This window comes from Pseudomonas sp. NFX15 (assembly GCF_049132105.1).
Classification (GTDB): domain Bacteria; phylum Pseudomonadota; class Gammaproteobacteria; order Pseudomonadales; family Pseudomonadaceae; genus Aquipseudomonas.
Genome location: NZ_JAFMPV010000006.1, coordinates 56138 through 112320, shown reverse-complemented (window position 1 = coordinate 112320; position 56183 = coordinate 56138). Strand labels below are relative to the sequence as shown.

53 protein-coding genes and 3 pseudogenes (2 of these 56 running past the window's edge) are annotated in these 56183 nt (G+C 61.4%); 25 read left to right on the top strand and 31 right to left on the bottom strand.

Translation table 11 applies throughout. From position 1 onward, the window contains the following. Positions 1–131, bottom strand: the start of a protein-coding gene (locus J1D76_RS08970) for a M14 family zinc carboxypeptidase (protein ID WP_421137954.1). The gene continues 886 nt to the left of window position 1, outside the view; the window shows 131 of its 1017 coding nt (coding positions 1–131); the start codon lies at positions 129–131; its stop codon lies beyond the left edge, outside the window. A gap of 161 nt (positions 132–292) precedes the next feature. Here J1D76_RS08970 and J1D76_RS08965 point away from each other — a divergent pair. Continuing rightward, positions 293–778: pseudogene (locus J1D76_RS08965) on the top strand (TetR/AcrR family transcriptional regulator); the annotation flags it as partial. Here the strand turns inward: J1D76_RS08965 and J1D76_RS08960 are convergent. The 6 genes from J1D76_RS08960 to J1D76_RS08935 form a co-directional block, all read right to left on the bottom strand. Further along, the gene (locus tag J1D76_RS08960) at positions 734–1738 is read right to left on the bottom strand and encodes a DMT family transporter (RefSeq protein ID WP_421137953.1); all 1005 of its coding nucleotides are present in this window, start codon (positions 1736–1738) and stop codon (positions 734–736) included. The pseudogene J1D76_RS08965 and the gene J1D76_RS08960 overlap by 45 nt on opposite strands. After that, a complete protein-coding gene (locus tag J1D76_RS08955; protein ID WP_421137952.1) occupies positions 1738–2436 on the bottom strand; it encodes an ABC transporter permease in 699 nt (232 codons plus the stop codon). The genes J1D76_RS08960 and J1D76_RS08955 overlap by 1 nt, the downstream gene beginning before the upstream one ends. Positions 2437–2441: 5 nt before the next feature. Beyond that, positions 2442–3155, bottom strand: a complete 714-nt coding sequence (locus J1D76_RS08950) for an ABC transporter permease (RefSeq protein WP_421137951.1) — start codon at positions 3153–3155, stop codon at positions 2442–2444. 226 nt (positions 3156–3381) lie between these two features. Further along, positions 3382–4164 (bottom strand): transporter substrate-binding domain-containing protein, encoded by a 783-nt coding sequence (locus J1D76_RS08945; protein WP_421137950.1) that lies wholly within the window; start codon positions 4162–4164, stop codon positions 3382–3384. Positions 4165–4191: 27 nt separating this feature from the next. After that, positions 4192–6195, bottom strand: a complete 2004-nt coding sequence (locus tag J1D76_RS08940; protein ID WP_421137949.1) for an aminotransferase class I/II-fold pyridoxal phosphate-dependent enzyme — start codon at positions 6193–6195, stop codon at positions 4192–4194. Between the two features lie 156 nt (positions 6196–6351). Beyond that, complete coding sequence (locus J1D76_RS08935) at positions 6352–7752, bottom strand: MFS transporter (protein WP_421137948.1); 1401 nt, start codon at positions 7750–7752, stop codon at positions 6352–6354. Between the two features lie 264 nt (positions 7753–8016). Between J1D76_RS08935 and J1D76_RS08930 the strand changes: the two genes are divergently transcribed. Then, complete coding sequence (locus J1D76_RS08930; RefSeq protein WP_421137947.1) at positions 8017–8904, top strand: LysR family transcriptional regulator; 888 nt, start codon at positions 8017–8019, stop codon at positions 8902–8904. A 15-nt stretch (positions 8905–8919) separates the two neighbouring features. Here the strand turns inward: J1D76_RS08930 and J1D76_RS08925 are convergent, their stop codons facing one another. The 5 genes from J1D76_RS08925 to J1D76_RS08905 all read right to left on the bottom strand — a co-directional run bounded on the left by J1D76_RS08925 (position 8920) and on the right by J1D76_RS08905 (position 15650). Continuing rightward, complete coding sequence (locus J1D76_RS08925) at positions 8920–9330, bottom strand: cupin domain-containing protein (protein WP_421138096.1); 411 nt, start codon at positions 9328–9330, stop codon at positions 8920–8922. Positions 9331–9337: 7 nt separating this feature from the next. Further along, positions 9338–10756 carry an efflux transporter outer membrane subunit gene (locus J1D76_RS08920; protein ID WP_421137946.1) on the bottom strand — a complete coding sequence of 473 codons (1419 nt, stop codon included), beginning with the start codon at positions 10754–10756 and terminating at the stop codon, positions 9338–9340. Beyond that, entirely contained in the window at positions 10756–13947 is a 3192-nt protein-coding gene (locus J1D76_RS08915; RefSeq protein ID WP_421137945.1) for an efflux RND transporter permease subunit, read from the bottom strand. The genes J1D76_RS08920 and J1D76_RS08915 overlap by 1 nt, the downstream gene beginning before the upstream one ends. Positions 13948–13959: 12 nt before the next feature. Continuing rightward, positions 13960–15201 (bottom strand): multidrug efflux RND transporter periplasmic adaptor subunit MexE, encoded by a 1242-nt coding sequence (gene mexE, locus J1D76_RS08910; protein ID WP_421137944.1) that lies wholly within the window; start codon positions 15199–15201, stop codon positions 13960–13962. Positions 15202–15359: 158 nt separating this feature from the next. After that, the gene (locus J1D76_RS08905; RefSeq protein ID WP_421137943.1) at positions 15360–15650 is read right to left on the bottom strand and encodes a LysR family transcriptional regulator; all 291 of its coding nucleotides are present in this window, start codon (positions 15648–15650) and stop codon (positions 15360–15362) included. A 146-nt stretch (positions 15651–15796) separates the two neighbouring features. Between J1D76_RS08905 and J1D76_RS08900 the strand changes: the two genes are divergently transcribed. Then, positions 15797–16387 carry a TetR/AcrR family transcriptional regulator gene (locus J1D76_RS08900; RefSeq protein ID WP_421137942.1) on the top strand — a complete coding sequence of 197 codons (591 nt, stop codon included), beginning with the start codon at positions 15797–15799 and terminating at the stop codon, positions 16385–16387. Between the two features lie 72 nt (positions 16388–16459). Here the strand turns inward: J1D76_RS08900 and katG are convergent, their stop codons facing one another. Then, complete coding sequence (gene katG / locus J1D76_RS08895) at positions 16460–18727, bottom strand: catalase/peroxidase HPI (RefSeq protein ID WP_421137941.1); 2268 nt, start codon at positions 18725–18727, stop codon at positions 16460–16462. Between the two features lie 372 nt (positions 18728–19099). Between katG and J1D76_RS08890 the strand changes: the two genes are divergently transcribed. The 8 genes from J1D76_RS08890 (at position 19100) to J1D76_RS08855 (ending at position 26043) form a co-directional block, all read left to right on the top strand. Beyond that, positions 19100–19690, top strand: a complete 591-nt coding sequence (locus J1D76_RS08890; RefSeq protein WP_007978708.1) for an amino acid synthesis family protein — start codon at positions 19100–19102, stop codon at positions 19688–19690. Positions 19691–19733: 43 nt separating this feature from the next. Beyond that, on the top strand, positions 19734–20567 hold the full coding sequence (locus J1D76_RS08885; protein ID WP_421137940.1) for an alpha/beta fold hydrolase: 834 nt from the start codon (positions 19734–19736) through the stop codon (positions 20565–20567). Then, positions 20564–22045, top strand: a complete 1482-nt coding sequence (locus J1D76_RS08880) for an aldehyde dehydrogenase (RefSeq protein WP_421137939.1) — start codon at positions 20564–20566, stop codon at positions 22043–22045. The genes J1D76_RS08885 and J1D76_RS08880 overlap by 4 nt, the downstream gene beginning before the upstream one ends. 12 nt (positions 22046–22057) lie before the next feature. Beyond that, positions 22058–22543, top strand: coding sequence for a flavin reductase family protein (locus tag J1D76_RS08875; RefSeq protein WP_421137938.1), 486 nt, complete (start codon positions 22058–22060; stop codon positions 22541–22543). Between the two features lie 139 nt (positions 22544–22682). Beyond that, positions 22683–24134 carry an NAD-dependent succinate-semialdehyde dehydrogenase gene (locus tag J1D76_RS08870; RefSeq protein WP_421137937.1) on the top strand — a complete coding sequence of 484 codons (1452 nt, stop codon included), beginning with the start codon at positions 22683–22685 and terminating at the stop codon, positions 24132–24134. 113 nt (positions 24135–24247) lie between these two features. Next, positions 24248–24637, top strand: coding sequence for a carboxymuconolactone decarboxylase family protein (locus J1D76_RS08865; RefSeq protein ID WP_421137936.1), 390 nt, complete (start codon positions 24248–24250; stop codon positions 24635–24637). A gap of 88 nt (positions 24638–24725) precedes the next feature. Continuing rightward, the gene (locus J1D76_RS08860; protein WP_421137935.1) at positions 24726–25478 is read left to right on the top strand and encodes a GntR family transcriptional regulator; all 753 of its coding nucleotides are present in this window, start codon (positions 24726–24728) and stop codon (positions 25476–25478) included. A 1-nt stretch (position 25479) separates the two neighbouring features. Beyond that, complete coding sequence (locus tag J1D76_RS08855) at positions 25480–26043, top strand: NUDIX hydrolase (RefSeq protein ID WP_421137934.1); 564 nt, start codon at positions 25480–25482, stop codon at positions 26041–26043. Positions 26044–26277: 234 nt separating this feature from the next. Here the strand turns inward: J1D76_RS08855 and J1D76_RS08850 are convergent, their stop codons facing one another. After that, positions 26278–26574 (bottom strand): DUF1330 domain-containing protein, encoded by a 297-nt coding sequence (locus tag J1D76_RS08850; protein WP_421137933.1) that lies wholly within the window; start codon positions 26572–26574, stop codon positions 26278–26280. Between the two features lie 69 nt (positions 26575–26643). Here J1D76_RS08850 and ribBA point away from each other — a divergent pair, with 69 nt between their 5' ends. The 6 genes from ribBA (at position 26644) to J1D76_RS08820 (ending at position 33971) form a co-directional block, all read left to right on the top strand. Beyond that, entirely contained in the window at positions 26644–27753 is a 1110-nt protein-coding gene (ribBA, locus tag J1D76_RS08845; protein WP_421137932.1) for a bifunctional 3,4-dihydroxy-2-butanone-4-phosphate synthase/GTP cyclohydrolase II, read from the top strand. 284 nt (positions 27754–28037) lie between these two features. Next, positions 28038–29063 carry an ABC transporter substrate-binding protein gene (locus J1D76_RS08840; protein WP_421137931.1) on the top strand — a complete coding sequence of 342 codons (1026 nt, stop codon included), beginning with the start codon at positions 28038–28040 and terminating at the stop codon, positions 29061–29063. Next, on the top strand, positions 29060–30004 hold the full coding sequence (locus tag J1D76_RS08835; protein WP_421138095.1) for an ABC transporter permease: 945 nt from the start codon (positions 29060–29062) through the stop codon (positions 30002–30004). The genes J1D76_RS08840 and J1D76_RS08835 overlap by 4 nt, the downstream gene beginning before the upstream one ends. Before the next feature lie 6 nt (positions 30005–30010). Beyond that, positions 30011–30820 carry an ABC transporter permease gene (locus J1D76_RS08830; protein WP_421137930.1) on the top strand — a complete coding sequence of 270 codons (810 nt, stop codon included), beginning with the start codon at positions 30011–30013 and terminating at the stop codon, positions 30818–30820. Between the two features lie 16 nt (positions 30821–30836). Continuing rightward, positions 30837–31991, top strand: a complete 1155-nt coding sequence (locus tag J1D76_RS08825) for an ABC transporter ATP-binding protein (RefSeq protein WP_421137929.1) — start codon at positions 30837–30839, stop codon at positions 31989–31991. Between the two features lie 264 nt (positions 31992–32255). Then, the gene (locus J1D76_RS08820) at positions 32256–33971 is read left to right on the top strand and encodes an amidase (protein ID WP_421137928.1); all 1716 of its coding nucleotides are present in this window, start codon (positions 32256–32258) and stop codon (positions 33969–33971) included. A gap of 149 nt (positions 33972–34120) precedes the next feature. Here the strand turns inward: J1D76_RS08820 and J1D76_RS08815 are convergent, their stop codons facing one another. Beyond that, complete coding sequence (locus J1D76_RS08815; protein WP_421137927.1) at positions 34121–35119, bottom strand: bile acid:sodium symporter family protein; 999 nt, start codon at positions 35117–35119, stop codon at positions 34121–34123. An 84-nt stretch (positions 35120–35203) separates the two neighbouring features. Here J1D76_RS08815 and J1D76_RS08810 point away from each other — a divergent pair, with 84 nt between their 5' ends. Then, positions 35204–35992: an AraC family transcriptional regulator gene (locus J1D76_RS08810; RefSeq protein WP_421137926.1), complete on the top strand. Its 789-nt coding sequence runs from the start codon at positions 35204–35206 to the stop codon at positions 35990–35992. A 152-nt stretch (positions 35993–36144) separates the two neighbouring features. Here J1D76_RS08810 and J1D76_RS08805 read toward each other — a convergent pair whose 3' ends face one another. Further along, the gene (locus tag J1D76_RS08805; RefSeq protein WP_421137925.1) at positions 36145–37245 is read right to left on the bottom strand and encodes a polyamine ABC transporter substrate-binding protein; all 1101 of its coding nucleotides are present in this window, start codon (positions 37243–37245) and stop codon (positions 36145–36147) included. Between the two features lie 321 nt (positions 37246–37566). Between J1D76_RS08805 and J1D76_RS08800 the strand changes: the two genes are divergently transcribed. Together J1D76_RS08800 and J1D76_RS08795 are read left to right on the top strand one after the other, a co-directional pair. Continuing rightward, positions 37567–39132 (top strand): hypothetical protein, encoded by a 1566-nt coding sequence (locus J1D76_RS08800; RefSeq protein WP_421137924.1) that lies wholly within the window; start codon positions 37567–37569, stop codon positions 39130–39132. A 242-nt stretch (positions 39133–39374) separates the two neighbouring features. Continuing rightward, positions 39375–39995: a glutathione S-transferase family protein gene (locus J1D76_RS08795; RefSeq protein ID WP_421137923.1), complete on the top strand. Its 621-nt coding sequence runs from the start codon at positions 39375–39377 to the stop codon at positions 39993–39995. Positions 39996–40064: 69 nt separating this feature from the next. Here J1D76_RS08795 and J1D76_RS08790 read toward each other — a convergent pair whose 3' ends face one another. Then, on the bottom strand, positions 40065–41471 hold the full coding sequence (locus tag J1D76_RS08790; RefSeq protein WP_421137922.1) for a purine-cytosine permease family protein: 1407 nt from the start codon (positions 41469–41471) through the stop codon (positions 40065–40067). Positions 41472–41795: 324 nt separating this feature from the next. Between J1D76_RS08790 and J1D76_RS08785 the strand changes: the two genes are divergently transcribed. The 3 genes and pseudogenes from J1D76_RS08785 to J1D76_RS08775 all read left to right on the top strand — a co-directional run. Further along, positions 41796–42281 carry a flavin reductase family protein gene (locus J1D76_RS08785; protein ID WP_421137921.1) on the top strand — a complete coding sequence of 162 codons (486 nt, stop codon included), beginning with the start codon at positions 41796–41798 and terminating at the stop codon, positions 42279–42281. A 205-nt stretch (positions 42282–42486) separates the two neighbouring features. Then, positions 42487–43530 carry an LLM class flavin-dependent oxidoreductase gene (locus tag J1D76_RS08780; protein ID WP_421137920.1) on the top strand — a complete coding sequence of 348 codons (1044 nt, stop codon included), beginning with the start codon at positions 42487–42489 and terminating at the stop codon, positions 43528–43530. A 183-nt stretch (positions 43531–43713) separates the two neighbouring features. Next, a pseudogene (locus J1D76_RS08775) lies at positions 43714–43884 on the top strand (cytosine permease); the annotation flags it as partial. A 385-nt stretch (positions 43885–44269) separates the two neighbouring features. On the opposite strand, the gene J1D76_RS08770 reads toward J1D76_RS08775, so the two are convergent. From J1D76_RS08770 to J1D76_RS08750, 5 genes are all read right to left on the bottom strand, one after another. After that, a complete protein-coding gene (locus J1D76_RS08770; protein WP_421137919.1) occupies positions 44270–45616 on the bottom strand; it encodes a glutamine synthetase family protein in 1347 nt (448 codons plus the stop codon). Between the two features lie 20 nt (positions 45617–45636). Next, entirely contained in the window at positions 45637–46191 is a 555-nt protein-coding gene (locus J1D76_RS08765; RefSeq protein ID WP_421137918.1) for a helix-turn-helix domain-containing protein, read from the bottom strand. Positions 46192–46216: 25 nt separating this feature from the next. Next, on the bottom strand, positions 46217–47506 hold the full coding sequence (locus J1D76_RS08760) for an NAD(P)/FAD-dependent oxidoreductase (protein ID WP_421137917.1): 1290 nt from the start codon (positions 47504–47506) through the stop codon (positions 46217–46219). 174 nt (positions 47507–47680) lie between these two features. Then, a complete protein-coding gene (locus tag J1D76_RS08755) occupies positions 47681–48016 on the bottom strand; it encodes a hypothetical protein (protein WP_421137916.1) in 336 nt (111 codons plus the stop codon). Between the two features lie 100 nt (positions 48017–48116). Then, positions 48117–48302 (bottom strand): hypothetical protein, encoded by a 186-nt coding sequence (locus tag J1D76_RS08750; protein WP_421137915.1) that lies wholly within the window; start codon positions 48300–48302, stop codon positions 48117–48119. Positions 48303–48470: 168 nt separating this feature from the next. On the opposite strand from J1D76_RS08750, the gene J1D76_RS08745 reads away from it, so the two are divergent. After that, positions 48471–48710, top strand: a complete 240-nt coding sequence (locus J1D76_RS08745; RefSeq protein WP_421137914.1) for a hypothetical protein — start codon at positions 48471–48473, stop codon at positions 48708–48710. A gap of 84 nt (positions 48711–48794) precedes the next feature. Next, positions 48795–48878 (top strand): annotated as a pseudogene (locus tag J1D76_RS08740) (cell envelope protein SmpA); the annotation flags it as partial. 88 nt (positions 48879–48966) lie between these two features. On the opposite strand, the gene J1D76_RS08735 reads toward J1D76_RS08740, so the two are convergent. The 9 genes from J1D76_RS08735 to J1D76_RS08695 all read right to left on the bottom strand — a co-directional run. Beyond that, positions 48967–49167, bottom strand: coding sequence for an SPOR domain-containing protein (locus J1D76_RS08735; RefSeq protein WP_421137913.1), 201 nt, complete (start codon positions 49165–49167; stop codon positions 48967–48969). Between the two features lie 246 nt (positions 49168–49413). Then, positions 49414–50187, bottom strand: a complete 774-nt coding sequence (locus tag J1D76_RS08730) for a 1,6-dihydroxycyclohexa-2,4-diene-1-carboxylate dehydrogenase (RefSeq protein WP_421137912.1) — start codon at positions 50185–50187, stop codon at positions 49414–49416. A 137-nt stretch (positions 50188–50324) separates the two neighbouring features. Next, the gene (benC, locus tag J1D76_RS08725) at positions 50325–51338 is read right to left on the bottom strand and encodes a benzoate 1,2-dioxygenase electron transfer component BenC (RefSeq protein ID WP_421137911.1); all 1014 of its coding nucleotides are present in this window, start codon (positions 51336–51338) and stop codon (positions 50325–50327) included. Between the two features lie 10 nt (positions 51339–51348). Then, positions 51349–51837: a benzoate 1,2-dioxygenase small subunit gene (gene benB, locus J1D76_RS08720; RefSeq protein WP_421137910.1), complete on the bottom strand. Its 489-nt coding sequence runs from the start codon at positions 51835–51837 to the stop codon at positions 51349–51351. After that, positions 51834–53198, bottom strand: a complete 1365-nt coding sequence (gene benA, locus J1D76_RS08715) for a benzoate 1,2-dioxygenase large subunit (protein ID WP_421137909.1) — start codon at positions 53196–53198, stop codon at positions 51834–51836. Before benA ends, benB begins: the two co-directional genes overlap by 4 nt. 225 nt (positions 53199–53423) lie before the next feature. After that, complete coding sequence (locus J1D76_RS08710; RefSeq protein ID WP_421137908.1) at positions 53424–54383, bottom strand: AraC family transcriptional regulator; 960 nt, start codon at positions 54381–54383, stop codon at positions 53424–53426. A 151-nt stretch (positions 54384–54534) separates the two neighbouring features. Further along, positions 54535–55464 carry a catechol 1,2-dioxygenase gene (catA, locus tag J1D76_RS08705; protein WP_421137907.1) on the bottom strand — a complete coding sequence of 310 codons (930 nt, stop codon included), beginning with the start codon at positions 55462–55464 and terminating at the stop codon, positions 54535–54537. Positions 55465–55519: 55 nt separating this feature from the next. Further along, complete coding sequence (catC, locus tag J1D76_RS08700) at positions 55520–55810, bottom strand: muconolactone Delta-isomerase (RefSeq protein ID WP_421137906.1); 291 nt, start codon at positions 55808–55810, stop codon at positions 55520–55522. Between the two features lie 10 nt (positions 55811–55820). Then, a protein-coding gene (locus tag J1D76_RS08695; RefSeq protein ID WP_421137905.1) for a muconate cycloisomerase family protein crosses the window boundary here: on the bottom strand, positions 55821–56183 show its 3' end. It continues 786 nt past the right edge of the window; only the last 363 of its 1149 coding nucleotides appear in the window; its start codon lies beyond the right edge, outside the window; it ends in the stop codon at positions 55821–55823.

Genomic DNA, 56183 nt, shown 5'->3' with positions numbered 1-56183 from the left:
ATTTCATCGGCATGCACCCCGGCCTGCAAGTGCACGTTCGGCCCGCTAGCATCGCCCGAATAACGCCAGGCCCCGACCCGTACGGCTTCGCCGTTGTTATTGCAAACACTGAACGAAACGTCCTGCACCATGGGTTTGTCCTCCCGTCATGTCTGTTGAAAAAGGCTGTTTTGCGATGGTGATTGAACAGACGTTCAACTAAGCTCGACGACGTGTAACTGCATCCAAGGACAGTGTCGTGACCACCCTCCCTACGAAGAATCGCCGCGCCGAAGCCGATGACCGTCGCGAAATGCTGGTGGCGGCGACCCTGCGTTGTCTGAGCCGCGACGGTCACGCCGGCATCTCTGTGCGGCGCATCGCCACCGAGGCCGGTGTGTCGGTCGGCCTGCTCAATCACCACTTCGGCAGCATCGATGCCCTGATCGCCGACACTTACCAGAAACTCGCCATCGAACTGACCACCGCCCTGCACCACGAAATCGAACAGGCCGGCACGCCCGCGCAGAAGATGGACGCGTTTCTCGTCGGCTCGTTTTCGCCACGGGTCATGGACCCGAACCTGCTCGGTGTGTGGGTGGTGTTCTGGAGCCTGATCCGCCACTCCGACCACGTCAGTCAGTCCCACGAAAAAAGCTACCGCGCCTACATCGATTTGCTTCGTCAATTACTCGACGATCTGGCCACCAGTGAGGGCTTCGTGATTCACGACCCGCGCCTGGCGGCCATCGGGCTATCGGCGATGCTCGATGGACTCTGGCTCGAGTGGTGTTTGAACCCCGAGACCTTCAGCGCCGCCAACGGACTGCACATCTGCCGATGTTGGATAAAGGGGCTGCGACACGGAGCATTCAGCACCGACGACGTCCTGTGAGGCGTGCCGGCCAAAGATCATCGCCAGGGTGCCGCTGACCGCGATCAGCCCGGCGCCGATCATCAGCGAGGTGTCCATCAATGTGTCCCAGACCAGGCTCGACAAGGCGAACGCCCAGATCAGCCCGGTGTATTCGAACGGTGCGAGCAAGGTCGCGGTGGCGCGGCGGAAACTGGCGAACAACAGGAACTGACCGATGCCGCCCACCAGCCCTGCGCCGAGCATGCCCAGCCAGGCTGGCGTTGGCGCGGGGGTATACATCCACGGCAGCGCCACCGCCATGCAAATCACGAACACCACGTTGGTGATCAGCATCTGCTCCAGCACCGAAGTCTGGTCGTCCACCTGGCGCAACTGGATGTAGGTGAACGCCCAGCACACGGCCGCCAGCAGCGTGAGCACAATCGGCAACGGTTCGGTCATGTTGTCGGGACGACAGGCAATGATCACGCCGACAAAACCGATGATCAGGCTGAACCACTGCCAACGGCTGGCGCGTTCCTTGAGGATCACCGCCGCGAGCACCGTGACCATGATCGGCGCGGAAAAATACAGGGTGGTCATCTCGGCCAAGGTCAGGTCGCGGGCCGCCGTGTAGTACAGCACCCAGGCGACAATCGACAGCAAGCCGCGCACCACCAGCAGGCGTCGACTCGGTGAATGCCAGGCCTGCCGGACGAGGCGCATGCGCCCCGCCAGCACCACCGCCACGACCACCACGGCGGCGCGCCAGAACAGGATGGTGACCACCGAGTAATCGGCCACCAGCCATTTGATCACCGCGTCCTGCAACGCCAGAAACGCGTAGCCCAAGGTGCACAGGCCAATGCCCTGCAGCGAGCGGTCAACCGTCAGCGAACTCATCAGGCCGACCTGCGCACGGGCGTTCCCCGGCGTTCGGCAAAGGCAAACAGGGCTTCGATAAGAAACGTCAGGCAGACATACACACCCGCCACCAGCAACAGCGGTTCATACACTTGCAACGTCTGTGCGCGTACCACATTGGCGGCGCCGAGCAGGTCGATCACGGCGATGGTCGAGGCCAGCGCCGTGGATTTGAGCAGCATCACGGTTTCCCCGGCCAGGGTTGGCAACAGCAGGCGCATCGCCCGCGGCAAACGTACCCGCAGCAAGGACTGGCGCGCCGTCATGCCAAACGCCGAGGCCGCTTCCATCTCGCCTTTGGGCACCGCCAGCAGGCCACCGCGAATCACTTCGCCGACATAGGCGCCGACCGATACCACCAAAGCGAACACGATGTACCAGTAGCCGTCGCGCAGGTACGGCCAGAGGAAGCTGCCGCGAATAAGCGGGAACTGGGCAAACAGGCTGCCCAGGCCGTAGTAGAAGATGTAGATCTGGATCAGCAACGGCGTACCGCGGGTTACGCTGGTATAGAGCAGGCTGACCTTGGCGATCACCTTGTTCTTCGAGATCCGCGCCAACGCCACCAGCACCGCCAGCACAAAACCGAGCACGCTGGAGATCAGCAGGATCGCAATAGTGGTTTGCAACCCTCGGCCCAACAGCGCCGCGTATTCAACTATCCACGCAGGAATCATTTCATTCACTCCGCCAAAGGCATCCAGCGACGGATGCGTCGCTCAAGCCGGCCCGACAGGTAGTTCGACGCCAACGTCACCGCGTAATACAGCGCGGCGGCCGTGAGGTAGAACAACAGATAGTGACGCGTCGAACCCGCGCCTTGCTTGGCGGTGTACAGCAGCTCGTTGGTGCCGACCACGCTGATCAACGCGCTGTCCTTGATCAGGTTGATCCACAGGTTGGCCATCCCGGCCATGGCGTAGGGCGCCATGATCGGCAACGTGACGCGCCGGAACAAGCCAAAGCCATTGAGGCCGAACGCCTTGGCGGCTTCGATCTGGCCGAACGGAATCGCCAGGATGGCCGCGCGGAAAATCTCCGAGGCGTAGGCGCCCTGCACCAGGCCCAGCACGACGATGGCCGCTAGCGGACCGCTGACATCCATCACGCCGTAACCGAGTTTTGCCATCAACGAGTTGAGCAGCATGGAGCCGACGTAGTACAGCAACAGGATCAGCAGCAATTCCGGCACTGCCCGGAACAACGTGGTGTAGCCGCGCATCAGCGCCGCAATCGGCTTCGGCGCGCTGAGCTTGAGGCACGCCACCACCAGCCCGATAGCCAGCCCGAGCACAAAGGCCCCGGCGGAAATCTGCAGGGTCATCCAGAGCCCCTTCAACAGCGCGCTGCCCCACCCCTGCTCGGTGAAATTGATCAGATCGAACATTGCCGACATTTCAACCCCCAGTAACGACCATCGAAATACTGCCAAACCCTTGTAGGAGCCGGCTTGCCAGCGAAGCTTTTGGCGGCCTCAAGGCCCCCTTCGCCAGCATGCCGGCTCCACAGAACGCACCGCCCCTGTAGGAGCTGGCTTGCCAGCGAAGCTTCTGGCGGCCTCAAGGGCCCCTTCGCCGGCAAGCCGGCTCCTACAGGGTTGAGTGTCGCGATTTGACGAGGTGTCAGAACGCCGGCTTCACGCTGGTACCGAAGTAGCTCTGGGAGAGGTCGTCGTAGTCTTTGCTGGCGAGCAGTTCCTGGATCGCCTTGTCGAGCTTGGCCTTGAGTTCGGTGTCGTCCTTGCGCATACCGGCGCCGACACCTTTGCCGAAGATCGGGTCGTACGGCACGGTGCCGAGGTAGGCTAGGTCCTTGGCGTCCGGGGTCTTGACGAACGAAGCCATGGCAGTGCCGTCGGCCATCATCAGGTCGATGCGCCCGGCAATCAGGTCGGCGTTGGCCGAGTCCTGGGTGTCGTAGTACTTAACGTCGGCAATTTTTTCGTAGTAGGTCTTCAGGTAGCTGGCGCTGACGGTGGAGTTCTGCACGCCGATGATCTTGCCCTTGAGGTCGTCCGGGTACTTCTTGACCGAGGCTTCTTTAGGGCCGACAACCGCAATCGCCGAGTCGTAGTAGGCCTTGCTGAAGGCGATCTGTTTTTCGCGTTCTTCGGTCACCGACATCGAGGAGAAAATCACGTCGATCTTCTTCGCCAGCAGCGACGGAATGATGCCGTCCCACGCCACTTCCTTGATCTCACAATCGGCTTTCATTTCGCTGCACAGCTTGTGGATCAAGTCGACTTCAAAGCCCTTCCATTCACCGTTGGCCTGCTTCTCGGTGTACGGCGGATAGGGTTCGGCCGCCACCGCAAAGCGGATCGGCTGCGCCTGTGCTGCACTCATCCCGGCCAGCATCACGCACGCCGCGCCCGTCAACCAGTTTGCCAAACGTCGATTTCCCATGGTGTTTCCCCGTCTTTTTATGATTTTTCAGCGAGTCTGATGAGCGTTGACGAATTGTCGGCAACGCTCGCTGCGTGGGTGTACAAACACTTCGTCCGGCGAACCGGTTTCCTCGATCAGCCCTTGATGCAAAAAGGCGACTTTGGAAGAGACATCGCGTGCGAAAGCCATTTCATGAGTCACCAGGATCATGGTCCGGCCTTCTTCGGCGAGGGAGCGGATCACCCGCAGCACTTCGCCGACCAGTTCCGGGTCGAGTGCCGAGGTGGGTTCATCGAACAGCATGACCTTGGGCCGCATGGCCAGGGCCCGGGCAATCGCTACCCGTTGTTGCTGCCCCCCGGAAAGAAACGCCGGGTACTCGTTGCGCTTGGCCGCCAGGCCCACGCGTTCGAGCAACGCTTCGGCCCGTTCAGTGGCCTGCGCACGGCTTTCACGCAAGACCTGGGTGGGCGCTTCGATGAGGTTTTCCAGCACCGTGCGATGGGGCCAGAGGTTGAAGTTCTGGAACACCATGCCCAGGCTCGAGCGGATACGCACCAGCTGTTTGGCGTCGGACACCAGCGGAGCGCCCGGGCGATTCTGGTTAAGGTGAATACTTTCGCCGTCCACCAGGATGCGCCCCTGGTCCGGCACTTCGAGCATGTTGATGCAGCGCAACAAGGTACTTTTGCCCGAGCCGCTGGCGCCGATCAGGGAGATCACCTCACCTTCGCGGGCGGTCAGGGAAACGCCCTTGAGCACTTCGATATTGCCGAAGCGTTTGTGCAGGCGATCGACCTCGATCATGGTCTTGACCGCCGCCGGTTCAAGGGTGGCGGTGCTGGTCACACGGCCGATCACCGGCCTGGGCGCTTCGCCGTTGAGCACCCGGACAAAATCACGAATACGCTTGCAGGCGTGGCCGAGTCGCTCTTCGCTGAGGGTGAAGGAGATCCGCACAAAGCCCTGCGCCGACTCGCCGAAGGCCGCGGCATCGAGTACCGAGACACCGGCTTCGCGCAGCAGGCGCCAGGCGAATTCCAGCGAGGTCAGGCCAGTGCCGCGCACGTCCACCAGCACGAACATGCCGGCATCGGGGTTGAGCACGCTGATGCCCGGGCAATCGGCCAGGCCGGCCACCACCAGGTCACGACGGCAGCGATAGATCTCGCGCATGCCGTGGGTGACTTCATCAAAGGATTGCACAGCCTTGAGCGCGGCTTCCATGACAAACCCGGGCAAGCCGTAGAGCATGCTCAGCACCAGGGTTTCGACGTGATTGACCAAGGCCTGGTCGGCGACGATCCAGCCGATACGCCAGCCAGTCATGGCATGGGATTTGGACAGGCTACCGATCACCACGCAGCGTTCGGCCATGCCCGGCAACGCGGCCAGGCTCAGGTGTTCGCGCTCATAGGCGAGGCTCTCGTAGACCTCGTCCACCACCACCCACAGGTCATGGGCGATGGCGAGGTCGGCAATGGCTTGCAGCTCTTCGCGGTTGAGCACCACCCCCGTTGGGTTGTTCGGGTTGGAGAAAAAAATCGCCCGGGTGCGCGGGGTGATGGCCTTGGCCAACACGGCGGCATCGAGGCGAAAACCTGAATCCGCCGCACAAGGCACCCGCACCAGCGTGGCGCCCGAGGCCTTGAGCGTGGCTTCGTAGGTGACGTACATCGGATCGAACGCAATCACTTCGTCGCCGGTACTGAGCAGGCACATCGAGGCGGCGAACAGCGCGTTCTGCGCCCCGGCCGCGACAATCACGTTGGCGGCTTGCAACTCACGGTCGAACGATTGGCTGTAGCGGCTGGCGATGGCTTCGCGCAAGGCCTGGCGGCCGGCGATTTCGGTGTAGTGGGTATCGCCTTCGCGCAGGGCGTGGATGGCGGCGTCGGTGATGAAGTCCGGGGTGGGGAAGTCCGGATCGCCGACGCTGAGGATGATCACGTCCTCGCCGTTGCGCTGGGCGGCGCTGGCCGCGTAGTGAATGTCCCAGGCGGCCACGCCTTGGCCGCTGATCCGTTCTACAAAGGGTGAAAACCGCATGCCAGTGCCTCGTTCGAATTGAAGAAACGCAAGCCCGCAACCAGCCGGGGGAAGGTGACCCCAACATAGTCGAGACTGAACAGTCGTTCAACAGAAAAAACACAAGGCTTCGTGTTCAGCGCAAACAGGTCGTTTTCACGACAGTCGCGCCGTTTTTCAGCACGACGCGATCAAGCGGAGTGAAACGATTTTGCTGACCGTTCCCATGATTAACGCGACGAGAATCAGCCCAGCGGCCGCCGCCAACGTCAGCTGCATCCCCTGCGCGATCGCTTGCGGTTGTGCTTGAAGGATATTGCTGCTGGCCGTGCCGAAGGCGAACACCGTGCCCATCACCGAAGCACCGGTGATCAGACCCAGGTTGCGCGACAGGCCGAGCAAGCCGGAAACCACGCCCCGTTGTTCCGGCGCAATGTCCAACATCACCGCGGTATTGTTCGCCGCCTGGAACAGCGCATAACCGCCCGTGATCACCACCAATGGCGCGAGGTAACCGAACACACCGACACTCATCGGCACGACGGGAAGCAGGGAGGCGCCGCCCAACATCACCACCAGCCCGACAATCGTCGAACGCTGCGCGCCCCATCGGTCCACCAGCCGCCCGGACGGCACCCCGGCCAATGCCGCCACCAGCGGACCGACCGACATCACCAGCCCGACACTCGCCGTGCTCAACCTCAGCGCACCCGACAGATAGAACGGGCCGACCACCAGCGTGGTCATGACGACCGTGGTCACCAGAGTGCTCATGGTCAGCCCGATGCTTAACTGCGCGTTGCGCAACATCGATAACTTGAGCAGCGGTGACGCGGCTGTCTGCTCGACGAACACAAAGAGCATCAAGCCGACCAGTGCGACCAGCAACAGCGCGGCATTGAGCGCGCCGAAGTCGCCGCGTCCCAGGGTCATTGCCAGCGCGTAGGCCAACAGCGTCAGGACCAGTACCAGCGTGCCGAGCGCGTCGAAGCCTGCTGGTTTGGCGGTCACTTCGCGACGATCCACCGGCAAAAAGCGCCATACCAGAACCATCGCCAAAACACCTAGTGGCACATTGAGCAAAAATATTGCCGGCCAGCCGACATGGGCAATCAACAGACCGCCAAGGGTTGGCCCCAATGACGTGCCCATTGCCGACATCGTGCCGAGCACGCCCATCGCGCTGCCCGTTTTTTCCTTGGACATGGCTCCGCTCACCAACGCCAGGGTCAGGGCCATCATCATCGCGGCTCCAATGCCTTGCAGGGCTCTGGCAGCGATCAATGTCCAAAGGTTCGGTGCCAGCGCGCAAAGGATTGAAGCGGCGGAAAAAATGGCAATACCGATCAACAGCAAGCGCCGTCGCCCGACGATATCGCCCAGCCGTCCGACGCTGACGATCAGCGTGGTGATGCTCATCAGATAGGCGAGCACCACCCACTGCACCGCCTGGAACGACGCTGAAAATGCCTCGGCCAAGGCCGGCAACCCGACGTTGGCAATGCTCGTGCCCAGGGATGACAGCAGTATGGATAACGACAGGCTGGCCAAGGCGCCCCGCCTCGATATGGAATTCATGTTCTCGCGACTCCGCAAATAGGTTGTCTCGAGACTAAGCCCGGCCATAACATGGCGGAAGACGCAGCGTTTGCACTTAATACATGCACTAAACGCCACATCATCCAAGAACCAGTGTGCGAGCCTGTGGCGAGGGGGCTTGCCCCCGTTGGGTTGCGAAGCAGCCCCAAAATCTCTGATGCACCAAAGATCTTGTGAGTGCTACGCACTCAAACGGGGGCAAGCCCCCTCGCCACAGCGCTCGCTCCTACAGGGATTGAGTCGATGCCCGATCTTAATTTGTTGATGACGCTCAATGTGCTGCTCGAAGAAGGCAGCGTCGCCCGCGCCGCGCAGCGTTTGCGCCTGAGCCCGTCGGCCATGAGCCGGGCGTTGGCGCGATTGCGCGAAACCACCGGCGATCCGCTGCTGGTGCGCGCCGGTCGCGGGCTGGTGCCCACGCCTCGGGCGCTGGAATTGCGCGAACGAGTCGCCTTGCTCGTGCAGGATGCCGAAGCGGTCCTGCGCCCCGCCGAGGCTCTGGACCTCGATCAGCTGGTGCGCACATTCACCCTTCGCACCCGTGACGGCTTTGTGGAAAATTTCGGGCCGTCATTGATTGCTCGCCTCAATGCGCAGGCGCCGGGCGTCCGGTTGAATTTCGTGCAGAAAGTGAACAAGGACAGCACCCTGCTGCGCGAAGGCTCCGTGGACCTGGAAACCGGTGTGATTGGCGAAGCCACCCGCCCGGAAGTGCGGACCCGCCGGCTGTTTCGCGACCGTTTCATTGGCGTTATACGCAAGGGGCATCCGCTGACGCGAGGCGAGATGACGCCCGCGCGGTATGCCGAGGCGCGGCACATCCTGGTCTCGCGCCGGGGCCACGAAAAAGGCGTCATGGACGACGCCTTGAATGAACTGGGATTGCAGCGCGAGATCGTCACGATTGTCGCCGGTTTCTCGTCGGCAATTGCCTTGGCGCGTGCTTCGGACCTGGTCGCCAGCGTGCCGGAGCGGCACGTCGGCAACCTGTGCCAGGGCATGCACCGCTTTGCCCTGCCGTTCCCGACGCCGCCGATCACCGTGTCGATGCTGTGGCACCCGCGCATGGACGCCGACCCGGCGCATCGCTGGTTGCGCGAATGTGTGTGGGAGGTTTGCAGCCAGGCATAAACCGACCGCCCTCGCCTACTCCTTGAGGATCAGCAGCGCCTCGCCTTTTTTCACGATGTAGGTCGCCAGCTCCGACGCCTTGCCCGGCCCCACGTTCTTCGCCACATGGGCGACGCCTTCGGGGATGTACAACGAATCGCCGGCCTTGAGCGTCACCGGCGCCTGCCCTTCCAATTGGTATTCAAAGGTCCCGCTGATCACGTGCGCCAGTTCTATACCGGGGTGAGCATGTTTGGGCGAAGCCACGCCTGGATCGAAATCCACCAGCACTTGCAGGACTTCGCGATCGGCGGCGCCCAGGTCTTCGTCGACCAGGTCGGTTCGATGCAGGCCCTGCTGCCAGCTTTTCATCGCCGGAGCCGGCGGTGCGTCCTGGGCTTGAGAGACTGTGGCAAGGGAGCTTGCTTCCTCGCCACAGTTATCAATGGCTCGCTCAGTTGTTTTTCACCAACCGGGTATCGCCGCTGTCCCAACCACCGCCCAAGGATTTGTAGATCGCGACAATGGCGCGGTACTGATCGGTCTCACCCAGTGCCTGGGCATCCTCGGCGTTCAGGCGCTCGCGTTGGGCGTCCAGCAACACCAGATAATCGACCACCCCTTCCTTGTACTGGGTGGCTGCCAGATCGGCCGCCGCGCGACTCGACTCGCTTTGCTTGATCAGCGACAGCAAGCGTTGCTGGCGTTTGCCATAGTCGCTGAAGGCGTTTTCCGACTCTTCCAGCGCGAGCAGCACTTGCTGCTCATAGGTCGCCAATGCACCCTCGGCTTCGGCGTTGGCGCCACGGATACGTGCCCGCACGCTGCCCAGGTCGAACGCGGCCCAGGTGATACTCGGCCCCAGGCTCCAGGCGCGGGCGGCACTGGAACCGATCTGCGAACCACGCCCTGCCGTGAAGCCCAGGAACCCACTCAGGCTCACCCGTGGAAACAGGTCGGCGGTGGCCACGCCGACATCAGCCGTTGAAGCTGCCAACCGGCGTTCTGCGGCCAGCACGTCGGGGCGCCTGCGCAGCAGTTCGCCGGGGTCGCCGATCGGCAGTGCCTTGGCGATGGCCGGCAAGTCCTTCGGCCCCAGATCGATGCTCAGCCTGTCCGAGCGCTCGCCCAGCAGCGTGGCGATACGGTTTTTGTGATGCACTTGCTCTGCTTGCAGTTGCGGCACGCTGGCCTCGACCGCCGCCAGTCGCGCGTCGGCCCGCACCACATCGAGTTCGTTGCCCACGCCCGCGTCCCGCAGGCTAACCGTCACAGCGCGTGATTCGGTTTGGTTCTTAAGGTTGGCCAAGGCGATTTTTTCCCGCAGCTGCGCGCCACGCAGTTGACCGTAGGCATCCACCAACTCGGCGATCATGCTCACGCGCAGTTGATACAGGTCCGCCGCCGCGGCGCCTTCCCGGGCGTCGCTGGATTCCAGCTCACGCTGGATGCGCCCGAACAGGTCGATCTCCCAGGCCATGTCCAGGCCCAGATCGTAGCGCTCGGTATTGACCCGATTCTCGGTCAGGCCAGGCACTTGAGACTTGCCCTGCTGGCTGCTGACACGGCTGGTGACCACCGGCAGATTGTCGTTGCTGACGTCATCGCGAATGGCTCGGGCGGCTTTCCAGCGGGCAAACACCACGCGTAGATCGCGGTTGCCATTGAGCGCCTTGCCGACCAGTTGATTCAGCGTGGGGTCGTCGAACTGCTGCCACCACACCGTTTCGAAACGCGTTTGATCGTAGTTCACGCCTTGGGCCGAAACGACATGGGCCGGCGCCGTGTCGGGTGTTTTGTAATCCGGCCCGACGGTGCAGGCGGCCAGTGCCGCGACCAGGAGGCTGGGCAAAAACAGCTTGAAAGCGTTCATCAATGTGCCTCCGATTCAACTACGTTCAGCGAGTGGGCTCTGGCGGCTTTGCGCGCGGTTTTACGTTCGATGTAGTGGCGGATCAGGACGTAGAACACCGGTGTCAGCAGCAACCCGAAGAACGTCACGCCGAGCATTCCGGAGAACACGGCGATGCCCATGGCGCGGCGCATTTCCGAACCCGCGCCCGTGGAAGTCACCAGCGGCACCACACCCATGATGAAAGCGAAGGAAGTCATCAGGATCGGGCGCAGACGCTGCCGGCAGGCTTCGAGCACGGCATCGAGCGGCGACAGGCCCTGTTCCTGTTTGTCCTTGGCAAACTCGACGATCAGGATCGCGTTCTTGCACGCCAGGCCGACCAAGACGATCAAGCCGATCTGGGTGAAGATGTTGTTGTCGCCCTTGGAAATGACCACCCCGGCGATCGCCGACAGCAAGGTCATCGGGACGATCAGGATCACCGCCAGTGGCAGGCTCCAGCTTTCATACAGGGCCGCCAGCACCAGGAACGCCAACAGGACGCAGAGCGGGAACACCAGCAATGCGGTGTTGCCGGAGAGGATCTGTTGGTAGGTCAGGTCGGTCCACTCATAGGTCATGCCGTTGGGCAGCTCTTGTTTCAACAGTTTTTCGATCGCCGCCTGCGCCTGGCCGGAGCTGTAGCCTGGGGCCGCGCTGCCGTTGATTTCGGCGGTGACGAAGCCGTTGTAGTGCGAGACTCGGTCCGGCCCGGAAGTCGGGCTGACCTTGACGAAGGTGGCCAGTGGAATCATCTCCCCACGGTCGTTGCGCACCTTCAATTGGCCGATCTGCTCCGGCTCCTGACGAAACTGCTGCTCAGCCTGGACATTGACCTGGTACGTACGGCCAAAACGGTTGAAGTCGTTGGCGTACAGCGAACCCAGGTACACCTGCAGCGTGTCGAAAATATCGTTGATCGCCACGCCGTGGGTCTTGGCTTTTTCGCGGTCAATGGCGGCCTCGACCTGCGGCACGTTGACCGTGTAGCTGGTGAACAGGTTGGCCAGTTCCGGAACACTGCGGCTCTTGCCGATGATGTTCATGGTCTCTTTGTACAGCGCGTCGTAGCCGAGGTTGCCGCGGTCTTCGATCTGCAGGCGGAAGCCACCAATGGTGCCCAGGCCTTGAACCGGCGGCGGTGGGAACACTGCGATGTAGGCGTCCTGAATACCGCCGAACTTGGCGTTCAACGAAGCGGAAATCGCCCCGGCGGACAGGTTCGGGCTTTTGCGTTCATCGAAAGAACTCAAGCCGATGAAGGCGATCCCCGCGTTCGGACTGTTGGTGAAACCGTTGATCGAAAGACCGGGAAATGCCACGGCACTGTCAAATCCAGGCTCGTTCATGGCAATGGTGCTCATGCGCCGGATCACTGATTCGGTGCGGTCCAGGCTCGCAGCGTCCGGCAGTTGCGCGAAGGTCACCAGGTACTTTTTGTCCTGGGTCGGCACGAAACCGGTTGGCGTGGTGCTGAAGCCCATGTACGTCAGGGCGATCAGGCCCGCGTAAACCAGCAATGCCACCCTGCTGCCACGAATGACCTTGGACACGGTCCCCACATACCCATTGCCGGCCTTTTCAAAGAGCCGATTAAAGGGCTTGAACAGCCAGCCACCGAACAGGCGATCGAGCATTTTCGAGAAACGGTCCTTCGGTGCGCTGTGAGACTTGAGCAATACCGCGGCCAGTGCCGGCGACAAGGTCAGCGAGTTGAACGCCGAGATCACCGTGGAAATCGCGATGGTCAGGGCAAACTGTTTGTAGAACTGCCCGGTCAACCCGGAGATGAACGCCGCCGGGACGAACACCGCACACAGCACCAGCGCCGTCGCAATGATCGGGCCGGTCACCTCCCCCATGGCTTTTTTGGTCGCTTCGACCGGATCAAGCCCCGTCTCGATGTTCCGTTCAACGTTCTCCACCACCACGATCGCATCGTCGACCACGATGCCGATCGCCAGCACCAGGCCGAACAGCGACAAGGCGTTGAGCGAGAAGCCGAACAAGTGCATCACGGCAAAGGTACCGATCAGCGAGACCGGCACCGCCACCAGCGGAATAATCGAGGCGCGCCAGGTTTGCAGGAACAGGATCACCACCAGCACCACGAGGACCAACGCTTCGAACAACGTGTGGACTACTGCTTCAATTGAGCTGCGCACGAAGATGGTCGGGTCATAGACAATCTCGTAGTCCATGCCTTCCGGGAAATTCTGCTTCAACCTGGCCATCGTCGCGCGCACCTGGTCCGACACGTCGATGGCATTGGAACCCGGGCGCTGGAAGATCGGCATCGCCACCGCTTCCTCATTATTGAGCAAGGCGCGCAAGGCGTACTGGTTGGAGCCGAGTTCAATCCGGGCGATGTCCTTGAGACGGGTGATTTCGCCATCCGCACCACTGCGCACGATTACGTTCTCGAACTCTTCTTCGGTGACCAGGCGCCCCTGCGAGTTGATAGACATCTGAAAGCTGGTGGCGTTGGGCGCTGGCGGTGAACCCAGTTGACCGGCCGCGACCTGGCGGTTTTGTTCACGGACCGCGTTGACCACATCGGTAGCGGTCAGGTTGCGTGACGCGGTCTTGTTCGGGTCGAGCCAGATACGCAGGGAGTAATCGCCGATACCGAACATCTTCACGTCACCGATTCCGTTCAATCGGGTCAGTTCGTCCTTGACGTTGAGGATTGCGTAGTTGGACAGGTACAGCATGTCGTAGCGCTTTTGCGGCGAGGTCAAGTGCACCACCATCGTCAGCTCGGGCGAGGCCTTGTCCACGGTGATGCCGATGCGCGTCACTTCCTCCGGAAGTTTCGGCTCGGTGCGGGTCACACGGTTTTGTACCTGTACCTGGGCGTTATCCAGGTCGGTGCCGAGGGCGAAGGTCACGGTCAGCGTGAGCCGGCCATCGGCCGTGGATTGCGAGGACATGTACAGCATGTTCTCGACGCCGGTGATGGCCTGTTCCAACGGTGCGGCCACGGTTTCACCGATGACTTTGGGGTTGGCACCCGGGTAGTTGGCGTGGACCACCACGGTCGGCGGCACCACCTCCGGGTATTCACTGATCGGCAACTGGAGCAGCGCGATGGCGCCGGCAATCAGGATCAACAGCGACAGCACCGCGGCGAAGATCGGCCGCGTGATAAAGAACTGGGAGAATTTCATGTCAGTGTTCCTTTATCCGCGAGGTGAAACGGTGGCATCTGTTTTCACCAGGGCCGGGGACGGAGCGACGGGCTGGTTACCCGCCTCGATGGCCTGACGCTGGCGATCCAGGGTGGCAATGGTTTGTGCATCAGCCATCGGTGCGTCTTGCGGGGCCACCACCGCACCGGGACGCACCCGCTGCAGACCGTTGATGACGATCCGGTCTTCTTTCTGCAAACCGCTGCGCACGATGCGCAAGCCTTCGAGCTTTGGCCCTAGATCGACGCTGCGATACACGGCCTTGTTGTCCTGGTCGATCACCAGCACGAACTTCTTGCCGAGGTCGGTGCCCACGGCCTCGTCCTTGATCAGCAGGCCGGCATATGGCGCGCTGCCCACCAGTTTCAACCGGGCATACAACCCCGGGGTGTATTGGCCGTCGGCGTTATCGAACACGGCGCGGCCACGAATAGTGCCAGTCTTGGGATTGACCTGGTTGTCGACGAAGTTCATCTGCCCCAGGTGGCTATTGCCATCCTCGTTCGACAAGCCCATGTACACCGGTGTCGACTGGCTGCGCTGGCCCTGGCGGGAGAGTTGGCTGTATTTGAGGAACAGGCGCTCGTCGGCGTCGAAATAGGCGTAGACCTTGTCGGTGGAGACCACGCTGGTCAGCGCCGACGTGTCGGCGGTGACGATGTTGCCAGCGGTAATTTCGGCGCGGCTGACCCGGCCGGTGATCGGCGCGGTGACGCGGGTGAAACTCAGGTTCAGGCGTGCGAGATCGAGTTGCGCCTGCACGGCCTCGACGGCGGCGCGGGCTTCCTGGGCTGTGGTGTTGCGGGTGTCAGCCAGCTCCGCGGAAATCGCATTGCTGCCCAACAGTCGCTGGCCGCGCTGCGCTTCATTGGCGGTGCGAACGAGCGTGGCGCGAGCTTGCTGCACCTGCGCTTCGAGGCGATGCACTTCGTGTTCGAACGGACGTGGATCGATCTGGAACAGCAAATCCCCTTTCTTCACCGACTCGCCGTCGGTAAAGGCAACCCGGTCGATCTGCCCGGAAACCCGTGGGCGCACCACAACGGTTTCCGGTGCTTCCAGCCGGGCGGTGACTTCATCCCATTCGGTGATGGGTTGCTCAAGCACTTTGGCGACCGTGACGTGGGGCGCACCCGGCGCCTGTGCGGTGTCGGGGGCGTGACCGCAGGCGGTGATGACGGCGAGCGATAACGCAGCGAGGGGATAACGCAAAGGTTTGAGTGACTGTTCCATGGGTAGTGTCCGCCAGACGGTTTAGTGGGTTGGGAAATTCTCGGCCTTGGGGAGTGGCAACGACGAATCGAACGGAGTGAACTTGGCCATCATCTTTAATGATGATCATCATGTTTAATGGCAAAAAAACGACAAACCACAGCAAGCTTATGAATCGATTAGGTTTTTTCTCTTAAATCGTCAGAACTGACGACCGTACAAATGGCGTCCAACACCGGCCCCAGGGTTTGTGCGACCTGCAAGGCCCGGGTGGTCGGTTCCATTTTGTGGCCAATGCGATTAAACAGAGGGTCGTTGAACAGTGCGCGCAAACGACCCAATGCACCGCTGACCGCCGGTTGGCCCAGGCAAAGCCTTTGTGCCGCCCGAGTGACGTTGCGCTCCTGAATGAGCGCCTCGAAAACCACCAGCAGGTTGAGGTCGATACTGCGCAGATCGTTACGTTTCATGGGTCAGCACCCTGTGAGGTGTTTGACTGGAAGCACTGGCTCAGTGCCGGCAAAACCATTGCCGCGAATTTATATTACAAGCATCATAATTACCAGCGCCCGAGCACACATTTGCCAGGGCGTTCATCGGATGACAGGACCCACTCATGAAAGTGACGAAAGACCAGGCAGCCGCCAACAAGGAAGCGATCCTCAGCGCGGCTTCGAAAATGTACCGGGAAAAAGGCATCGATGGCATCGGCATTGGCGAACTGTCCCGCTCGGTGGGCTTGACCCATGGCGGCTTTTACGGACAGTTCCCCGGCGGCAAGGAGCAACTGGCGTCAGAGGCGGTCAGCCGCACGTTCGAAACCAATATCAAAGACTGGCGAGCGGCTAAGTCGATCCCCGAATTGCTCAAGGGGTATTTGACCCAAAGCCACTTGAACAACTGGACCGAAGGCTGCCCGATCCCCGCGCTGGGCGCCGATGTCGCGCGCAATGGCGGCGCCGTCAGCCATTCGTTTACCCAAGGCGTGCAGACCCTGATCGAAACCTTGCTGCCGTTGGTCGATGGCCAGACCGATGAAGAAAAACACCAGCAAGCCCTGCGCGTCCTGGCATCGATAAGCGGGGCCATTCTGATCGCCAGGGCTCTGGACAACCCTCGATTATCAGAGCAGTTCCTGCAATCGGTGATCGATACCGGGTCGGTCAGTGCTGAAAAAAAAGCAGAGGATGCGGACATCGATTGCTAACCGCGAGCAACGCGCATAAGAAGTGACCGCGACCTGATTCCACTCAGGTCGCGGAACGTTCAGGCTGTGTGATTACGCCAGATCGAAGCGATCCAGGTTCATGACCTTGGTCCACGCCGCCACAAAGTCCGTCACGAACTTCTGTTGCGCATCGGCGCTGGCATAGACTTCGGCCAGCGCACGCAACTGCGCGTTGGAACCAAACACCAGGTCAACCCGCGTCCCCGTCCACTTCACGGCACCGGACTTGCGGTCACGCCCTTCGAACTCCTGTTGTGCGTCGGACACCGGCTTCCACTCCACCCCCATGTCCAGCAGGTTGGTGAAGAAATCATTGGTCAACGCTTCCGGCCGTTGGGTGAACACACCGTGTTTGCTCTGGTCGGCATTGGTGTTCAACACCCGCAGCCCACCCAGCAATACCGTCATTTGCGGTGCGCTGAGCGTCAGCAGTTGGGCCTTGTCGATCAGCAGTTTTTCGGCGGGCACACGGTACTGTTGCTTCAGGTAGTTACGGAAACCGTCGGCAATCGGTTCAAGGAAACCGAAAGAGTCGACATCGGTCTGCTCTTGACTGGCGTCCATGCGTCCCGGCGTGAACGGCACTGACACGCTGTGGCCAGCGTTTTTCGCCGCCTGTTCGACCCCCACACCACCGGCGAGCACGATCAGGTCGGCGAGGGAGATTTTCTTGCCACCGGTTTGCGCGCTATTGAACGCCTTCTGGATGCCTTCGAGTTTGCCCAGCACATTGGCCAGTTGTTCAGGCTGGTTGGCTTGCCAGGATTTCTGTGGCGCCAGGCGCAGGCGCCCGCCGTTCGCGCCGCCGCGTTTATCGGAACCGCGGAAGGTAGAAGCCGCCGCCCAAGCGGTCGAGACCAATTGCGAAACCGACAGGCCGCAGGCCAGAATTTTGCTTTTCAGCCCCGCCACTTCGCTGTCGCTGACCAGCGGGTGATCGACATCAGGGATCGGGTCCTGCCACAGCAGTTCTTCGGCCGGCATTTCCGGCCCGAGGTAACGCGAGAGCGGGCCCATGTCACGGTGAATGAGTTTGTACCAGGCGCGAGCGAAAGCATCGGCCAGTTGATCGGGGTTGGCCAGGAAGCGCCGGGAAATCGGCTCGTAGATCGGATCGAAGCGCAGGGCCAGGTCCGAGGTCAGCATGGTCGGATTACGGCGCTTGGCAGGATCAAACGCATCGGGAATGGTCCCGGCACCCGCTCCGTTTTTCGGCGTCCACTGGTGGGCGCCGGCTGGGCTCTTGGTCAGTTCCCAGTCAAAACCGAAGAGGTTTTCCAGATAGTTGTTGCTCCACTGGGTCGGCGTGGTGGTCCAGGTGACTTCCAGGCCGCTGGTGATAGTGTCAGCCCCTTTGCCGGTGCCGAACGAGCTCTTCCAGCCCAGGCCTTGCAGCTCCAGGCCGGCAGCTTCCGGTTCTGGCCCGACGTTGTCGGCCGGCCCCGCGCCGTGGGTCTTGCCGAAGGCGTGGCCACCGGCGATCAGCGCCACGGTTTCCTCATCGTTCATCGCCATGCGACCGAAGGTTTCGCGGATGTCCTTGGCCGAAGCGACCGGGTCGGGCTGCCCCTCCGGGCCTTCCGGGTTGACGTAGATAAGGCCCATCTGCACGGCGGCGAGGGGGTTTTCCAGATGGCGGCCGTCTTCGGTACGGCTGTCCTCGTTTCGCCCGGGTTCGGCCACCAGCGGAACGTCGCCAGGTGGCTGCACGGGCTTGCTGTCATCTTTGCCGTAGCGGGTGTCGCCGCCCAGCCATTTGTTTTCAGAGCCCCAGTACACGTCTTCGTCCGGCTCCCAGACATCCGGGCGACCACCGGAAAAACCGAAAGTCTTGAAGCCCATGGATTCCAGGGCGACGTTGCCGGTGAGGACGATCAGGTCGGCCCAGGAAATCTTGTTGCCGTACTTTTGCTTGATCGGCCAGAGCAGTCGGCGGGCCTTGTCGAGACTGACGTTGTCCGGCCAGCTGTTGAGTGGAGCAAAACGCTGTTGGCCGGAACCGGCGCCGCCCCGGCCATCACCGGTGCGATAAGTGCCGGCGCTGTGCCACGCCATGCGAATGAAGAAGGGCCCATAGTGGCCGAAGTCCGCTGGCCACCACTCCTGGGAATCGGTCATCAGCGCAGTCAGATCATTTTTCAGCGCCTGGAAGTCCAGGCTCTTGAAGGCTTGGGCGTAGTTGAAGTCGCCCCCTAGCGGGTCAGACTTGGGCGAGTGTTGGCTCAGGATCTTCAGGTTCAGTTGGTTCGGCCACCAGTCGCGGTTCGTCGTGCCACCGCCAGCGGCGTGATTGAACGGGCATTTCGATTCAGTTGACATGGCATCTCCTCTGGATTTTGTTTTGGCTAACCACCCTTGAGCGTGGATCCGTATCACCGATTGATGAAATAGCTTTTCGATATGGGATCCATAGCCTTGAGGCTATGACTGCCTCGCGTACATTCGCTCCAGACCTTCCATTAAAGTACCGGTCCGGGAAACTGTCGCTTAAACGGCGCAGATTGCTGATAAACCGCTCACCTGCCGCCATCGCGGGCCAGCCTGCTCCCACAGGGCCGTGTGGCTGCAAGAATCCAGTTCAATCTTCTCATTACGACCACCCGACCAGAAACTCCGTTCAGGGACTTGCGTCATCGGTATTATGGTATACCATCAGACGCACAGACACCCAAAACCTCTACGGAGCAGCTCATGAGTTTCGAAATCCGCAAGATCGTCAGCTATGTCGAAGAAACCTTTATTGAAGGCGGCAAAGCCACCGATAAGCCCGTGACCATGGTCGGTCTGGCCGTCGTCATGAAGAACCCTTGGCTGGGCAACGGTTTCGTCGAAGACCTCAAGCCACAGATCCGTGCCAACTGCTCCGACCTCGGCGCGCTGATGGTCGAGCGCCTGGTGGGCATTATCGGCGGTGCCGAGAAAATCGAGGCTTATGGCAAGGCTGCGGTGGTCGGCGCCGACGGCGAAATCGAACACGCCTCGGCGGTGATCCACACCCTGCGCTTCGGCAACCACTACCGCGAAGCGGTCAAGGCCAAGAGCTACCTGAGCTTCACCAACAAGCGCGGCGGCCCGGGTACTTCAATCCAGATCCCGATGATGCACAAGGACGACGAAGGCCTGCGTTCGCACTACATCACCCTGGAAATGCAAATCGAAGACGCCCCGCGTGCCGATGAAATCGTCGTCGTCCTGGGTTGCGCCGACGGTGGCCGCCTGCACCCGCGCATCGGCAACCGCTACATCGACCTGGAAGAACTGGCCGCTGAAAAAGCCCAGTAACCGGCCAGAGAACCACAATAAAAAGGCATTGCAGGAGCGCTCCATGATTCGGCTCACCGCTGAACTCACCCCGGCTGGCACCAGTTACCTGGCGACCGGCCACGGCCAGCCCGTGGTCTTGATCCACGGCGTGGGCCTGAACAAAGAAATGTGGGGCGGCCAGATCGTTGGCCTGGCCACGAATTACCGCGTGATCGCCTACGACATGCTCGGCCATGGCGCTAGCCCTCGACCGGACAGCGGCACCCCGCTGCTCGGCTATGCCGACCAGTTGCTGGAGCTGCTCGACCACCTGCAACTGCCCAAGGCCACGGTGATCGGTTTTTCCATGGGTGGGCTGGTGGCGCGGGCGTTTGCCCTGCATTACCCGCAACGCCTGGAAGGCCTGGTGGTGCTCAACAGCGTGTTCAACCGCAGCGCCGAACAGCGCGCCGGGGTCATCGCCCGCACCAGCCAGGCCGCCGAACACGGACCGGACGCCAATGCCGAAGCAGCGCTGTCGCGCTGGTTCAGCCGTGAATATCAAGCAGCCAACCCCGCGCAGATCGCCGCCATCCGCCAGACCCTGGCCGGCAATGATCCGCAGGGCTACCTGACCACTTATGAACTGTTCGCCACCCAGGACATGTACCGCGCCGACGACTTGGCCAGCATCCGCGTGCCGACGCTGATCGCCACCGGCGAACTGGACCCCGGCTCGACCCCGCAAATGGCCCGGCAACTGGCCGAACGCATTCCCGGCGCAACAGTCGCCGTGCTCGCCGAGCAACGGCATATGATGCCCGTAGAATCACCCCGCCTGGTCAACCAGCTGTTGCTGGAGTTTCTGCAGGCGGCGCACGCCCAACAAAACCAGATCAAGGGGATCGTTGCATGACACTCGCACGCTTCCAGATGTGCATCGGCGGTGAATGGGTCGATGCCCTGTCCGGCAAGACCTTCGAAAGCCTCAACCCGGCACTGGCCGAGCCTTGGGCAGAACTGCCCGACGCCGACGAAGCCGACGTCGAGCGCGCCGTACAAGCCGCGCAAACCGCGTTCGACAGCCCGGCCTGGCGCGGTTTGACCGCCACCGCTCGCGGCAAACTGCTGCGACGACTGGGCGACCTGATCGCCGAAAACAAAGAACAACTGGCGCAGCTGGAAAGCCGCGACAACGGCAAGCTGATTCGCGAAACCCGCGGCCAGGTCGGCTACTTGCCGGAGTTCTTCCACTACACCGCCGGCCTGGCCGACAAGCTCGAAGGCGGCACCCTGCCGCTGGACAAGCCGGACCTGTTTGCCTACACCGTGCACGAAGCCATGGGCGTGGTCGCCGCGATCATTCCGTGGAACAGCCCGTTGTACCTGACCGCGATCAAACTTGCACCGGCCCTCGCCGCCGGCAATACCATCGTGATCAAGCCATCGGAACACGCCTCGGCCACCATCCTCGAACTGGCACGCCTGGCGCTCGACGCCGGAATTCCACCGGGCGTGGTCAACGTCGTCACCGGTTACGGCCCAAGCACCGGTGCCGCCCTCACCCGCCATCCGTTGATCCGCAAGATCGCCTTCACCGGCGGCGCCGCCACGGCCCGCCATGTGGTGCGCAGCAGCGCAGAGAACTTCGCCAAGCTGTCGCTGGAGCTGGGCGGTAAATCGCCGAACATCATTTTCGCCGACGCCGACCTCGACAGCGCGATCAACGGCGCCATCGCCGGGATCTATGCCGCCTCCGGGCAGAGCTGCGTGTCCGGTTCGCGCTTGCTGGTGCAGGACGAAATCTACGACGAATTCGTCGGCCGCCTGGTGGAACGCGCCCAGCGCATCCGCATCGGCAACCCGCAGGAAGACAGCAGCGAAATGGGCCCGATGGCCACCGCGCAGCAGTTGGCTGTTGTCGAAGGCCTGGTGGCCGATGCCATCGCTGAAGGTGCAAAACTGCGCCTGGGCGGCAAGCGTCCGCAGAACCTGGGCGATGGCTGGTTCTACGAACCGACGCTGTTCGAGTGCGACCGCAACTCGATGAAGATCATGCAGGAGGAAGTCTTTGGCCCGGTCGCTTCGGTCATCCGTTTCAAGGACGAAGCCCAAGCGCTGGCGATTGCAAACGACTCGCAGTTCGGCCTCGCCGCCGGCATCTGGACCCGCGACCTGGGCCGCGCCCATCGCCTGGCCCGGGACGTGCGCTCGGGGATCATCTGGGTCAACACCTACCGCGCCGTGTCGGCCATGGCGCCAATTGGCGGCTTCAAGAATAGCGGCTATGGGCGCGAGAGCGGCATCGATTCGGTGCTGGCCTACACCGAGCTGAAAACGGTGTGGATCAACCTGTCCCAGGCCCCCATGCCTGATCCCTTCGTGATGCGCTAGGAGTCCTGGAAAATGATCGAACCCGGCATTTACAAAGACGTGATGAGCTCGTTCCCGTCCGGGGTCACGGTGGTCACCACCCTGGACCCGGAAGGCGGCATCGTCGGTATCACCGCCAGCGCCTTCAGTGCGCTGTCGATTGATCCGGCACTGGTGCTGTTCTGCCCCAACTACGGCTCCGACACCTACCCGGTACTGCGCGACAGCAAGCAGTTCGCGATTCACCTGTTGTCCGCCGACCAGACCGCCGAAGCCTATGCCTTCGCCGGCAAAGGCAAGGACAAGGCCAAGGGCATCGAGTGGCACCTGAGCGATTTGGGCAACCCGATCCTGGCCAAGGCCACGGCGATCATCGAGTGCGAACTGTGGCGCGAATACGACGGCGGCGATCACGCGATCATCGTCGGCGCGGTGAAGAACCTGATCCTGCCAGCGCAGCCGGTGACACCGATGATCTACCACAAAGGCAAGCTGGGCCCACTGCCCTCCTTGACCTGACACAGCCCCTGTAGGAGCGAGCCTGCTCGCGATGGTCGTGAACGATAACGCGTGCTCCCTGGAAACAGGCGGCGCTCTGAAGACCATCGCGAGCAGGCTCGCTCCTACAGAGAATCACCTCATATTGTTAGGAGCCGGCATGAGCCCAGCAGCCTCGTTACTGTTCCGCCAGCAGGCCTACATCAATGGCCAGTGGCTGGATGCGCCGGATGGCGCCTGTCAGGACATCTTCAACCCGGCCACCGGCGAACTGATCGGCCGCGTCCCGAACCTTGGCGCCGAATACGCACGCCTGGCCATCGAGGCCGCCAACAAGGCCTGGCCGGCCTGGCGCGCACTGACCGCCAAGGAACGCAGCAACACGCTCAAGCGCTGGCATGCCTTGATGCAGGAAAACGCCGACGCCCTGGCCGAAATACTCACCCTCGAACAAGGCAAACCGCTGGCTGAAGCCAAGGGCGAAATCCTTTACGCGGCGAGCTTCATCGAGTGGTTCGCCGAAGAAGCCAAGCGTATCTATGGCGACACCATCCCGAGCCACAAGGGCGATGCGCGCATCGTGGTCAGCAAAGAACCGATTGGCGTTGTCGCGGCCATCACGCCGTGGAATTTCCCGGCGGCGATGATCACCCGCAAGGCTGGCCCGGCACTGGCGGCCGGTTGCCCGTGCATCGTCAAACCGGCCCCGGAAACCCCGTTCTCGGCCCTGGCCATGGCGGCGCTGGCGGAACAGGCCGGGATTCCCCCCGGCATTTTCAACGTGATCACTGGCGACGCCATCGCCATCGGTGGCGAGCTGACCTCAAGCCCGCTCGTGCGCAAACTGTCGTTCACCGGTTCCACCGCCATCGGCAAGCTGCTGATGGCCCAGTGCGCGCCAACGCTGAAAAAAGTCTCGCTGGAACTGGGCGGCAACGCACCGTTCATTGTGTTTGACGACGCTGATCTGGAACGTGCGGTCGACGGCGCACTGATCGCCAAGTTCCGCAACGCCGGGCAAACCTGCGTCTGCGTCAACCGTTTCCTGGTGCAGGGCGGCATCCATGACGCCTTTGTCGCGCGCCTGGCCGAACGGGTTTCGCAGCTCAAGGTCGGCAACGGTTTCGACGAGGGCGTGACCCAAGGGCCACTGATCAACGAGCGCGCTGTGGCCAAGGTCGAGGACCACGTGCAAGACGCGCTGGAACAGGGTGCACAACTGCTGTGCGGCGGTGAACGTCACGCACTGGGCAACGGTTTCTTCCAGCCGACCGTGCTCACAGGCGTCACCACGCAGATGAAAGTCGCCCGGGATGAAACCTTTGGCCCGTTGGCCGCCGTGTTCCGCTTCGACAGCGAAGCCCAGGCCGTCGAGATGGCCAACGACACCGAGTTCGGCCTCGCCGCCTACTGCTACACCCGCGACCTGGGCCGCGCCTGGCGCATGAGCGAGGCGCTGGAGTACGGCATGGTCGGGATCAATGAAGGATTAATTTCCACCGAAGTCGCGCCGTTTGGCGGGATCAAGTCCTCGGGGCTTGGTCGCGAAGGTTCCAAATACGGCATCGAGGATTACCTGGAACTCAAATACACCTTGATGGGCGGCCTCTGAAACGCCCCCCTTTGTAGGAGCCGGCTTGCCGGCGAAGGCGACCTCAAGAACGCCTTCGCCGGCAAGCCGCCTCCTACAGGTCAGTGTTGAAGTCGGACCTGGAGACAATCGAAATGAGCAACGAAAAATACGAGAAAGGCCTGAAGATCCGCACCCAGGTGCTGGGGCAAGACTACGTCAACCGTTCCATCGAAAACGCCGACGACTTCACCCGCCCCTTGCAGGAAATGGTCACCGAGTATTGCTGGGGTCATGTCTGGGGGCGCGAGGGTTTGTCGCTCAAGGAACGCAGCATGATCAACCTGGCGATGATCTCGGCCCTCAACCGGCCCCATGAACTCAAGCTGCATGTGCGCGGCGCCTTGCGTAACGGCCTGAGTCGTGAGCAAATACGCGAAATATTGCTTCAGATCGGCATTTATTGCGGTGTCCCCGCGGCCGTAGACAGTTTCCGGCTCGCCCGTGAAGCCTTCGCCGAAGCCGATGCCGAGGCCTCCAGTTAACCCTTGGCTGTTTGATCTGACCGGGCACCGAGATTCGCGTAATCGACGTGTTCTTTTCGCATGGACAGCCACAATCAGAGCGGACCCCATGAAACGCCTGCCACTCGACGACAGCTTCAAGGTCAATCGCAACCCCGTTACCCTGCGCGAAATCGTGCTGGATAAACTGCGAAGCGCCATCATGAACTTCCAGCTCCTGCCGGGAGACCGTCTGGTCGAACGCGATCTGTGCGATCGCCTGGGCGTCAGCCGTACCTCGGTGCGTGAAGCCTTGCGTCACCTCGAATCCGAAGGCCTGGTGGAATTCGCCGATGCCAAGGGCCCGCGTGTCGCGATCATCACCCTGGCCGACGCCGTGGACATCTACGAGCTGCGCTGCGTACTCGAAGGCCTGATCGTCCAGCTGTTCACCCTGCGCGCCAAGGCCAAGGACATCAAGGCCCTGGAAAAAGCCCTCGAAGACAACCGCAAAGCGCTCAAAGATGGCGAACTGCAGCAGGTCATCGATTCGGTACAGGGTTTCTACGACGTGCTCCTCGAAGGCTCGGGCAACCACGTCGCTGCCACTCAGTTGCGTCAGTTGCAGGCACGCATCAGCTACCTGCGCGCGACCTCGGTGTCCCAGGAAAACCGCCGTGGCGCGAGTAACCAGGAAATGGAGCGCATGGTCGAGGCCATCAAGGGCGGCGACCCGCTGGTCGCCCACCAGGCCTGCGTTGATCACGTGCGTGCCGCCGCGGCCGTGGCGCTGGACTACCTCAAGCGCAAGCAGGAAGAAACCGGCGACATCCCGGCGATCACCCTGCCCATCGCGCTGAAAGAACCGCGCATAGGTCGCTGACATGTTCAGCCCGAGCTTTTGCCCCAAATGCGGCAGCGCTGATCTCGGTCAGCAGGTGCCGCCGGGCGATACGCACGAGCGCCTGATGTGCCGCGGCTGCGGCTACATCCACTACATCAATCCAAAAATCATCGCCGGCTGCATCATCGAGCAGGACGGCAAGTACCTGTTGTGCCAGCGTGCCATCCCGCCGCGCCCCGGCACCTGGACCCTGCCCGCAGGTTTCATGGAAAGTGGCGAGACCACCGAGCAGGCGGCCTTGCGTGAGGTCTGGGAAGAGAGCGGCGTGCGCGCGGAAATCGTCTCGCCCTACTCGATCTTCAGCGTGCCGCAGATCAGCGAGGTCTACATCATCTTCCGCGCCGTCGCGCTGCAGATCACCGGCCAGTACGGCCCGGAAACCCTCGACTACAAATTCTTCGCGCCCGAGGACATTCCCTGGGACAGCATCTACTACCCGGCGATTCGGCAGATCCTCGAACGCTACATCGAGGAACGCCAAGCCGGCGTGTATGGCATCTACATGGGCAACGACGACAGCGGCAAGATCCACTTCATCCGCTGACAACCACCCCCCTTGCCGGCATAGGCGTCCGCATAACCACCGCAACCTCAAGGACCTCTTCGCTGGCAAGCCAGCTCCTACAGGTTTTTTGTGGTGTGGTTACGATTGCAAGGTACACCACAGATCACTGTGGGAGCTGGCTTGCCAGCGAAGGGGCCAGCACATTCAGCATCAACAGTGACTGACACACCGCTTTCGCGAGCAGGCTCGCTCCTACAGGGTCAAGCGGTGTCGTCAGAGCGGCAGCATGCCTTCGACGATGATGATCTCGGCCTTCGCCACGCCTTCGCGATGCCCCCGCGCCTCCTGATACAACGCAGAGTGGTAACAGGCCAGCGCCTGTTCATACGAGTCGAACTCGATCACCACGCTGCGCTGCGGCGTGCCCCTGCCCTCCAACGCTTCGCTGCGCCCGCCACGGGCCAGGATCCGTGCGCCGTAGGCGGCGAAAGCCTGCGGCGCGCGCTGGGTGTATCGGCTGTATTGATCGGGGTCGGTGATGTCCACGTGAGCAATCCAGTACGCCTTCATAGTGACCTCTCGGTTGATTTCGTATTATGGTATACCACAATTCATTCCAGCCAACACTGAGTGTCCATCATGGCCTTCAACAGCATCGAAGAAATCATCGAAGATTACCGCCTCGGCAAAATGGTCCTGCTGGTGGACGATGAAGACCGGGAAAACGAAGGCGACCTGTTGCTGGCCGCCGACTGCTGCACGCCCGCGGCGATCAGTTTCATGGCCCGCGAAGCCCGCGGCCTGATCTGCCTGACCTTGACCGACGAACACTGCAAGCGCCTGGGCCTGGAGCAGATGGTGCCGAGCAACGGCAGCGTGTTCAGCACCGCGTTCACCGTGTCCATCGAAGCCGCCGTCGGCGTGACCACCGGCATCTGCGCCGCCGACCGCGCCTGCACCGTGGCCGCCGCCGTCGCGGCGAATGCCGGCCCGACCGACATCGTGCAACCCGGCCACATCTTCCCGCTGCGCGCCCGCGAAGGCGGCGTGCTGACCCGCGCCGGCCATACCGAAGCCGGCTGCGACCTGGCCCGCCTGGCCGGCCACACGCCCGCCTCGGTGATCGTCGAGGTGATGAACGACGACGGCACCATGGCCCGTCGTCCGGACCTGGAAGTGTTCGCGCGCAAGCACGGGATCAAGATCGGCACCATCGCCGACCTGATTCACTACCGCCTCAGCACCGAGCACACCATCGTGCGCATCGGCGAGCGCGACTTGCCGACTGTGCACGGCACCTTTCGTCTGATCACCTTTGAGGATCGCATCGAAGGCGGTGTCCACATGGCCATGGTCATGGGCGATCTGCGTCGTGAGGAACCGACGCTGGTGCGCGTACACGTGATCGATCCGCTGCGCGATCTGGTCGGTGCCGAATACAGCGGACCAAGCAATTGGACCTTGTGGGCCGCCTTGCAGCGAGTTGCCGCCGAAGGCCACGGCGTGGTGGTGGTGCTGGCCAATCACGAATCCTCGCAGGCGTTGCTCGAACGTGTGCCGCAACTGACCCAGGCGCCCCGGCAGTTCAGCCGCTCGCAGTCGCGGATCTATTCGGAGGTAGGCACTGGCGCGCAGATCCTGCAAAACCTCGGCGTCGGCAAGCTGCGCCACCTCGGCCCGCCGCTGAAGTATGCAGGCTTGACCGGGTACGACCTGGAGGTGGTGGAAAGCATTCCGTTCACGAAATAACGCCGCCCTCCCCTGTAGGCGCTGGCTTGCCAACGAAGGCGGCGTGTCAGTCGACTTCAACATTGGCTGAATGACCGCTTTCGCTGGCAAGCCAGCTCCTACGAAGCGCATGAAATTCCACGTTTGGCAGATAGCCGGTACGGCAAAGTGCTTGCACAAAGTTTGGAATACCATAATATGATATTCCATAGACCGGACAGTCACAGCGACTCGATGGACCTACTGCTCCCGATAGGCGGGCACTCTAAAGCCCCGCTCATAAACACAACAATGAGGGCGTGAAAATGGTGTTGAACAAACGTGCGACCGCGGCAATTTTTGCGGGACTGCTGAGCGTCACCAGCCAGGCGTTGCTGGCCGCTGAAAGCGTCAACTTCGTCAGTTGGGGCGGCAGCACCCAGGATGCGCAAAAGCAGGCCTGGGCCGACCCGTTCAGCAAGGCCAGCGGCATCACCGTCGTGCAGGATGGCCCGACCGACTACGGCAAACTCAAGGCCATGGTCGAAAGCGGCAACGTGCAGTGGGACGTGGTCGACGTCGAAGCCGACTTCGCCTTGCGTGCCGCCTCCGAAGGCTTGCTCGAACCCCTCGATTTCAAAGTCATAGACCGCGACAAGATCGACCCGCGTTTTGTCAGCGATCACGGCGTCGGCTCGTTCTTCTTCTCCTTCGTCCTCGGTTACAACGAAGGCAAGCTTGGCGCCAACAAGCCGCAGGACTGGTCCGCCCTGTTCGACACCAAGACCTACCCCGGCAAACGCGCCCTCTACAAATGGCCAAGCCCCGGCGTGCTCGAACTGGCGCTGCTGGCCGATGGCGTGCCGGCCGACAAGCTCTATCCGCTGGACCTGGACCGCGCCTTCAAGAAACTCGACACCATCAAGAAGGACATCGTCTGGTGGGGCGGCGGCGCGCAGTCGCAGCAGTTGCTGGCCTCTGGTGAAGCGAGCATGGGCCAGTTCTGGAACGGCCGGATCCACGCCCTTCAGGAAGACGGCGCCCCGGTCGGCGTAAGCTGGAAACAGAACCTGGTCATGGCCGACATCCTGGTCATTCCCAAGGGCTCGAAAAACAAGGACGCGGCGATGAAGTTCCTGGCTAACGCCAGCAGTGCCAAGGGACAGGCCGACTTCTCCAACCTGACCGCCTACGCCCCGGTCAACGTCGACAGCGTGGCGCGCCTGGACTCGGTGCTGGCCCCGAACCTGCCGACCGCCTACGCAAAGGATCAGATCACTCTTGATTTCGCATACTGGGCCAAGAACGGTCCGACCATTGCGACACGGTGGAACGAATGGCTGGTCAAATGAAAATGATGGCAACAGTGTCTCGTCCTTCCACAGCCACCGGGAGCGCCACGGGCGCTGCCGGTCCGGCAACCGGCCAGACCGTTGCCAAGCAACCCGCGCCGTCGCTGAAACAGTGCTGGCGTGGCTTTGGCAACCTGATGCCGGCGCTGCTGTTTCTCGGCCTGTTCTTTCTTGCACCGCTGATTGGCCTGTTGTTGCGCGGCGTGCTTGAACCGGAGCCGGGGCTGGGCAACTACCAACAACTGTTCGCCAACTCGGCCTACGCCAGGGTGCTGTTGAACACCTTCTCGGTGGCCGGCCTGGTAACGCTGTTCAGCCTGTTGCTGGGTTTCCCGCTGGCCTGGGCGATCACTCTGGTGCCGCGTGGGTGGGGTCGCTGGATCCTGAGCATCGTGCTGTTGTCGATGTGGACCAGCCTGCTCGCCCGCACCTATTCCTGGCTGGTGTTGCTGCAAGCCTCCGGGGTGATCAACAAGGCCTTGATGGCGATGGGCATCATCGATCAACCCCTGGAAATGGTGCACAACCTCACCGGCGTGGTGATCGGCATGAGCTACATCATGATCCCGTTCATCGTGCTGCCGTTGCAGGCGACCATGCAGGCCATCGACCCGATGATCCTGCAGGCCGGTTCGATCTGCGGCGCCAGCCCCTGGACCAACTTCTTCCGGGTGTTCCTGCCGCTGTGTCGGCCGGGGCTATTCTCCGGTGGGTTGATGGTGTTCGTGATGTCCCTCGGTTACTACGTCACCCCGGCGCTGCTCGGCGGTGCGCAGAACATGATGCTGCCCGAGTTCATCATCCAGCAGGTGCAGTCGTTCCTCAATTGGGGCCTGGCCAGCGCCGGCGCCGCGTTGCTGATCGTGATCACGCTGGTGTTGTTCTACTTCTACCTGAAGCTCCAGCCGGAATCCCCGGTTGGCGCCAGCAACGCGAGGTAAGCCGTCATGCTCCTGACCCCCAATGCCATGAGCCGGCGCATGCGCTTCGGCCTCTACACCACGACCGGGTTGATCGGCCTGTTCCTGCTGCTGCCGATCGTGTTCATCGTACTGCTGTCGTTCGGCTCGTCCCAATGGCTGGTGTTCCCGCCGCCGGGCTGGACGTTGAAGTGGTACGGCCAGTTCTTCTCCAATGCCGACTGGATGAACGCGGCGATGGCCAGCCTGAAAGTCGCGGTGCTGACCACCTTCTTCGCCGTCGCATTGGGCCTGCCGACCGCGTTCGCCCTGGTGCGTGGCCGCTTCCCCGGCCGCGAGATGCTCTACGGCCTGTTCACCCTGCCGATGATCGTGCCGCTGGTGATCATCGCAGTGGCGGTGTACGCGTTGTTCCTGAAACTCGGTTACACCGGGACCCTGTTCGCCTTCGTGGTCAGCCACGTCATCGTCGCGCTGCCATTCACCATCATTTCGATCATCAACTCGCTGAAGCTGTTCGATCAGTCGATCGAGGATGCCGCGGTGATCTGCGGTGCCTCACGCCTGCAAGCGGTATTCAAGGTGACGTTCCCGGCGATTCGTCCGGGCATGGTCGCCGGCGCCCTCTTCGCCTTCCTCGTCTCGTGGGATGAAGTGGTGTTGAGCGTGATGATGGCCAGCCCGACCCTGCAAACCCTCCCCGTAAAAATGTGGACCACCCTGCGCCAGGACCTGACGCCCGTGATCGCCGTCGCTTCGACGCTGCTGATCGGCCTCTCGGTATTGGTCATGGTGATCGCCGCCGCTCTGCGCCGGCGCAACGAAATCAGCGCTTGAGCGCCAGGAGTACGACATGAGTGCAGTGATCAAAGATTCCGCGCAGCAAAATGACAAACCCCTGGTCAGCCTGCGCAACCTGAACAAGCACTACGGCGACTTTGCTGCCGTGGACAACATCTCGCTGGACATCAAGGACGGCGAGTTCCTGACCTTTCTGGGCTCCAGCGGCTCCGGCAAAAGCACCACGCTGTCGATGCTCGCCGGCTTCGAAACCCCGAGCAGCGGCGAGATTTTAGTCAACGGCCAGTCACTGGTGAACGTACCGCCTCACAAGCGCGACATCGGCATGGTGTTCCAGCGCTATTCGCTGTTCCCGCACCTGTCGGTGCGCGACAACATCGCTTTCCCGTTGACCATCCGCAAACTGGCGGCCGCCGAACGCGAGCGCCGGGTCGATGCCATGCTCAAACTGGTGCAGCTTGAGCAGTTCGCCCATCGCCGCCCTTCGCAACTCTCGGGCGGTCAGCAACAGCGCGTCGCCATTGCCCGTGCATTGGTTTACGAACCACGCATCCTGCTGATGGACGAACCGCTCGGTGCGTTGGACAAAAAGCTGCGTGAAGACCTGCAGGACGAACTGCGTCAATTGCATCGGCGCCTGGGCATCACCATCGTCTACGTGACCCACGATCAGGAAGAAGCCATGCGCTTGTCCCAGCGCATCGCGATTTTCAGTCACGGCAAGATCGTCGGCCTGGGCAGCGGCTATGACCTGTACCAGAACCCGCCAAACGCCTTTGTCGCCTCGTTCCTCGGCAACTCGAACTTCCTCAAGCTCAAGGCCCAGGGCAATGCAGTGGCGACCTTCGAAGGGCAATCGCTGTCGATCCGCCTCACCGCCAACCTGCAAACCGATCAGGACGTGCTGCTGATGGTGCGTCCGGAAAAAGCCCTGGCCCTGAGCAATGAGCAAGCCCTCGCCGAACCACTGGCCGCCGGCTGGAACGAAGTCTCGGCGAAGGTCGTGGAAGTGCTGTTTCTCGGCGAAAGCCAGACCTGCAGCGTGATCACCACGGGCGGTACTTCGATGACGGTCAAGGCACTGTCCGCGGCCGGCATGCCACTCAAGGCGGGCGACCCGGTGCGCGTGCGCTGGGCCACCGCCGATGCCTGCGTGTACACCGAATGGGCCGAAAGTGACCTGAACAAGGCTGCCGGCGCTCACTGATCGATTGGCCTGCGCGTGCAGGCCACTATAATGAGTCACCCTCAGGCCACCACAACGTCGGGTTGTGGTGGCCTTTTTTCTGTCGCCTGTAAGATAAATTGGACAATGGATTCCTAATACCCCGGTTTAATGCTAAATAGTGCTCAGTATTTTTAACACCCGACCCTGTCGTGCCACACAGCGCAACGAGAATAACGATATGAAAGTCCATTTCGAGAAAAGTGAAGTGTTTGGGACCCTCCACCTGCAAATGGCGGTGGCAGCATGATCGAAGTCACCGAAGTTTCCATTGCCCAACTGCGCGCCGCGCTCGAGTCCGGCCAGACCACCTCGGTTGAACTGGTGCAGGCTTACCTCGCGCGGATCGACGCCTACGACGGCCCGCAAACCGCCACGGCGCTGAACGCGGTCGTGGTGCGCAACCCCGAGGCCCTCGCCGAAGCACAGGCGTGCGACGCCCGTCGCGCCAAGGGCCAGACGCTCGGTCCGCTGGACGGCATTCCCTACACCGCCAAGGACAGCTACCTGGTCAAAGGCCTGACCGCGGCTTCCGGCAGCCCGGCCTTCAAGGACCTGGTCGCCTATCGCGATGCCTTCACCGTCGAGCGCCTGCGCGCTGGCGGGGCGATCTGCCTGGGCAAGACCAACATGCCGCCGATGGCCAATGGCGGGATGCAGCGCGGCGTCTACGGCCGTGCCGAGAGCCCGTACAACGCCGACTACCTCACTGCGCCGTTCGCGTCCGGTTCGTCAAACGGTGCCGGCACAGCGACCGCCGCCAGCTTCGCCGCGTTCGGCCTGGCGGAAGAAACCTGGTCGAGCGGTCGCGGCCCGGCCTCGAACAATGGCTTGTGCGCCTACACCCCTTCTCGCGGTGTGATTTCCGTTCGCGGCAACTGGCCGCTGACCCCGACCATGGACGTGGTCGTGCCGTTCGCGCGGACCATGGCCGACCTGCTCGAAGTGCTCGACGTGGTGGTGGCCGATGACCCGGACACCCGTGGCGACCTGTGGCGCTTGCAGCCTTGGGTGCCGATTCCGAAATCGTCTGAAGTGCGTCCGCAATCCTATGCCGCGCTGGCCGCGAACAGCGAAGCGCTCAAAGGCAAGAAGTTCGGCATCCCGCGCATGTACATCAACGCCGACCCTGAAGCCGGCACCTCCGAAGTACCGGGCATCGGTGGGCCGACCGGGCAGCGCATCAACACCCGCCCTTCGGTGATCGGCCTTTGGGAACAGGCGCGCAAGGCCCTCGAAGCCGCCGGCGCCGAAGTGCTCGACGTGGATTTCCCGCTGGTCTCCAACTGCGAAGGCGATCGCCCTGGCGCGCCGACCGTGTTCAATCGCGGCATCGTTTCCAAGGAGTTCCTGCACCATGAACTGTGGGACCTGACGGCCTGGGCCTTCGATGATTTCCTGCAAGCCAATGGCGATCCGAAACTCAACCGCCTGGTCGACGTCGACGGCCCGCAGATCTTCCCGCACGACCCGGGTACCCTGCCCAACCGTGAAGGCGACCTGGCCGCCGGCATGGACGAATACGTGCGCATGGCCGAGCGCGGCATCACCCCGTGGGACCAGATCAGTACTGTGCCGGACGGCCTGCGCGGCCTGGAAAAGACCCGCAAGATCGACCTGGAAGACTGGATGGATCGCCTGGGCCTGGACGCGGTGCTGTTCCCGACGGTTGCCGACGTGGGCCCGGCGAATGCCGATGTCGATCCGCAATCGGCGGACATCGCCTGGAGCAACGGCGTCTGGGTCGCCAACGGCAACCTCGCCATCCGTCACCTCGGCGTGCCAACGGTCACCGTGCCGATGGGCGTGATGCCGGACATCGGCATGCCGGTGGGCCTGACGTTTGCCGGTCGCGCCTATGACGATTCGTCGCTGTTGCACCTGGCGTCGGCGTTCGAGTCCACGGGCAACAAGCGCATGATTCCACCGCGCACGCCGCCATTGGCAGCTGACAAACGGTAACAACACCCTGTAGGAGCGAGCTTGCTCGCTCCTACAGGGCATCACCCGTCAGAGCTCCACCGATCAATTCAACAGTCCACCCGTCAACCAGTGACCCTGCGACAGAGGCGACTCCCGCGAGCCGCCTGGGTGGGGTTCGGATCAATCGATCAAGGATCGACCTGGGCCATCAGCTCCGGGATCGATTCGGGTCGCTTGGCATAACGTTGCGCCAGCACCGCACAGACCATCAGTTGAATCTGGTGGAACAGCATCAGCGGCAGGATCAACACGCCAATGGTGCTGCCGGCGAACAACACCTGCGCCATCGGCACCCCGGTCGCCAGGCTTTTCTTCGAGCCGCAGAAAAGAATGGTGATGCGGTCTTCCTGATTGAAACCGAATGCCTTGCCCAGCACCGTCGAGGCCACCAATACCAGCGCCAGAACGATGCAGCAAGCCACCACCAGGCCAACCAGGTCCAGCAGCGGGATCTGATGCCACAGGCCTTCGATCACCGCTTGACTGAACGCCCCGTACACCACCAGCAGAATCGAACCCTGATCGACAAACTTCAACCAGCTCTTGTTGCGCGCCACCCAGTTGCCAATCCAGCGCCGTGCGATTTGCCCGGCAATGAACGGCAGCAGCAATTGCACGCTGATCTTGAGGATCGCATCGAGGGTCGAGGAGCCTTCGCCATGGACATTCAGCAGCAGGGTCACCAGCAACGGCGTGAGGAAAATCCCGAACAGGCTGGACGCCGCGGCACTGCAGATCGCCGCCGGAATATTGCCCCGCGCCAGCGACGTAAAGGCAATCGCCGACTGCACCGTCGCGGGCAGTGCGCAGAGGTACAGCATGCCCATGTACAAATCTTTGCCGATCAGCGGTGACAACACTGGTTTGAGCGCCAGGCCTAGCAGCGGGAACAGCACGAAGGTCAGGCTGAACACCAACAAATGCAGGCGCCAGTGCCCGGCACCGGCAATGATCGATTCGCGGGACAGCTTGGCGCCATGCAGGAAAAACAGCAGCGCGATGGCGATGTTGGTCAGCCAGCCAAAACCGACCGCGACCTGGCCGCTGGCGGGTAACAGGCTGGCGAGCGTGACCACGCCGATCAAGGTCAGGGTGAAGTTGTCGGGTAACAAACGGGGGCGCGTCATGGTTTGATCATCCGGGGGTTGCCAGTACGTGGAAGCGACTCTAACGTGACTGGATATTACCGACTAACGCCGATGAGCCAGCAGATGCCGACTAAAGGACATGACAAGAGTATCCGGCGCACTATCCCCGGGCTGTCCAGCCTGCCACGACCGCTCTACGGTCGCACCGAATCACTGCCCAATCGCGCACTGACCCGGCGTCACAGCCACCCGTGGGTGCAGCTGTCCTATGCGATTGCTGGCGTCCTCGAGATACAGACCGGCGCCGGGCGCTTCGTCGCCCCGCCGGAGCGCGCGGTGTGGATTCCGGCGGGCATGCCGCATCGGGTATTCAGCTCGCCGCGCACGGAAATGCGCAGCCTGTACATCGATTGCAGCGTCTCAACCTGGGCACCGCCCGGTTGCCATGTGCTGGGCGTCAGCGATTTGTTGCGCGAGTTGATCCGCACGTTCAGCCAGGTGCCGGTGGAATACGATCAGGACGGCCCGCACGGTCGGTTGGCCCAGGTGATTCTGGATCAGTTGGCCGAGGCGCCACAGATCGATTTGATGCTGCCGCTGCCCCAGGACAGCCGTTTGCGGCAGATCGCGCAAAGCCTGGAGTCGCACCCGGAGCAACAGACCACGCTCAGTCATTGGAGCGAGAAATTCGCGGTCACCGAGAAGACCCTCAGTCGCCTGTTCCTGCGCGACACGGGGCTGACCTTCCGCGCCTGGCGCCAGCGCTTGCGCCTGCTCGGCGCCCTGACGCCTCTGGAACAGGGCGAGCGAGTCACCGATGTGGCGCTGGCCTGCGGCTACGATTCGACATCGGCGTTTATCGCCGCCTTCCGCCAGCAGTTCGGTGAAACACCCGGTGAATTCTTCCGATAGGCCTGCAGTGGTTTTTTGTCGTGCGCGGGATTTGTGTTCGACATCAATCACCTGTAGGAGCGGGCTTGCCCGCGAAAGCGGTGATTCAGTCACCATTGATGGTGCCTGGCACACTGTCTTCGCTGGCTAGCCAGCTCCTACAGGGCCTTCGATTACTGATCGGACTTGATGCTGGTCCACACCCGTGTGCGCACACGCTCCATTTTTTGCGGCAATGGCTGCACCACGTACAAAGTCTTCAGCGCTTCGCTGGTCGGTGTCAGGTTGGGGTTGCCGGTGATGTCCTTGTTGATCATTACCAGCGAGTCCTTGTTTGCATTCGGGTAACCGAGGAAGTCGCTGATCGGCGCGATGACTTTCGGATCCAGCAGGTTATTGAGGAATTGGTGGGCCTCGGCGACGTTCTTCGCACTTTTTGGAATGGCGAAGGTATCGAACCAGATCGGCGCGCCCTCTTTCGGCAGACGCCAATCGACAACTACGCCGTTACCCGCTTCTTTGGCCCGATTGCCGAATTGATAGAAGCTGCCTGAGTAACCGATGGCCACGCAGATGTCGCCGTTGGCGATGTCGGTCATGTATTTGGCGGAGTTGAAGTAGGTGACGTATGGGCGAACCTTGAGCATCAGCGCCTTGGCTTTTTCGTAGTCATCCGGGTTCTGGCTGTTCGGGTCCAGACCCAAGTAATGCAGGGCCAGCGGCAGGATCTCCGATGGCGAGTCGAGCATCGCGACGCCACATGACTTGAGCTTGGCCATGTTCTCGGGCTTGAACACCAGGTCCCAGCTGTCCACCGGCGCATTGTCACCGAGCGCCGCCTTGACCTTGGCCGGGTTGAAGCCGATCAACACCGTGCCATACATGTAAGGCACGCCGTACTGGTTGCCCGGGTCGTTCTTGTCCAGCAACTTGAGCAACGCCGGGTCCTGGTGCGACCAGTTCGGCAGCTTGGACTTGTCGAGTTTCTGGAACACGCCGGCCTTGATCTGGGTTTCGATGAACTGGTTCGACGGCACCACCAGGTCGTAACCGGAGTTGCCGGTCAGCAATTTGGCTTCCAGGGACTCGTTGGTGTCGAAGGTGTCCCAGGTCACCTTGATCCCGGTGTCCTTGGCGAAATCCTGGGGCACGGACGGCAGGATGTAGTCTGCCCAGTTGTACACGCGTAGTTCGCGCTGCTCGGCGTGCACCGCGCAGGCCAGCAGTGACAGTCCGCAGACGGTGGCGCCCAGCAAGCGTTTCATTGTGTCCATGGATCATTTCCCCAAGTGTGGCGTGAGTTCGATGTTTTTATGTTCTGTACACGGCAGCGGCCTTGAAAATAGCCAAGGGCAAGGAAGTGAAGCGTCTGGTTGTGATTTGAACCGGGTTGGCTGACTCTGCCACCCGCCTCTGATTCTTGCTGACGGCGGCCGCGGTTTACAGCCTGAGGCAGGCCAAAAGGAGACCGAAACGGCCAAAATCAGTGTCCGTATTGATCAGTGCGATGCGCCAGTTAGTCCAAACAGCCGATGCCTGCGCAACGCGGTGGCTGCTTATTGCGCATCACACCAACAACAAATCGCGAGGCGTCGATGCGTGCTTCACTCCTGCTTGCCCTGCCCCTGCTCGGCCTGCTCAGTGCCTGTTCCGAACCCTATGACCCGCAACCGCTGACCAGCGCCGGCCAAGCCACCGCGTTGATCGGTGGTGCGGCCAGCGCCCGTCCGTTAAGCGGTGCCGTGCCGGCCAACCCGTTCATGGCGCGCAACGGCAGCAGCTACATGCATGCCGATGGCTACAGTTCCGACACGCACCCCGGCCCCGGTCCGTTGGGCCAAGACATGCAAACCAGCAGCCGCGACGGCAGCCGCAAGCCCGGCGGCATGTGCCCGATTCACACCTTCGACCAGCAGGGCCGCCTGGTGGTGCTGTGCGCCAACCTGATGCAGTTCGAACTGCAATTGCTCGAACCGCGCACCCTCAAGTTGCTGGCCCGCTACCCGCTGCCACCGCGTCCGTCGACGTTCCATGCACTGATCACCCTGGACCCGGACAAGATCATGGCGGACACCTCCGGCGCCTATTTCTATGTCGATGAACACAATCGCGTGGTCATCGCCGATGCCGAGCAGCACATCCAGCGCGTCGTGCATCACCAGGACGCTACCGGCGCGTGGTCATTCGAGAAGGTCGATGACTGGGACCTGAGCGCCAATGTCCCGCACGATTGCGTGCGCCCGACCTCGTGGTTCCCCAAGGGTGAATGCGACCCGATCACCGGGGTCATGCCCGATCACCTGGGCTTGATCTGGTGGATCACCCGGCGTGGACGCATCGGCACGCTGAACCCGAACACTGGCGCAATACAGGGCATTCAACTGGCCAACGAAGAAATCCAGAACGGCTTGTCGGTGGCGACCGATGGCGTTTACCTGGTGTCTGATCACGCCATGTACCGCTTCGCCGCCGATGCCGAAGGCAAGCCCGTGCAAGGCTGGCGCGAAGCCTACGACCGTGGCACCGGGCGCAAGGTCGGCGCGATCAACCAGGGCAGCGGCACCACCCCGACCCTGCTCGGCGAGCGCTACGTCACCATCACCGACAACAGCGACGGACGCATCAACCTGCTGGTCTACCGTCGCGAGCAGGACTTTGCCGGCCATCGCCTGATCTGCAAGCTGCCGGTGTTCGACAACAACGCCTCGGCCACCGACAACTCGGCCATCGGCTGGGGTCGCTCGATCATCCTTGAGAACAACGCCGGCTACACCAGTGCCTTCGCCCAGAAAGACTGGGGCGCCGTGCACGGTGGCATCAGCCGTATCGACATCCGCCCCGACGAGTCGGGCTGCGATCAGGTCTGGGCATCGAAAGAACGCTCGCCGTCGGTGGTTCCGAAACTGTCGGTAGGCAATGGCCTGCTGTACTTCTACACCTTCGAGCCACAAACCGACGGCGAGAATGCCTGGTACCTGATGGCACTGGATTTCGCCAGCGGCAAGACTCAGTTCAAGGCGCTGACCGGTGTCGGCCAGGCCTTCGACAACAACTGGTCACCGATCACCCTGGCACCGGATGGCACGGCGTATGTCGGGACTTTCGGCGGGCTGGTGGCGGTGTGGGACAAGGGCGTGAACCCAAGCGCCAGCCAACCTTGAAGGTAAGCTTTTTTGTAGGAGCGAGCCTGCTCGCGAAAGCAATCTACCCGACGCGTTGATGCCGACGGTTACACCGCCTTCGCGAGCAGGCTCGCTCCTACAGAACGTTGGGCTGACGGGCTTGTGAAGCACTGGGCTATTATCAAACGAGGTGAACGTCGTTTTGTGGCGGTTTTTCATCAAACTGACATGAGCGGCAGTGCTCGCTGTCTGCTCGTGCGCCCCTACAAGAGCCATAGCCCATGAACGACCCAATCGAACTGTACGGCGCCAACACCGGCAACAGCCTGCGGGCAGCGATTGCCCTGGAAGAGTCGGGCGTCGCCTACACCGCTCGCCGGCTCGACCTGTACGCACAGGAGCACCGTGGGCCGGCCTTCCTGGCGCTGAATCCGGCCGGGAAAGTGCCGACCCTGATCGATCACGGGATAACGCCGGTGCTGGTCATCAATCAGTCCAACGCCATCATCCAGTACGCCGATACCAAGGCACCTGGACGGCTGGCACCGTCGCAACCGGGGCCTGCGCGCACCCGGGTGATCGACCGCTACTTCTTTTTCGTCACCGATGTCATCGCCCCCAGCCATGCCGCTTTTTTCCTGCACCAGGCGGGACACGACAAGGCCGCAGCGCTCATCGACCTGCGGGTGATCGAGCAACTGACCTACTCGGAAAGCTTTCTGACGGCCGGTTTCATGGCCGGCGAGCAGTTCTCGATGGCCGACATTTCGGCGTTCACCATTGCCACCGCGTTCCGGGATCGGCTGGACTGGAAGCAGTTGCCACAGCTGTCGCGCTGGTTCGACACGATTGAAGCCAGGCCCGCCGTACAGCGCGGCCTGAAGGTGTTCAAGGTTTATTGAGCGGACCGTGAAAACAGAAATGCCCGACAAAGCGCCGGGCATTTTCAGTCAACACGAAACGCTTTTGCCTCAGTCGGTGTAGCCCAATTTCACCGAACGGTTGTGCGCCGGCTGATTGCGCGTCGCGAGGCAGTAATACAACGGACATGTCACCAACAGGCCCACTAGCCATGACAAGTCCGCGCCGTCGACCAGGTTGGCGTACGGGCCTACGTACAGCGAGGTATTGGCAAACGGTAACTGCACGATGATGCCGATGAAGTAGGCAATGATCGCGTGCAGGTTGAAGCGACCGTAAATGCCCCCGTCCGCGCGGAAGATCGAGGCGATGTCATAGCGACGGCCCTTGATCAGGTAGAAGTCGATCAGGTTGATCGAGGCCCATGGCACCAGCACCAGCAACAGCGCCAGGATCAGGCCGATGAACTGCGAAATGAAGTTCGCCGAAGCACCCAGCGCCACCACGCAGCACCCCGCCAGTACGATGCTCGACAACACCACGCGCACCTTGATGCTCGGCGTCCACTGGCTGGCGAAAGTCTGGATCGAGGTGATGATCGACAGCACCGCGCCATACAGATTCAGGGCGTTGTGGCTGATGATGTTGAGCAGGAACAACACCATCAGGATCGGCCCCAACCAACCGGTGGATTGTTTGACCGCCGCCATTGCCTCGGTGCCTTCCGGAGTCGCCAAAACCGCCACGGCACCAAAGGAAAAGGACAGGATCGTGCCCAAGGTCGCGCCCAGGTAGGTGGCGAAGAATGGCCGGGTGATCCCGATGTCCGCTGGCAGGTAGCGCGAGTAATCCGAGACATACGGCGAGAAGCTGATCTGCCAGATGATGCCCAGCGACACCGTGGCCAGCCAGCCCGACAGGTTGAACCCACCGCGGGTGAAGAAGTCCGCCGGCAGGTCATGGGCGAAGATAAAGAGGAAACCGGCGAGCAAGGCGCTGCCCATGACCCAGGTGCCGATGCGGTTCAGGGTATGGATGAAGCGATAGCCGATCACCCCGATGGCCGTGGCGCTGAGGGCACCGATCAGGATGCTCGCCGGGACCGGAACCGAAGGCGCAATGCCGACAATCGACTTGCCCGCCAGCACGATGTTGGAAATGAAGAAGCCGATGTAGATCACTGCGGCGAAGAACACGATCAGCAGAGCGCCGTAGCGGCCGAACTGACCGCGGCTCTGGACCATCTGCGGAATCCCCATGCACGGCCCTTGGGCCGATGCGAGGGCAATCACCACGCCACCGATCATGTGCCCGAGAGCTATCGCCAACAAACCCCAGAACAGATTGAGGTGGAACACCTGGACCACCATGGCGCCGGTGACAATGGGCAGTGGCGCAATGTTGGTGCTGAACCACAGGGTGAATAGATCGCGGGCCTTCCCGTGGCGCTCTGCGAGTGGAACGTAGTCGACCGTGTGGTTCTCGATCAACGGATCTTGCCGGGACATCTGGGACATGTGCATGAACTCGAGTTTGTCTGTTCTTATCTTTGTATGAAGCCAAACCGGGGGGACTCTGCGGTCGCCCCTCAGATGCCGACCATATTATGGTATTCCAAACTTTAAACAAGACTGATCCGGTCTTTGCACGGGCATCTGAACCGGCATCCTGCCTGATCCACGCCAGCACTGGCTAGCTGAAAGCCCCGTATTCACTGAGTTTCCGACGCAAGCGCTACGTTTATCGGTTCACCAAAAAAGACCTTGCAAACGATGTATTACGGTATACCATCAGACCTACAAACACATAATAACCGCGTCACACCACCCGAGGACCGTCCAATGATCGATGCCGCCATCTACAAACAAGTCATGGGTTCTTTCCCGTCCGGAGTGACCGTGATCACCACCCTGGATGACGACGGGCAGATCGTCGGCCTGACCGCCAGCGCCTTCAGTTCGCTGTCGATGGACCCGGCCCTGGTGTTGTTCTGCCCCAACTACAGCTGCGATTCCTACCCGGTGTTGATCAAGAACAAGCGTTTCGCCATTCACGTCTTGTCCGGCGGTCAGCAAAGCGAGGCCTATGCCTTTGCGCGCAAAGGCAAGGACAAGGCCCAGGGGATCGAGTGGACACTGAGCGAGTTGGGTAACCCGATTCTGGCCAACGCCACGGCGGTGATTGAATGCGAGTTGTGGCGCGAATATGAAGGTGGCGACCACGCGATCATGGTCGGCGCCGTGAAAAACCTCATCGTGCCCCAGCAGAGCAGCGGGCCGCTGGTGTATTGCCACGGCAAGATGGGCGCCCTGCCCGTTCTGGCCTGACCCCTGTAGGAGCGGGCTTGCCCGTTACGAGTCCGGCACATTCAACATCGATGTCGCCTGACACTCCGCCTTCGCGGGCAAGCCCGCTCCTACAGGGTTGCTCTGACCAGACAGAAAAACTTGCACAAACCATGTATTACGGTATACCAATAATCAACAGGCCGGCGATCGACAGGCCAACAACAAAAGATCCGAGGTAAGCGTCATGAAGTTTTCCCTGTTCGTACACATGGAACGTTGGGACGAAAGCGTCAGCCATCGCCAGTTGTTCGAAGACCTGACCGAACTGACCCTGATGGCCGAGGCCGGCGGTTTCAGCACCGTGTGGATCGGCGAACACCACGCCATGGAGTACACCATCTCGCCAAGCCCGATGCCGCTGTTGGCCTATCTGGCCGGCAAGACCACCACCATCCACCTCGGCGCCGGTACCATCATCGCGCCGTTCTGGCATCCGCTGCGGGTGGCCGGTGAATGTGCATTGCTCGACGTGATCAGCAACGGGCGCATGGAAGTCGGTTTGGCGCGCGGGGCCTACCAGATCGAGTTCGACCGCATGGCCGGCGGCATGCCAGCGTCCTCCGGCAGCCAGGCGCTGCGTGAGATGGTCCCGGTGATACGCGCCCTGTGGAAAGGCGATTACGCCCATGACGGCGATATCTGGAAATTCCCTACCTCCACCAGCGTGCCCAAGCCGATCCAGCAGCCGAACCCACCGATGTGGATCGCCGCCCGCGACCCGGACTCGCACAACTTCGCCGTGGCCAACGGCTGCAACGTGATGGTCACGCCGCTGATGAAAGGCGACGAGGAAGTCCTCGACCTGAAGAACAAATTCCAGGCCGCCCTGGACAACAACCCTGGCGTGCCGCGCCCACAACTGATGGTGTTGCGTCACACCCACGTGCACACCGCCGATGATCCGCAAGGCTGGGAAGTCGGGGCCAAGGCGATCTCGAAGTTTTATCGCACCTTCGATGCCTGGTTCGGCAACAAGACCACTCCGGTCAACGGCTTCCTCGCGCCGAGCCCGGAAGAGAAATTCGCCGGTCGTCCCGAGTTCGAACTGGAAAGCCTGCACAAGACCGCGATGATCGGCACCCCGGAAGAAATCATTCCACGCATCAAGTACTACCAGGAACTGGGTGTCGACGAATTCAGCTTCTGGTGCGATAACAGCCTGCCCCACGCGGAAAAGAAAAAATCCCTGGCGCTGTTCATCAAGCACGTAGTGCCAGCGTTCCGCTGACCCGCACACCTCAACGAATGAAACGGCTACCCCGCTGCCCCCTGTGATCGCCCACTAAGCTTTCATAGGGGCTCATCGGAGATCATTGCCATGAACAACGTAGATATTGCTGCCATCGACCTCGGAAAATTCCTTTCATCTTCATGCTCAAGATGATCGCGGCCACGAGGTTCACCGCAAAAAGTGGGCGCGGTGCTGCCGCTGCTGTTCGTGATGCTGATCTACCTGGGCTTCTTCGTCAGCAACACCTTGCTTGCGGCCTAGGCGCTGGAGTCGATCAGCCCGCTGCCGATGTCCGGCAACGTCTACCTGATCGGCGCGTTGTGCTTTGTCGTCGCGCTCTTTGGCTATCGGGATGGCGTCGACTTGGCGTGGATTGTCGGGTTGCTGGTGCCGGCGCTGAGTTACTACTGGCTGATGAAACTCGGTAAACGTGCGCCGCTGCCGGCGTCCGCATAACGAAGATCACCTGTAGGAGCTGGCTTGCCAGCGAAGGCGGCTTGCCTGTCACACCGCATCGCCCGGTCGCCAGCAAGCCGGCTCCTACAGGATCAGGAATTTCAGGCAAAAAAAATCCCAGGCAGCTGATGGACGCCTGGGATTTAAAAATGCATAAACCGTGGTGGTGAACGCGGCGCGAATATTACGGAATATTTCGGCCTGTAACAAGATATTTTTACTCACCATCCAGTTACTAATACTTCTAACCCCTTAAATATCCACATTATTTCAAGGGCGACTAAAGAAACCAGCGATACTCCCGTGCACTGATGTCATGCAGAAATGCCAGCTGATCCTGGCGCTTGTTTTCGCAATAAACGTCGACAAACTCCGCTCCCAAGCCTTCGCGCACCGCCTCATGACGTTGCATGGACCGCACCGCTTCGAGCATTTCCAACGGAAAGTCGATGCCACTGCTGCGGTCTTCGTTGAGCGGCGCAATCGGTTCACGCTCCCCTTCCAGACCCTGCTCCAACCCGATCAGGATCGCCGCCAACGCCAGATACGGATTGGCATCGGCACCGGCCAGGCGATGTTCAATGCGCAGGTTCTTGATGTCCGACTCCGGAATCCGCAAGCAAGCATCGCGATCCTCGAAGCCCCAACTGGCGCGGGACGCGACGTTCACCGTGCCGCTCAAGCGGCGCATGGCGTTGTGGTTGGGGGCAAAAATCGGCATGCAGTGCGGCAGAACATCCAGGCAACCGGCCACCGCATGGCGCAACGCCCGCTGCCCGTTCGCCGCCAACAGGTTATTGCCGGCCTGGTCATACAGGCTCACATGCACGTGCATGCCGCTGCCAGGGTGCTGCAAGTAGGGTTTGGCCATGAAGCTGGCGCGGTAGTTGTGCTTGAGCGCCACGCCTCGGGTGCTGCGACAGAAAAGGGCGGCCCAGTCGGCGGCACGCAGGCCGTCATCGCAATGGCCGAAGTTGATTTCAAACTGACCCGGACCGAGTTCGGCGGTGATCACCGTGGCATCGATGCCCTGAGCGCGCGCCGTCTCGACCATTTCATCGAGCACCGGAGCAAAGCGCGACAAGCGCTCGATGTGCATGTTCGGCTGATCATCGGCATCGCCGGTCAACTCGTCACGGGGGAACTGTGGCAAGCCGTCCTTCAAACGGCTGTCGAACAGGTAAAACTCCAGCTCGAAGGCCACCACCGGGAAAATGCCTTTACCGTGCAGCCGGTTCAACACCTGCGCCAACACTTCGCGGGGTTCGAATTCGATGGGTTTTGCCGTGCCGTCGGACGTGATCAGCATTTGGCCCAGCGGCTGCTTCTCCCAAGTCACCAGCTTCAGCGTGCCGGGTACCAAACGGCGCAGCGCATCCGGATCGCCGTCGTTGAAGCAGTAATCACCAATCTTGAACAGCCCGCCCTGGGTGCCGAGCAACACGCAGTTCTGCGGCAGCTTCAGCGCACTGCCGGCCGCGACTTTTTCCAGCATCTCGATCGGGTAGCGCTTGCCGTAGAAATGCCCCGGAATGTCCAGGGAAATCAGGTCGACGTAACGCACTTCGGGGTTGCAATGGCGGAAGTTGCGAACCTCGGCCAGCAGTTCAGAGCACACAGCATCCATCGTTTTGGTCCTTGTTGTTATCAGGTGTAAACCCAAAGCACGCGGGTCAGTTGGTCGGACAGGTTGCCGTAGCGACAGTGCGCATGGCTGGCCAGTTGAAAACTGTCACCTTGGCGCAAGGTCACCGGATCGTTGTCGTCCAGCCACAGGGTCAGTTCGCCTTCGAGGACGTAACCGCCCTGCTCCGAGCTGTCCTTCATATGCCGGTCACCACTGCTGGCGCCGGGTTCGAGCTGGCTTTCGAGCATCGAGAACGAGGCGCGCATTTTTGGCGAGACGAGGATGTCGGTGATGCCGTCGGCGTAGTACAGCGTGCGGCGCTCGTCCGGCCGGGTGACCCAAGGCAAGGCCATGGGTTTGGGCAGGCTGTAGAAGTAGGTGGTTGGCACGCCGAGGGTTTCGCTGATGGCGGTGAGGTCCGCCACCGTCGGGCGCGACAGACCGCGCTCGACCTGGGACAGGAAACCCACGGAGCGGCCGATTTTGTCTGCCAGCTCCTTGAGCGTGTACTTCTTGTGCTTGCGCAGGTCCTGAATCAGGATCGCCAGCGCCGAGATTTCTTCTTGCATGTCCATCAAGAGGCTTCCAGAAAGTGTCGCTTCAAATGCTGTCGCGCAGTCGATACCAGGCCTTGCCGATGGCTTCCAGCGGCGCTGCGAAATATTTGCCGCCGGGGAAGCTGCCGTTGTTCAGGCCCTGGTACAGCGACAGTTCGTCGGGCTGACCGAGGATCGCCTCGGATACCGCACGCGCCGCCGCCAGCGTCGGCAGCACGCCATGCCCGGAATAGCCCTGCATCCAGTACAAATCGCCGCGGCGGCCAATATCCGGCGTGCGTTTAAGCGTCAGGTCGATGTGTCCACCCCAGGCAAACTCCAGATCGACCCCGGTGAGTTGCGGGAACACACGCTCCAGGAACGGCCGGGTTGCCACGGCGATATCCTTGGGCATGCCGCCCAGGTAAGTGCAACCACCGCCGAACAACAAGCGGTTATCCGGGGTGCGCCGGAAATAATCGAGCACGAACTGGTTGTCGGTCACGCACACGTTGCTCGGCAACAGCGCGATGGCCTGGTCCCGAGTGAGCGGCGCCGTTGCGACCTGGTACGTGCCGACCGGCAACACGCAACTGGCCAGTTGCGGGTCGAGTCGATCCAGATAAGCGTTGCACGCCAGCACCAGCACTTTGCCGCGAATACGCCCGCGCCCGGTCGTCACCACAAAGCCATCGCCCTGCTCGCTATAGCTCAACGCCTTGCTTTGCTCGTAGATATGCCCGCCTGCCCGTTCAATTGCATCGGCAAGACCCAAAGCCAGTTTCAGCGGGTTCAAATGCCCGCCTTCGGGATCGAACAGGCCGGCCTGATAGCGATCGCTGGCCACCCACTCCGGTAACTGTTCCCGGGCAATGAACTGCAATTTGTCGTGGCCCCACTTGTGGCTGGCCTCGTGTTGCCATTCGGTCAGCAAGCCGACCCGACGGGGCATCACCGAAGTCCAGAGATGGCCGGCACGGTAGTCACAATCGAACTCATGACGGCCCGGCAAATCACGCAGTTCGCGCGCCGCCCAGCGCATGCCGTCCCACAATCTGCGCGCCCGCTCGTAACCCAGCGCAGCCTCCAGCGGTGGCATGTCACACGACCAACCCAGAATCGCCTGACCGCCGTTACGCCCGGATGCAGCCCAGGCCACCCGACTGGCTTCGAGCAAGGTCACGCGCTTGCCCGCCAGCGCCAAGCGCAGAGCCGTGTGCAAGCCACTGAAACCGGCTCCGATAATCAGCACTTCGGTGTCTTGTTCACCTTCCAGTGCGGCTCGATTGACCAAGCGATCGGCGCAACTATGGGCGTAATAACTGGCGACATGCTGACTGGCGTGCTGAAACATACGGCCTCGTGAAATTTTGTATTTTTAATTTCATGAAAAAATACACGGTAAATTTCACACAGGCAAATCATGCGCAAAAAAAACCGCCCAAGCGAACCTGGGCGGTTTTTTGATTCAGGCGTGTCAAGCAATCCGGAATCAACGAATCTGCGGCAGCCTATGCGGTATCGCGCCTTACAAACAGTCGCGAACGATTTTGCGCAGGTCACCCGATTTGGCCCAGGGTGGCCCCTGGTACAAGGACACCTGGCTGCCTTCCTTGTACTTGACGACGTCCAGCACTTCGTCAGCCGTGATCACGCTGGGTGCAGTGATCCGGTAGCCATTGGAAATGGAAACCTGCGTGGTTTTCGGTATCTCTTTTTGCCAGGCCGGCAACACGCACGCGGCATATTCTTTTGGCGCTTTCTCACTGTGCTTGCTGACATTCGGCTCGCCCGGTACCAGCGACGCCGGCAACGAACACCCGGCCAGCAATGCCAGCACCACTCCCCCCATCAACATCCGCATGGCGCATCCTTAGGTCCGGAAAATGAAAATGTAGCTCGCTGTCGCCCGACCATCCACCCATGGCATGCTTAGCGCCAGTCATTGATAGCAACTTGCCGGTTTAGTTCCTTGCGTTCAGGTGTTCCATCCATCTTTCGTAGGCTTGGTGCTGCCATAGCGTCACCCGCTCCCACTCCGGCCCGCTGAGTTGGTGGGCCGATATCAGGTTCATCATCTCGGAGGTGGCCGCATCCAGATCGGCGATCAACTCATGGGCCTGTGCCCGGAAATCTTCTGTCGTGATCATTTGACGTCGCCCTGCCCTATGGAAAAACCGCCACGTGAATAGGACAGCGGATTTTCACGTTCGCCACCGGTTTCCCGACCAATGGAAACCCCGTTGAATCAGACGAACACAACGCCCCGTGCGGCAATCGGGTCTAAAATTTCGGAGTGCAACATTCAGGAGGTCAATATGTGGCTCAACGAATCAGAACAGGTGCTTCGGCGTGATCTGCAAGGGCTTGCGTCAGATTTGCGCTGGTCGGCGATAGAACTGCTGCGCATCGAGCAGCAATTGCGCCAAAGCGGCAACGAAGCCGACGCGCAAGCCATTCAGAGACTGTGTGCATTGTTTCAGGGAGATGAAGAAAAACTGTCCGGCTATGCCGAGGAAGTGAAAGCCAAGGTTATCAGCCGCAACAAGGCCCTATAACGGGAGCGCTGCCATGAACAGGCCTCGATTCGCGCAGGCTTTGGTACTGACCGTGTTGGCAGGCTGCAGCACCGATTCCATCTACCAGGACCCGTCAGCTTCGATGGGCGTGGCCTGGTCGACCACAAGAGTTTCATGACCTGCGCGCAGTGGAGTCGCCTCCAGTAAAAAGAACGGGAACCGTCCCACAGCAGCGGCGGCGGTTACTGATCGCTTCACAGCAAAAGCCCCGGAAGACCGGGGCTTGAAGGCTGCTTCATTTGGTCGTATGGGCACTCGCCGGCTTGCCGGTGCGAGCCCTGTAGCCCGGCAGCGATGCCGCAAACGCCAAGGCCTCCTCTCGACTGGCAAACGATCCAAGCCGGTCACCCTGGGTGCAGACCCGCCAGGGACCGTTGTTCACGCTGAGTACGTCATAACCGTTCATGTGCATTTTGTTCAACATCGGAACACTCATAGTCACCTCCTTTCAGGCAGTGATATCCGGCTGACGTGCCTACCTTACACCCGCCCTTCTCCCAAATACCGACCAGACGTCGCCGAGGAAATTCCAGATAACGGGCGCACTTTTTGTCACATTGACCGTTCAAATGATGCCAACAGCCACCCGATCGAGGTCCTGGCCGAATGCTGCACTTCACGCCTGTGTCATAAAACGGTCTGGAGCTGGAAGCGGACGGCATAGTCCCGGATTGCACTCCCCTCAGCCTTGATCACCACCACCCACGGGCATGACCATGCCGGTGATATAGGACGCGTCGTCGCTGGCCAGAAACAGAATCGCCGCCGCTTGTTCATCCAGTGTTCCGTAGCGTTTCATCAAACTGCTGTCGAGGGTTTGGTCGACGATCTGCTGATACCAGATTTTTTCCTGTTCGCTTTGCGCCGCACTGTTGCGTGGAATGACCCGTGGCGGTGCTTCGGTGCCACCCGGCGCGGTGGCATTGACCCGCACACCCCGTCCGGCGGTTTCGAACGCCAGGCAAGCGGTCAAGGCATTCACCCCGCCCTTGGCCGCGCCATAGGGCACGCGGTTGAGGCTGCGGGTGGCGATTGACGACACATTGACAATCGCCCCGCTGCCCTGCTCCAGCATGAATGGCAACGCGGCATGGCAACACCACAAGGTCGGAAACAACGAACGACGGACCTCGGCCTCGATCTGCGCCGCTTCATAATGCTCGAACGGCTTGGCCCAGATCGTGCCACCCACGTTATTGATGAGCACATCCAGTCGCCCGAAGCGCTCGACCGCCGTTTGCATCACCCGGCTGCAGTCCTCGTACTGTTCAAGGTCGGCGGTCAGGGCCAGCACCTGGCACGTCGCAGCCAGTTGTTGCTGGACGTCGAACACCGTCTCGGAACGATCCACCAGGATCAGCTTCGCGCCCTCTTCAGCCATGCGCTCGGCTACCCGCCGACCGATGCCTTGTGCGGCGCCGGTGATCAGCGCGACTTTGTCTTGAAATCTGTTCATGTGTCCCTCATCGGTCAATATCGGCTCAGACGAAACCACAACCCTGTAGGAGCGAGCCTGCTCGCGAAAGCGGACTTACAGGCGCCAGGGGTCGGCGTCGCGCACAAAATGTGCGGTCACTTCCACAGGGGATCGGCTCACGCCGCGCTGGCGGCGAACTTTTCGTAGAAGAAGTTGGCCGGTGCGATGCCTTGTTCGCGAATGAACTGGCTGACCGCCTCGACCATCGGCGGCGGGCCGCACAGGTAGACGTCGACGTCGCCATTGTTCAAATGCCTGGGCTCGATGTGCTGGGTCACATAGCCCTTGAGCGGGTGCCGACTTTCCGGGCTGGCAACGCAGGCGCTGAAGGTGAAATTCGCAATCCGCTTCGCCAGGGCTTCGAGGCGATCCAGTTCGACCAGGTCCAAATCGTGGGTCACGCCATAGATCAAATGCAGCGGATGCTCACTGCCCTGCTCGGCGATCTTCTCCAGCATCGCGGTGAACGGCGCCAGCCCGGTGCCACCGGCCAGCAGCAACAGCGGCCGACGGATATCGCGCAGGTAGAAACTGCCCAGAGGGCCCGCCAGGCTCATGCTGTCGCCGGCCTTGGCCATGCCGGTCAGGAAGCTGCTCATCAAGCCGCCCGGCACGTTGCGAATCAGGAAACTGACCTCGCCATCACGCTGCAACGAGCTGAACGAATAAGCACGGGTCTGCTCGCTGCCCGGAATTCCCAGGTTCACGTACTGCCCCGGCAGGAACGCCAGTTTGCTCAAGGACTCGCCCTTGATCGACAGCGCGATGGTGCTGTCGGACAGTTGCCGTACGGCGCTGATGGTCGCGTCGTAACTGGCCTGCCGTGTACGGCAGACCTCTGAAGACGTCGGCACGCGCACCACGCAATCACTTTGGGCGCGCATCTGGCAGGTCAGGACAAAACCCTGCTTTGCCTCTTCGGGGCTGAGGGCGTCTTCGATGTACTCCTCGCCCAAGTCGTATCGACCCGCCTCGGCAAAACACTTGCAGGTGCCGCAGGCGCCGTCGCGGCAGTCCAGCGGGATGTTGATGCCCTGGCGGTACGCGGCATCGGCCACGGTTTCGCCGGCATTGGCGTCGATGAACCGGGTGACGCCGTCTTCGAAATTGAATGCGATTGAATGGGTCATGACGGCTGCCTTACAAGTGGTAAACATCGATCAGCTGACGAACGTAGTCGTTCTTCAGGATCACTTTCTTGACCAGGATCAGCGGGCTTTCACCGCGCACGTCGAGGGTGTAGAAACTGCTGCCGAAATAGCTGTCGACGGTCTTGTAGCGAAAACTCAGGGTGTGCCAGTTGAAGCGCACCTTGCACACACCGTCGGCCTGTTCGAGCAGCTCGATGTTGCTGATGTTGTGCGAGGTGCGGGTGTCCGGCACGCTGGCGCTGGAGCGCTCGGTCTTGATGCGGAAGATGCGGTCTTCCAGCCCCGTGCGGTTGCCGTACCAGATCAGCGAAATTTCCCGCTGCGGATCCTCGGTCAATTCGTCGTTGTCGTCCCACGACGGCATCCAGAACGTCGCGTGTGCGGCGTACAGTTCCAGCCATTCGTCCCACTGGCGATCATCGAGGTAGCGCGCTTCGCGGTAGAGAAAATCGCGCACGGCATCAAAGGTGATGGTCATTGCACGTCCTCCACGGCGATCAGCTTCGACTGCTCGGCAGCCAGGGCCTTGAGCATGGTCTGTTGCCAATACTTGTGTTGCAGCACGAACAGCCCCTCGTCCTCGGTGCGTACACCGCTGAGCAACGGATGCAGGTCGATTTCCCTGGCGGCGTCGTCGGCGCCTTCGATCCAGTGTTCGGCGCCGCGGGACATGTCGTTCCAGGTGGTGACGCTGCCCTGGTAGCTGGTCTGGCAGGAGCGGAACTCCTCCAGGTCGTCGGGCGTGGCCATGCCGCTGACGTTGAAGAAGTCCTCGTACTGGCGAATGCGGCTGGAGCGGGCGTGGTCGCTTTCGCCTTTGGGGGCGATGCAGTAGATGGTGATCTCCGTGCGATTGACCGAGATCGGCCGGGCGATGCGGATCTGCGAGCTGAACTGGTCCATCAGGTACACGTTCGGGTACAGGCACAGGTTGCGCGAGTTCTCGATCATCCAGTCGGCGCGGGCCTTGCCGAAGTCCTGGGCCAGCTCATCGCGACGCTCGTACAACGGACGGTCCTCGGGGTTGGACCAACGGGTCCAGAGCAGCATGTGGCCCTTGTCGAAGGAATAGAAACCACCGCCCTGCTTGGCCCAGGTGCCGGCGCTCATGGTTGGGTTGGTGTCACCCGCTTCACGCTGCTTGCGCTGGTTTTGGGTGGCGGCGTAGTTCCAGTGCACGGAGCTGACGTGGTAACCATCGGCGCCGTTTTCCGCGGTGAGTTTCCAGTTGCCTTCGTAGAGGTAGCTCGACGAGCCGCGCAGCACTTCCAGGCCATCGGCGGACTGGTCGACGATCATGTCGATGATCTTCGCCGACTCGCCCAGGTGTTCGACCAAGGGCAGCACGTCGGCGTTCAGGCTGCCGAACAGGAAGCCACGATAGGACTCGAAACGCGCCACGCGGGTCAGGTCGTGGGAGCCCTCGCAATTGAAGCTCGCCGGGTAGCCGGCGTTGGCCGGGTCCTTGACCTTGAGCAGCTTGCCGGAGTTGTTGAAGGTCCAGCCGTGGAACGGGCAGGTGTAGGAACTCTTGTTGCCAGACTTGTGCCGGCACAGGGTCGCGCCACGGTGACTGCACGCGTTGATGAAGGCGTTGAGCACACCGTCCTTGTTGCGCGCGATGAAGATCGACTGGCGCCCCATGGTGGTGGTGTAGAAATCGTTGATGTTGGGGATCTGGCTTTCGTGGGCCAGGTACAGCCAGTTGCCTTCGAAGATGTACTGCATCTCCAGGTCGAACAGCCGCGGGTCGGTGAACATCTCGCGTTTGCAGCGATAGACGCCCTGTTCTTTGTCGTCTTCGAGCAGGGCGTGAAGGTATTCGGGTCGCAGGGTCATGGCCGCCGCCTCCATTGTTTTTATTCAGGCAGGGCCATGCTAGGACGGGGCGATGGGGCGGACTATCCGCGGGGTGCAGACCATTATCCGTTTTGTGCAGGGCTTGGGATGGACACCAATCCCTTGTAGGAGCTGGCTTGCCAGCGAAAGCGGTGGGTCAGCAAGATAAATGGCGACTGACACGCCCTCTTCGCTGGCAAGCCAGCGCCTACAGGGGATATTGATTCAGTGACGACGCTTGAGGGTATCGGAGGGCAATTCGCCGAACTGTCTGCGGTAGCTGTCGGAGAACCGCCCCAGGTGCAGGAAGCCGTAGTCCATCGCCACTTCGGTGATGTTGCGCACGTTGCAGGTCGGGTCGCGCAGGCACGCGTTGATCGATTCAAGGCGCTTGCGGCGGATGTAGTTTTTCGGCGTGTCACCGGCGTTGCGCTCGAACAATCCGTACAGTGAACGCAAGCTCATGTGGGCCTGGCGCGCGAGGGCTTCACCGTCGAGGTCCTGCTTGAGGTGACGGGCAATGTAATCGGCAATCGCCTCGAACGTGGCCGCCTGAGATCCGCTGCTGAAGCGACTGACGTTGGTTTTCATCAGGCTCAGCATCTTGCTGGTGATGATCTGCGCGTAATGCTCCTGTACGCGGGGGATCTGCTCCGTGGCCTCGGCTTCCTGGCAAATCATCGCCAGCAGGTTGACGAACCCTTCCAGCTCGCCCAGTTGGTAGCGATTCTCGAGGAACCGCACGCCCTGCCCCGGATACTCCCAGCGCTGCTCATCGCACACCGATTCGAACAAGCGGGTGGGAATCTTCAGGATGAATTTTTCGCAATCGGCGGAGTACGTCAGGTCCACCGGATCGTCGGGATTGATCAACAACAATTCGCCGGGGGCGAAGTAATGTTCCTGCCCGTGCCCGCGCCACAGGCAATGCCCGCGCAGCAACACTTGCAGGTGATAGATGTTCTCCAGCGCGCCCGAGGTGACCCGCACACTGGCGCCGTAGCTGATGCGGCACAAGTCGAGGCTGGCGAATTTGCGATGGTCGAGACTGGCCAGCGGCCTTCCTGCACGGGGCATGAGGATGCAATGGTTGCCGACGTGCTGGTTGACGTAGCCCGACACCGCATAAGGGTCGGCCTGGTCGAACACCCGGCTGCGCTGACTCAACAGTTGCGCTTGCATCATCAGGTCACTCTCGTTGTTGTCAAAGGGGTTGCCCCACCCCTTGTAGGAGCGAGCCTGCTCGCGATGGTCTCTAACGATAGCGCGTGTTTACTGGCTAAACGTGGCGTTCTCAAGTCCATCGCGAGCAGGCTCGCTCCTACAGGGTGTGTTGTCAGTCTTCCAGTGCGCGAACCCGCTCCATGCGCTGTTGCTCTTGCGGCTGGGCCGTCGATTGCAAGGTGAAGTCAAACTCGATCTCGGCAAACCGCCCGCTCACGCCATGGGCCGCTGCACGCTGCTGATCATCGCTGAAGGTGATCTTTGCAATCAACTCGTCACGGGTAGCGTAGGCGAAATCGTCATGCAGGTACTTTTCGCCATCGAGGTTGATCTGGGTGGTCAGGTGACGATGATCCGGCGCGCAAATGAAGAAGTGCACGTGCGCCGGGCGCTGGCCGTGACGGCCCAGTTGATCGAGCAATTGCTGGGTCGGACCGTCCGGTGGGCAGCCGTAGCCCGACGGCACGATGCTACGGAAACGGTAGCGGCCTTCGGCATCGGTGACGATACGGCGGCGCAGATTAAATTCCGATTGCGCAGGATCGAAATATGAGTAAGTACCGCCCGTGTTGGCGTGCCAGACGTCCACCACGGCGCCGGCCAGCGGTTCACCAGCGGTATTGAACACACGACCTTGCATGAACAGGGTCACGCCTGGATCAACACCATCGTCGAGGCGCGCTTCGCCCTCGGACAGTGGCGCACCGGCCACGTACAGCGGACCTTCGATGGTGCGCGGCGTGCCGCCACTCTTGCCGGCCTGCTCGTCTTCGGCGTCCATCAGCAGATCGAGGTAGTGCTCAAGACCGATACCGGCCACCAGCAACCCGGCTTCCTGGCGCGCACCCAGCACGTTGAGGTAGTTGACGGCTTTCCAGAACTCTTCCGGCGTCACGGCCAGGTCTTCGATGATGTTGATCGAGTCCCGCAGGATGCGATACACCAGCGTCTTGGTGCGCGGGTTGCCCGCGTCGTTGAGCAGGCCGCTGGCCTCTTCGATAAATTTCTGGACTTCGGCAGTGTGGGAAATCTTGACGTTCATTTTTTAAGGTTCCTCATCTTGTAATTATTAGCGTAGCGAACTGAACAGGCTGGGTTCAGCGGTCATCGTCACGGATGGAAGACGGGTGCCGGCACATCGCGTCGATTTCGATGGCCATGTACGCAAACAGTGGCAATTGCATCAGCAGGTCATGCAGTTCCTGCACGCTGTCGACATCGAACACGCTGTAGTTGGCGTAGTGCCCGGCGATGCGCCACAGGTGGCGCCATTTGCCCTGCTCTTGCAGGCGCTGGGCCAGGGCCTTTTCGTCAGCCTTGAGTTTGGTGGCTGCCTCTGGATTCATGTCGACCGGCAGGTTCACGGTCATTTTTACGTGGAACAGCATAATGCTCTCCTCAGGCTTGATGAATGGCGGTAGATGTCTTGTCGCGGCGGAAGAACGCCAGGCGCTCCTCATCCAGGTTCAGGCCCAGGCCCGGCGTCTTTGGCACGTGCAGTTCGAAATCGCGGTACACCAGCGGCTCGCTGAGAACGTCCTCGGTCAGCAACAACGGGCCGAACAGCTCGGTGTCCCACGCCAGTTTGTTCAGGGTGATGAACGCCTGGGCCGAAGCCATGGTGCCGATGCCGCCTTCAAGCATGGTGCCGCCATACAGGGCGATACCGGCCGCTTCGGCGATAGAGGCCGTGCGCAGCACGGCTCTCGGGCCACCGTTCTTGGCGATCTTCAGGGCGAACACCGACGCCGCGCCTTCGCG

Excerpts from the sequence above, each read along its gene's own strand:
- benC (WP_421137911.1), bottom strand. The coding sequence starts at position 51,338 with ATGACCCATTCAATCGCATTCAATTTCGAAGACGGCGTCACCCGGTTC.
- J1D76_RS08730 (WP_421137912.1), bottom strand. The coding sequence starts at position 50,187 with ATGAACAGATTTCAAGACAAAGTCGCGCTGATCACCGGCGCCGCACAA.
- J1D76_RS08890 (WP_007978708.1), top strand. The coding sequence starts at position 19,100 with ATGAGTTTCGAAATCCGCAAGATCGTCAGCTATGTCGAAGAAACCTTT.
- J1D76_RS08855 (WP_421137934.1), top strand. The coding sequence starts at position 25,480 with ATGTTCAGCCCGAGCTTTTGCCCCAAATGCGGCAGCGCTGATCTCGGT.
- J1D76_RS08830 (WP_421137930.1), top strand. The coding sequence starts at position 30,011 with ATGCTCCTGACCCCCAATGCCATGAGCCGGCGCATGCGCTTCGGCCTC.
- J1D76_RS08810 (WP_421137926.1), top strand. The coding sequence starts at position 35,204 with ATGCCGACTAAAGGACATGACAAGAGTATCCGGCGCACTATCCCCGGG.
- catC (WP_421137906.1), bottom strand. The coding sequence starts at position 55,810 with ATGCTGTTCCACGTAAAAATGACCGTGAACCTGCCGGTCGACATGAAT.
- J1D76_RS08960 (WP_421137953.1), bottom strand. The coding sequence starts at position 1,738 with ATGAGTTCGCTGACGGTTGACCGCTCGCTGCAGGGCATTGGCCTGTGC.
- katG (WP_421137941.1), bottom strand. The coding sequence starts at position 18,727 with ATGTCAACTGAATCGAAATGCCCGTTCAATCACGCCGCTGGCGGTGGC.
- J1D76_RS08815 (WP_421137927.1), bottom strand. The coding sequence starts at position 35,119 with ATGACGCGCCCCCGTTTGTTACCCGACAACTTCACCCTGACCTTGATC.
- J1D76_RS08900 (WP_421137942.1), top strand. The coding sequence starts at position 15,797 with ATGAAAGTGACGAAAGACCAGGCAGCCGCCAACAAGGAAGCGATCCTC.
- J1D76_RS08790 (WP_421137922.1), bottom strand. The coding sequence starts at position 41,471 with ATGTCCCAGATGTCCCGGCAAGATCCGTTGATCGAGAACCACACGGTC.
- J1D76_RS08905 (WP_421137943.1), bottom strand. The coding sequence starts at position 15,650 with ATGAAACGTAACGATCTGCGCAGTATCGACCTCAACCTGCTGGTGGTT.
- J1D76_RS08915 (WP_421137945.1), bottom strand. The coding sequence starts at position 13,947 with ATGAAATTCTCCCAGTTCTTTATCACGCGGCCGATCTTCGCCGCGGTG.
- J1D76_RS08770 (WP_421137919.1), bottom strand. The coding sequence starts at position 45,616 with ATGGATGCTGTGTGCTCTGAACTGCTGGCCGAGGTTCGCAACTTCCGC.
- J1D76_RS08745 (WP_421137914.1), top strand. The coding sequence starts at position 48,471 with ATGTGGCTCAACGAATCAGAACAGGTGCTTCGGCGTGATCTGCAAGGG.
- J1D76_RS08950 (WP_421137951.1), bottom strand. The coding sequence starts at position 3,155 with ATGTCGGCAATGTTCGATCTGATCAATTTCACCGAGCAGGGGTGGGGC.
- J1D76_RS08820 (WP_421137928.1), top strand. The coding sequence starts at position 32,256 with ATGATCGAAGTCACCGAAGTTTCCATTGCCCAACTGCGCGCCGCGCTC.
- ribBA (WP_421137932.1), top strand. The coding sequence starts at position 26,644 with ATGGCCTTCAACAGCATCGAAGAAATCATCGAAGATTACCGCCTCGGC.
- J1D76_RS08955 (WP_421137952.1), bottom strand. The coding sequence starts at position 2,436 with ATGATTCCTGCGTGGATAGTTGAATACGCGGCGCTGTTGGGCCGAGGG.
- J1D76_RS08945 (WP_421137950.1), bottom strand. The coding sequence starts at position 4,164 with ATGGGAAATCGACGTTTGGCAAACTGGTTGACGGGCGCGGCGTGCGTG.
- J1D76_RS08805 (WP_421137925.1), bottom strand. The coding sequence starts at position 37,245 with ATGGACACAATGAAACGCTTGCTGGGCGCCACCGTCTGCGGACTGTCA.
- J1D76_RS08860 (WP_421137935.1), top strand. The coding sequence starts at position 24,726 with ATGAAACGCCTGCCACTCGACGACAGCTTCAAGGTCAATCGCAACCCC.
- mexE (WP_421137944.1), bottom strand. The coding sequence starts at position 15,201 with ATGGAACAGTCACTCAAACCTTTGCGTTATCCCCTCGCTGCGTTATCG.
- J1D76_RS08870 (WP_421137937.1), top strand. The coding sequence starts at position 22,683 with ATGAGCCCAGCAGCCTCGTTACTGTTCCGCCAGCAGGCCTACATCAAT.
- J1D76_RS08710 (WP_421137908.1), bottom strand. The coding sequence starts at position 54,383 with ATGATGCAAGCGCAACTGTTGAGTCAGCGCAGCCGGGTGTTCGACCAG.
- benA (WP_421137909.1), bottom strand. The coding sequence starts at position 53,198 with ATGACCCTGCGACCCGAATACCTTCACGCCCTGCTCGAAGACGACAAA.
- J1D76_RS08800 (WP_421137924.1), top strand. The coding sequence starts at position 37,567 with ATGCGTGCTTCACTCCTGCTTGCCCTGCCCCTGCTCGGCCTGCTCAGT.
- J1D76_RS08920 (WP_421137946.1), bottom strand. The coding sequence starts at position 10,756 with ATGAACGCTTTCAAGCTGTTTTTGCCCAGCCTCCTGGTCGCGGCACTG.
- J1D76_RS08940 (WP_421137949.1), bottom strand. The coding sequence starts at position 6,195 with ATGCGGTTTTCACCCTTTGTAGAACGGATCAGCGGCCAAGGCGTGGCC.
- J1D76_RS08795 (WP_421137923.1), top strand. The coding sequence starts at position 39,375 with ATGAACGACCCAATCGAACTGTACGGCGCCAACACCGGCAACAGCCTG.
- catA (WP_421137907.1), bottom strand. The coding sequence starts at position 55,464 with ATGAACGTCAAGATTTCCCACACTGCCGAAGTCCAGAAATTTATCGAA.
- J1D76_RS08885 (WP_421137940.1), top strand. The coding sequence starts at position 19,734 with ATGATTCGGCTCACCGCTGAACTCACCCCGGCTGGCACCAGTTACCTG.
- J1D76_RS08785 (WP_421137921.1), top strand. The coding sequence starts at position 41,796 with ATGATCGATGCCGCCATCTACAAACAAGTCATGGGTTCTTTCCCGTCC.
- J1D76_RS08755 (WP_421137916.1), bottom strand. The coding sequence starts at position 48,016 with ATGCGGATGTTGATGGGGGGAGTGGTGCTGGCATTGCTGGCCGGGTGT.
- J1D76_RS08825 (WP_421137929.1), top strand. The coding sequence starts at position 30,837 with ATGAGTGCAGTGATCAAAGATTCCGCGCAGCAAAATGACAAACCCCTG.
- J1D76_RS08735 (WP_421137913.1), bottom strand. The coding sequence starts at position 49,167 with ATGAGTGTTCCGATGTTGAACAAAATGCACATGAACGGTTATGACGTA.
- J1D76_RS08750 (WP_421137915.1), bottom strand. The coding sequence starts at position 48,302 with ATGATCACGACAGAAGATTTCCGGGCACAGGCCCATGAGTTGATCGCC.
- J1D76_RS08930 (WP_421137947.1), top strand. The coding sequence starts at position 8,017 with ATGCCCGATCTTAATTTGTTGATGACGCTCAATGTGCTGCTCGAAGAA.
- J1D76_RS08760 (WP_421137917.1), bottom strand. The coding sequence starts at position 47,506 with ATGTTTCAGCACGCCAGTCAGCATGTCGCCAGTTATTACGCCCATAGT.
- J1D76_RS08835 (WP_421138095.1), top strand. The coding sequence starts at position 29,060 with ATGAAAATGATGGCAACAGTGTCTCGTCCTTCCACAGCCACCGGGAGC.
- J1D76_RS08875 (WP_421137938.1), top strand. The coding sequence starts at position 22,058 with ATGATCGAACCCGGCATTTACAAAGACGTGATGAGCTCGTTCCCGTCC.
- J1D76_RS08865 (WP_421137936.1), top strand. The coding sequence starts at position 24,248 with ATGAGCAACGAAAAATACGAGAAAGGCCTGAAGATCCGCACCCAGGTG.
- J1D76_RS08840 (WP_421137931.1), top strand. The coding sequence starts at position 28,038 with ATGGTGTTGAACAAACGTGCGACCGCGGCAATTTTTGCGGGACTGCTG.
- J1D76_RS08765 (WP_421137918.1), bottom strand. The coding sequence starts at position 46,191 with ATGGACATGCAAGAAGAAATCTCGGCGCTGGCGATCCTGATTCAGGAC.
- J1D76_RS08780 (WP_421137920.1), top strand. The coding sequence starts at position 42,487 with ATGAAGTTTTCCCTGTTCGTACACATGGAACGTTGGGACGAAAGCGTC.
- J1D76_RS08880 (WP_421137939.1), top strand. The coding sequence starts at position 20,564 with ATGACACTCGCACGCTTCCAGATGTGCATCGGCGGTGAATGGGTCGAT.
- J1D76_RS08850 (WP_421137933.1), bottom strand. The coding sequence starts at position 26,574 with ATGAAGGCGTACTGGATTGCTCACGTGGACATCACCGACCCCGATCAA.
- J1D76_RS08935 (WP_421137948.1), bottom strand. The coding sequence starts at position 7,752 with ATGAATTCCATATCGAGGCGGGGCGCCTTGGCCAGCCTGTCGTTATCC.
- benB (WP_421137910.1), bottom strand. The coding sequence starts at position 51,837 with ATGACCATCACCTTTGATGCCGTGCGCGATTTTCTCTACCGCGAAGCG.